The organism is Lentzea sp. (assembly GCF_035525475.1).
Lineage (GTDB): Bacteria > Actinomycetota > Actinomycetes > Mycobacteriales > Pseudonocardiaceae > Lentzea.
This window is the reverse complement of record NZ_DATLEC010000040.1, coordinates 1-57,671: the sequence shown is the minus strand read 5'-3', so window position 1 is coordinate 57,671 and position 57,671 is coordinate 1. Positions and strand designations below refer to the sequence as shown.

The following is a 57,671-nucleotide window of genomic DNA, read 5'->3' as shown; positions in this document are numbered from 1 at the left end:
CTTCCACTGCTTGGCGTAGGAGGAGTCCTTGGTGAAGAGGTCGAGGAACCCGTTGGGGCCGCCGTGCTTGAACGTGTCGCACGAGGGCTGCGGGATGGTCTCCCACACCGACTCCGACGAGCCGCGCTGGTAGGTGTTGATGTACGCGGGCGCCGTCGTGCCGTCACCGCACCGGCCGAAGCCGTAGGTGTTGTCGACGTCGATCAGCCAGTGCATGCCGTAGACGTCCGAGTTGCCGTACGCGGACTTCAGCTCGCCCGCGATCGGGTCCGACCCCACCGGGGCGGTGCTGTCGAGGACCGAGGGGTACTGGTCCATCCTCGGGTGCTCGGGCGCGTAGGTCGCCGGCTTCGACGCGTCGTACTTGTCGTTGGTCGGCTGGTCCGCCTTCGCCGGGATGATGTACTTCTCCATCGACGCGAAGGCGGACTTGAACGGCGCCCAGTCACCGGTGACGCGGCCGTAGCTCGCCTCCAGCCACAGGTAGTAGCTGTAGGCCTCGGACGTCGTCTGGTGCCCGTGGTCGGGTGCCTCCACCATCAGCGTCTCGACCGAGTGGTAGGGCACGAGCAGGTCGCCGAACTTGCGGAAGTACCCGCTCGCCGGGTCCTTGATCTTGTTGTACTGGTCGAGGAACGCCTTGTTGAAGTCCGAAGTGGACGGGTCGAGTTCCTTGACCGTCACGCTCGCCGGGCTGTGCCCGGTGGCCGACGCCGTGAACGTCGCGGTGCCGAGCTCGCCACCGTTGTTCGCCGACGCCACCGTCACCGTCTGCTTCGCGGTGCTGGAGAACGTGAGCGTGGCAGGGGTCGCCGTCAGGTCCGAGCTGCCGCTGCGGGCGATCGTGACGGTGACCGGCTGGCTCGGTGCCGTGGCCAGGGAGACGTCGAACGTCGCCGACTGGCCCTGTTTCACCGACACCGTGCTCGGTGAGGCCAGGACCGCGGGCCCCGACAGCACCTTGACCGCCGCGGGTGCCGAGGTGGTCACGGCTCCCCGGTTGTCCGTCGCCCGCGCGGTGATGCTGTGGTCACCGGCTGGTGCCGACGTCCACGTGCCGCTGAACGGCGCGCTGGTGTCGGTCGCGACGAGCGTGTCGCCGGCGTAGAAGTCGACCTTCGCCACCGTGCCGTCGCTGTCCTGCGCGGTGGCCGCCAGCGGGATCTGCGCGGGCAGCGTGTAGCTGCTGCCGCTCGTGGGCGCCGTCAGCGCCACGGAAGGAGCCTGGTTCGGCCCCGTGCAGGACACGCCGTTCACGGCGAAGTCCGTCGGTGGCCGGTTCGCTGAGCTCTTGCTGCCGTTGAACCCGACCTGCGCGGTGCCGCCGGATGGCAGCGACCTCGCCCAGTCGGGGTTGGTCACGGTCACGACAGCGCCGCTCTGCGTGAAGTTGCCGTTCCAGCCCTGGCTCACGCGTTGCCCGTCGGGGAACGTCCAGGTCAGGTTCCAGCCGTTCAACGCGTCGCCGTCGTTGCGGATCGACACCGCGGCGCCGAATCCGTTGCTCCACTCGTTGGTCACTTGGTAGGTGACGGTGCAGGCCACCGCGAGAGGTGCCGCCACGGCGGGTACCCCGCCGGCCAGCACCACCGCCGCAACCGTCAACGCCAATGTTCGTCGAGTCATGCCGCCGCCCTCTCGACAACTGGGAGCGCTCCCAGAGTTCACGGCACTGTAACGTGGGCCACAGGAGCCGTTTTGTACCTGGTGTAGCGCTGACTGGTCTGGAAGGCGCTTTCCACTCGCCCGCACAGGCCAACGGCGGTTCGTCTTCCGGTTCCTCTTACTGCTCTCTTCGAGTGGAATTCTGGGAGCGGTCCCAGACAGGAGCGGGGGCGCCCGCGCCGCTGCGGACGCCCCCTGGCCCGATCAGCCGCGACCGGCACCCGCACCGGCCGTGACCACGCTTTTCACCGTGCTCGCGCTGTCGAGCGGGTACGAGTAGGGAATGCTCTTCACCGAACCGCCCTGCTCGCCCGTTCCCGAGTTGACGAAGTGGTTGCTCCGCGCCACGAGCGAACCTTCGGGTGAACTGCCCTCGCCGCGGTGGAACGGGTCCTCGGTGTTCTCGAAGTAGTTGCCCTCGACCAGGACACCGGCCTCCATCGTCGACGCGACGCCGTACGAGGTCACACCGCCGTAATAGTTGTTGTAGACGTGCACCGGGTTGCCGAACCGCACGCGCGGGTGGCGCTGCTGCGTCCCGTCGAACCAGTTGTGGTGGTAGGTCACCCGGAGCTTGCCGCGGTCCTCCGAGCCGTTGTCGTCGCTGTGACCCAGGAGCATCGTCTTGTTGTGGCTGGAGAACTTGTTCCAGGACACCGTGACGTAGTCCGAGGCCCGCTTGACGTCGACCGCGCCGTCGTAGCCGTTGGAGAACGAGTTGTGGTCGATCCACACGCGGGTGGAGTACTGCACGTTGATCGCGTCGTCACCCCAGTTGCGGAAGTTGAGGTTGCGCACGATCACGTTCGAGGCGTTGGCGATGTTGAGACCCTGACCGGTGATCGCCGAGCTCGAGCCCACGCCCTCGATGGTCTTGTTCGAGGCGACCTTCGTCATGCTCGACAGCGAGATCGTGCCGGAGACCCGGATCACCGCCGCGCTCGACGACTTGGCGGCGTCGGCGAACGCGGACGCGGTGGTGACGGTGATCGGCGTGGCGCTGCCGCCCCCCGTCGTGCCACCTCCCTGAGTGGCCCAGCCGACCAGCCCGAACGGTGCGGCGGTCGCCTGGGGAACGGCCACCGCGCCGAGGACCAGCGCGGCGGCGGAAATCAGTGCTGCACGCTTTGGAATCATTCCACGCTCCCAATTCGTGAGCGGCGGTGCAACTCACACAACCAGCCGGAAACATATCGGTCAACCTGTTCGAAGATATTCGACTCGAACGATCGAAACCGGTTGACACGAAAGATCCTCTCCCTACCATCGAATTACCGCCGCACATCCCCCTGCAAGCGGAGAGCACATGAAGAAACTGGCAACAACGATGTCTGCCGTCGCCTTGGCCGCGATTCTCGCGCCTGGGGCACAGGCCGCGGGCAGCACTTTTCCCACGCCTTCCGGCACGAAACCGGTCAGTGCGACCATCAAGGTTCCCGCGGGCACCTACGACGGTGGCATGCAGCGGTTCTACGGCACCGGCAGCCTCGGTTCCGGTGGCCAGGGCGAGGATCAGGGCCCGATCTTCCAGCTCGCCGACGGCGCGACGCTGAAGAACGTCGTGCTGGGCGCGCCGGCGGCCGACGGCGTCCACTGCCTGGGCACCTGCACGCTGACCAACGTCTGGTGGGAGGACGTCGGCGAGGACGCGGCCACCTTCAAGGGCACGTCGTCGTCGCAGACCATGACCATCAGCGGTGGTGGCGCGCGCAAGGCGTCGGACAAGGTGTTCCAGCACAACGGGCCGGGCACGATGATCGTCCGCAACTTCCAGGTGGACGACTTCGGCAAGCTCTACCGGTCCTGCGGCAACTGCAAGACGCAGCACAAGCGCAACGTCGTGCTGGAGAACATCACCGCGTTCTCCCCCGGCAAGGCGCTGGTCGGCATCAACACCAACTACGGCGACACCGCGCGGTTCTCGCGGATCACCGTCGTCGGTGACAGCAGTCGCAAGATTGCGATCTGCGACAAGTACCAGGGTGTCACGAGCGGTGAACCGAAGAAAATCGGCACCGGTTCCGACGGCACGAACTGCCTGTTCACGTCCTCGGACATCACCTACCGTTAGCCGAAAAGCCCCGGCAGCCGGCCGGGGCTTTTCTCACCATTCTTCAAGAGTGTGAACTCCGATGTGTTCGAAATTCCATTCGTCACCGATCCCGGGTGTGACCGGCAGTGTCACGTTCCCGTTCTCGTCCAGCGGGTCGGCGAGGGAGACGCGGTGCGGCGGGACGCGGTCGAAGTCGACCTGCGGGTGCAGCAGGCCGCGTTCGTACCACCGGCCGGCGTCGGTCGCGCCGAGCACGGTGAGGCTGCCCGACCCGTTGCCGTGGATCTCGCAGTCGAGGTTGAACGCCTCGGCGAGGTGCACGGTCTTGAGCACCGGTGTGATGCCCCCGCTCCCCGCCGGACCCACCCGCAGGATGTCGCACGCTCCCGCCGTGACCCACTCGGCGCGGGTGTGGTGCTTGCCCCACGCCACCTCGGGACCGATCACCGGGATGTCCAGCTGGTCCGCCAGCCACCGGTAGGAGCTGACCGACGCCTCCTCCATCGGCTCCTCGAACCAGTAGAAGTCCAGCTCCTGCAACGCCCTGCCGAGCCGCAGCGCCTCGGTCCTGGAGTACCAGTGGCTCGCGTCGAGCATGAGCGCCACGTCCGGCCCCACCGCCTCCCGCACCGCACGGCACGCCTCGACGTCGCGGGAGACGCTCGGCGCGCCGGGCACCGGTGGCATCCAGGTGTGCAGCTTGATCGCCCGGTAGCCCACCGACACGAGGTGCTTGGCGAAGTCCGCGTAGTCGCCCGGTGTCGCGAGCCCGTCCGTGTCGCCGCACATCGTGCTGGCGTAGGCCGGGATCCGGTCGCGGGCACCGCCGGCGAGCTTCCACGCCGGCAAGCCTGCCTTGCGCGCGACCAGGTCCCACAGCGCCATGTCGACGAACCCGAGCGCGCGGTCGGTGAACCCGCCGTGCGACCCGCGTTGCCGTCGTGCGAGCAGCCGCCAGAGCCGTTCCCTGTCCCACGGGTCCTGTCCGAGCAGCACCGGCCGCACGTGCCTGTCCAGCACCGCCGGCCGGAGCTGGTCGGGCTGGATCTGGCAGTAGCCGGTGACGCCGTCGGTGTCCGTGACCTCCAGCAGCGCCTCGGTGACCTCGTGCTCGGGCGACGGGTGCCGGTGCCCCTCCGCGTCGACCGACGTGCACGCCGTCGTCGTGAACGTGCGCACCACGACCCGTTCGATCACCTGCGCTTCTCCCAGTCCTGCTGGGCGGTGGTGAGCTTGGCCGCGAGCTGGTCGAGGAACTCCTGCGCGGGCATCTGACCCAGCAGGACCTTCTGGTAGAGCGGCTCGGTGTCGGTCTTGGTGATCGACGAGTACTCGGGCAGGTAGACCGGTGCCGGGACGAGCACCGTCGCCGGGTCCTCCAGCACGCCGAGCGCCATCTTCACGGCCGGGTTCTTCTGGATCCACTCGGCGCCGCGCACGTCGGTGTTCGCGGGGATCTGGCCGACCTTCTCGTTCCAGTACCCGTTGCTCTCCGCCGAGACCAGGAAGTCGACGAACTTCCAGGCGGCGTCGCGGTTCTTGCCGCCCTTGAAGACCGCGAACCCGTCGGTCGGGTTCGGCACCACGGTCCGCTTGCCCGAGGGTCCCTTCGGCAGCGGCATCGCGCTGACCTTCTCCGCGCCGAGCGCCTTCATGACGTCGCCCGTCGAGCCGAGGTTGTGGTGCATCATGGCGACCGAGCCGCCGGTGAACTGGGCGACCATCTGCGTGTAGCTGTTGTTCACGTCCGCTTCCGGCGTGGCCTTCTTGTACAGCTCGGCCACCTTGCGCACGAGCTCGGTGTTGCGCGGGTCGGCGACCGTGCTCTTGCCGCCGTCGTAGAACTTCTCGACGCCGGAGTAGGAGTAGGCCTCGGACAGCAGCTGGAAGACGGAGCCGGCGCCGCCGCGGATGGTGAAGCCGTACCTGTTGTCCGCGGGCTTGGTCAGCGTCGTCGCGGCCTTGACCAGGTCGTCCCAGGTGGCCGGTTCTCCGATCTTGTTCTCCTCGAACCAGTCGGAGCGGTACCAGATCACGTCGAGGTTGCCGGAGGCCGGAACGGCGTAGAGCTTGCCGTCGGGAGAGGTCTGCCGCACGGTCTCCAGCAGGCCGGGCAGCAGCTTGCCCTTGAGCGGCCCGCTCTCCAGCCGTTCGTCGGCCGGTTCCAGCGCGTCCTGCCCGACGAGGTGCGCGAGGTAGGAGGTGGTGACGCCGCCGACGTCCGGCGTCGACCCGCCGGCGATGGCCGTGTCGTACTTCTGCTGCACGGACGCGCTCGGGATGCCGACGTACTCGACCTTGACGTCCGGGTTCGCCGCCTCGAACCTCTTGATCAGCTCCTGGTAGATCGGGGTGCGGCCGGGGCCGCCGTTGTTGTCCCAGAACGTGATCGTCGTCGGGCCGCCCTGTCCGGCCGAACAACCGCTCAGCACCAGCGCGAGCGCGACCAGCAGTCGTGTTCTCATCTCACTCCTCATCCCTTGACGGCACCGGCGCTCAGTCCCTGCACCAGGAACCGCTGCACCACGGCGAAAACCAGCACGACCGGCACCGCGGCCACGACACCGCCGGCCGCGAGCGCCCCGAAGTCGGTGTTGAACTCGCCGAGCGCGTAGCTCAGCCCGACCGGGAGCGTGAACTTGTCCTGCCTGCTCGCGAACATCAGCGCGAACAGGAAGTTGTTCCAGGCACCGATGAACGCGAACGACCCGACCGCGACCAGTGCCGGGCGCAGCTGCGGCAACGTCACCGCGAAGAACGCGCGCAGCCGCGAGCACCCGTCGACCATCGCGGCCTCTTCGAGCTCCACCGGCACGTTGCGCACGAACCCGCTCATCAGGATCAGCGCCAGCGGCAGCTGGAACGCGGTGTCCGCGATCACCAGACCGGTGAGGCTGTTGAGCAGCCCGGCGGTCTTGAAGATCACGAACAGCGGGATCAGCATCATCGCGCCGGGGATGAACTGCGTGCACAGCAACGCCAGCAGGAACACCCGCTGACCGCGGAACCGGAAGCGCGCCAGGGCGTAGCCGCCCATGAGCGCGAACACGGTGACCACCACGAGCGTGCCGAGCGCGATGATCAGGCTGTTCTGGAAGAAGAGCCCGAACCCGATGCCGTTCCACACGGTGTCGAAGTGCTCGAACGTGATCGGCCACGGCACCAGCGCGGTCTCCCCCGCCGGCCGGAACGCGAAGACGAGCATCCAGTAGAACGGGATGAGCGTGAACAACAGGTAGAGCACCAGCGGCAGGTGCAGCCGGAAGAACCGGCTGGGGTCGCGGTGCTTCCTCCGCTTCGGCGGCGCCGGCGGCGGTTCGACCGGGACGTCCGGCCGGACGAGGGTCTGGGTCATGCCCGGCTCCCGAACTTGGACAGCCTCAGGTAGAGGATCGAGAAGAACAGCAGGATCACGAAGCCGGCCATCGTGAGCGCGGAGCCGTAGCCGAAGTCGTGCGAGTCGACGGCCTTGCGCGCCACGTAGAGCGGCAACGTGGTGGTCTGGTTCGCGGGACCGCCGCCGGTGAGCGTGTAGATGAGGTCGACGTTGTTGAACTCCCACACCGCCCTGAGCAGGGTCGACAGCACGATCGCGTCGCGCAGGTGCGGGAGCGTCACGCTCACGAACCGCCGCCACCGCCCCGCGCCGTCGACGCTCGCGGCCTCGTACAGGTCCTTCGGGATGGTCTGCAGATCGGCGAGCAGCAGGATCGCGAAGAACGGCACCCCGCGCCACAGCTCGGTGACGACGGTCGCGGGGAACACGGTCGCCGGGTCGCCGAGCACCGACGTGCCGGGGTCACCGATCCCCCACTGCGCGAGCTGCTGGAAGATCCCGGTCGACGGGTTGTAGAGCAGGATCCAGATGCCGGTGGTCAGCACGCCGGAGACCGCCCACGGCGAGAACACCAGCGACCGGGCCAGCGTGCGGCCGACGAACGTCTCGTTCACGATCAGCGCGAGGACGAGCCCGAGGACGAGCTGCAGCCCGACCTCCGTGACGACCCACTTGGCGCTGAACGCGAGGCTCTGCCAGAACAGCTCGTCCTCGAACAGCATCCGCCGGAAGTTCTCGAAGCCGATGAACCCGTTCTTCCACGGCTGCGTGACGGTGTGCTGGCGCAGGCTGAACCAGCCGACGCTCGCGATCGGGTAGACCAGGAAGACCGCCATCAGCACGAGCGTCGGGGCGATCAGGGCGTACGGCGCCCAGGTGCGGGTCCTCACGCCGGGTTCCACCCGCCCAGGTAGGCGTCCCTGGTGTGGAGCTTCGCCTGGTCGTCGGTGAGCTGCGGGCGGTCCGCGTTCGTGCCGGCGCCGGGACCGGTGTTGCGGTACTCCGCGAACCTGGCCCCGCGCCAGGGGAAGCCGGACATGTCGGTCCACGGCTGTGATTTGACCGCCGCGGGCAGTTCCGTGTTGCGGATGACGACCCGCGCGACCGCGTCCGGGTCACCGCCGGGGTGCCAGGGCCTGCCGAGGAAGTACGTGCCCGCCGGGGCGTCGCTGCGGATCCTCGAGTCGACGATCAGGAACCCGTGGGGGTTGTCCGCACGGGTGCTCGCGGCGGTGACGTAGCCGTTGGGGTTCTGGCCGCGGTTCAGCGCGGTGATGGTCGCCCGCTCGAACACGGCCGTCGCCCGGCCGAAGAGGAAGTCGACGTCACCGGTGATGGCGCAGTCCCGGTAGTACTGACGAGCGCGCGTCGTCGTGGCCGCGGTGTCGGCGTAGAGGGTGTCCTGGTGGCCTTCGAACCGGACGCGGTCGAAGAGCATCCGGTCACCGGTGGCCTTGACGGCGACGGCCTGGGTCGCGGTGATCTCCGGGTGCCGGGCGCGGTCGAAGGAGTTGCGGAACGTGAGGTCCCGCGCGGTGAACCCGTCCGCCGCGATGGTCGCCGTCGCGCTGCCGGTCGTGCCGTACGTGGTGCCGTCCGGCTTCTTCGTGCCGCTGGCGTTGTCGAAGTCGATCACCACGTCGCTCGCACGCCCGGTGGCGCCCCGGATGGTGAGGTTCTGCTTGCCGGCCGGGACCTTGACGACCTCCCGGTAGATCCCCTGCGGCAGCGTGATCACGCCGTTCGCCGGTGCCGCGTCGATCGCGGCCTGGACGGTGGCGAAGCCCTGGCCCACCACGAGGTGGTGCCCGGCCGGTTCGGCTCCTGCCCGGAGGTGCCGGATCCGGTGCGCCGGCTCCAGGCCGCGGTTCAGCGTCGGCGTCCACCCGGCGTCCGTGCCCAGCGCCTTGTCGGGGAAGGCCGCGTTGTGCGCGTTCACCAGGCTCACCGGCCGGCCGTCGACCAGGTTGCCGACATCGGTGATCGCCGTGCCGCCCCAGTTGTAGACGACCTTCTCGGGTGCGATGCCCTTGATGAAGTTGTTCTGCGCGTAGATCCGCGACTGGACGCCGACGCCCCAGCTGTACGTCTGCGAGCCCTCGTACAGGTTGTTGTAGACGTGCACCTGTCCGAACCGCACGCGCGGCGCACGTTCCTGGACGTTGCGGAACACGTTGTGGTGCACGGAGACCCTGAGTTTGCCCGGATCGACCGTGGACGAGTTCGACGACCCGATGAGCATCGTCTTGCCGTGCTCGGCGAAGATGTTGCGCGACACGGTGACGAGGTCGGCGCCGTTGGTGATGTCGAGCTGCCCGTCGTGCACCTGGTAGGGCCGTCCGAAGTAGAGCGGTTGCGTGCTGTCGACGTTCGGCTCGTCGGTGAACGTGCTGTGGTCGACCCACACGTGTTCGGAGCGCTGGACCGAAACCGAGTCGTAGAGCGAGTTCCAGTTGCCGGGCGGCGAACCGGGACTGGTGTCCGTCGGGTCCCACTGCGGGAAGCAGTCGCGGGTGTCGCGGAAGGTCAGGTTGCGCACGATCACGTTGCTCGTGCCGTGGATCCTCAGGCTGCCGCCCGTGATTCCCGCGCCCCTGCCGACGCCGATGATCGTCGTGTCCTGGCCGACGTTCAGGCCGATGACCGCTTCCTGCTTCTTCGCCGACGCCTTGCGCGCCTCCTCGAGCGGCCCCTCCGGTTCGCGTTCCCATCCCCAGACCGCGGGGTCGTAGGCCGCGAGGTAACCGGCCGGCGTGTACCCGTCGGTCGCGTAGTCCTCGCACCGCAACGGTGTCCCGTCCGGCCCGGTGTTCGCGTCGATCACGCCCCTGACCTTGATGATCCGCGGGCCTGGCGAGGCCAGCGCCGCGACCAGCTCGTTCCGCGTGCGCACCTCGTGCACGTTCTGGGCGGGCGCCCGTGCGCCGCCGGTGGTACCCGGCCCGCTGGAGGCCCAGCCGTCACCGGTTCCCAGCACCTGCCGGGCCGGGTCGGGGGAGGCGTGCGCCGGGACCGCTCCGGTACCTACGCAGGCCAAAACCAGCGCGCCAACGAAAAGCCGCATGACGGGATACCCTTCAGAAAGGATTCACATACTTGAACACCGTCCACGATCGTGAAACGAGTATTACGAATGCGTCCGCCGTGCGTCAACGAAGTGAATTCATTCGACTCGTTGTCCCGGTATTCGACGATCATTCGAATCGAACGGTCGTCGAATACCGGGAGACCAGCCGGGGAAGCGCTCTCACAGGTCTGGGACCATGCTGCGCCGTCGTGGGGCAGGGCGGAGGGCTTCCCCGGTTACCGGTGGGCGTGGGGTGGCCCGGCACCTCGCTGCCCTTCATCGCCTCCGTCGACTGCGCGGCCCTCCCGCGGGCGGAAGGACTTCCCCTGCCCGAGGACGGCTCGCTGCTCTTCTTCCTGCACCACGAGCACGACCTGCTGGCTCCCCTGAACACGGACGAGCAGGAGTCTGCGCGCTGGTCGACGACCTCTGGCCGGCGGACGACCGGGGCTCGTTCCTCCGCATCGGCGGGTACTGCTCGGAGATAGGTGGTCAAGACCCGCCGTGGACGCGAATGGAGCAGGCCGGCTTCGGCATCCGGCAGGAGGCCGATCCCGTTCTTCCGGGAGCGGAACGATTCAGCACACGTGAGCAGGCGGAATACCGGCTGACTCGCGAATGGGTGCCGCTCGCCCAGTTCTACACGGAAAGCGACTACTACTACGGGTGCTTCCTGATCGGTTTCGACGACCTCGCGGCCAAGCGCTTCGACGGGATGCGCTCGTTCACGATGTTCACCGAGTAGCCGAGCGGGCGGCTCCCCACGGCCGCCCGGCGGATCACGAGCCCTTGACCGGCTTCAGCATCGGCACGAGCGCCAGCGCGGGGAGCAACAGCACCGGCACGATCAACAGTGCCCGCAGCACCCCGACCTCGTTCCCCAGGAACCCGACCAGCGGCGGCCCGGCGAGAAAAGCCGTGTACCCGATGACCGCGACCACGCTGACCCTGGCCGCCGCACGAGCGGGGTCGTCCGCCGCCGCGCTCATCCCCACCGGGAAGCCCAGCGCGGTTCCCAGCCCCCACACCCCGACACCCACGACCGCCACCGCGGTGGACGAGGCGAACACCGCCACCGCCACACCGGCTGCCGCCAGCAGCATCGACAGGGCGATCGCCGGCACGCGGCCCCACCGGTCCAGCGCGATCGTGCCGAAGATCCGGCCGAACGTCATCGTCGTGACGAACACGCCGAAGACCAGAGCGCCCAGAGCGGGGTCGAACGCGTGCCCGTCGATGAACGCGACGGCCACCCAGTCGTTCGCGGTGCCCTCCGTGAACGCCAACACCAGCACGAGCAGGCCGACCAGCAACGTGCGGGGCTCGCGCCACGCCGCCAGGACCCCGCTGCCCCTGCCGTGCTCCGCCTCGCCCGCCAGCCGGTACGTCCGCGCCGCCACCAGCGTGCCGGCCGCCACCACGAAAGCCACCACGGCCAGGTGCGCGGTCACGGGCAGAACAGCCCACGCCGCGAACGACGCCATGCCGGCGGCGGCGACGGTGCCAAGGCTCCACATCGCGTGGAAGCGGGGCATCACGGTCTTGCCGATGGCGCGTTCGACCTCCGCGGCCTCGACGTTCATCGCCACGTCGCAGAGACCGGAGCCGTAGCCGAGCGTGAAGATGCCGATCGCCGTCAGCACCGGCGACGGGTAGGCGCCGATGCCGATGCCCGCCACCGCGAGTCCCACCGCGACCGTCACGGCCGAGAGCGACACCGTCAGCTTCGGCCTCAGCCGGTGGGTGACCTCGCCCGCGGTGAGCATCGCGAGGCACGCGCCGACCGACATGGAGAGCAGCAGGAGACCGAGGGCGCCCGGCGTGAGGTCCAGCGCGTCGCGGGCGGCGGGGACCCTGGCGAACCAGGTCGCCACGGCCACGCCGTTCAGCCCGAAGGTGACCGCCACCCCCGCGGCGGCGGCTCGAACCTGGTTCCGCGGCACCGTGACAGACATCCCGGTCCTCCTTTCTCGATACATGAAGTGCTTACCTCACACATGGAAGCGCTTCCACCGCAATACTGCTGGGATGACGGAGCACACCGCCACTCTGGATGACGTGGCTCGGGCCGCGGGCGTGTCCCGGGCTACCGCCTCACGTGTTGTCACGGGACAGGGACCGGCATCGCAGAAGGCACGCGACAGGGTAACCGCCGCTGTGGCCGCGTTGGGCTACGTACCGGACGCGTCCGCACGCGCGTTGGTCACTCGCACGGGCACACGCCTCGGCATCGCCGTCATCGGGCACACCGCCGCCGTGCTCGACGACCCGTACGTCGGCCGTGTGCTGACGTCGGCGGCGCACGTCGCCGCCGAGCGCGAGGTGGGCGTCTCATTGCACTGGCTTCCCCTGAACGACCCCTCCTCACTCGCCCGCCTCACCGAGGGGCGGGGGCTCGGGGGTCTGGTGGTGGTGAACCCGACGCGGCCGGCGCTCGAGACAGTGCCGAGGGGGATGCGCGGGCGGGTGGCCGCGGTCGGGGTCGGCACACGTCACGTGCCGTCGTTCGACGTCGACAACCGCTCCGGCACCGACGGGGTCGTGCGGCACCTGGTGAGCACGGGCCGGCGCCGGATCGCGATGGTCACGGGCCCGTCGTGGTTGCCGTGCGGAGACCGCGCCGTCGAGGCGTACCGGCGGGTGCTGCACGACAGCGGCGGTGAGCCGAGGGTCGTGCCCGGCGACTTCACGGCCGCTCGCGGGACCGAGGCCGCCGTGGAGATCATGGCGCGGTGGCCGGACACCGACGCGGTGTTCGCGCTCAGCGACCTCACCGCGCTCGGTGTCCTCGACGGACTGCGCGCGCTCGGGCTGCAGGTGCCGGGAGACGTGGCGGTGGCCGGGTTCGACGACATCGCCTTCGCGGGCCTCGTCCGCCCGGCGCTCACCACCAGCACGCACCCGGTCGAGCAGATCGCCACCGCGGCGGCGATCTCCGTGCTCGACCGGCGCGACGTCGGCGGAGCCACGTTCTACCCGTCCACGCTCGTCGTGCGGGACAGCGCGTGATCACTCCGCCGGTCACGGCCGACCGTCCGGCGTGAACGCGTCCGGGTGCCCGCAGTCCTCGGCAAGCCGCTACCCGCGGGCAACGGACGTGGCCGACCAGCGCTGGTTGGCACCCGACGTCGCCCCGTACAGCCCGATCCTGGCACCGTCCTCACGCGACTCCCCGACCACGTCGAGCAGGCTGCCCGTCTCGGCGTTGACGAACGTCCACGTGCCGTCCCCGGTGGACGACAGCACCCACCTCGCGGCAGGACCGTCGGACGGCGTCAGCACGACGTCGCCGCCGGAAGCCGCGATCCGCTGTCCCGTCGAGGCGTTGACGACGGAGAACCGGGCGCGGTTGCCGTAGCCGCCCGAAAGCCGCTCCACCCGCCAGACCTGGTCCGCGGCGGCGAGGTCGGTGGTGCGCTGGACGAGCGAAGTGCCCGAAGGTGCCAGGGACTTGCCGCTCTGCACACCGGTGAGGCGGTACTCACCGCCCAGCGCGGCAGCACGGTCCACGCCGCTGACACCGCTCACCTCGACCGTGGTGACCGACCTGGCCGGCACCGCGAGCGTCGCCTTGCGGTCCTTCACGCGCACGGCGGCGCCCTTCACCAACGCGCCGTGCTGGTCCGTCACGACAGGCCTCACCGACGCGCCCGGCCGCACCGACGCGAACGCCGACAGGTCCAGCGTGACGGACTGCGCCTGGTCGGTCTTGTTCAGGTGTACGACGGACTTCAGCTCGGTGCCGCGCACCGCGGCCACGTCGGTCGTCGTGCCGACCTTCACCAGCCGGTCACCGGGTTGGACGTAGTGCGTGAAGTTCCGCAGCGTGTGGAACTTCGTGTTGACGCGCGGCGGGCAGGTCGCGAGGGTGTCCTGAGGCCCGCAGTCGAACGGGATCTGCACCACGCCCCAGTTCATCCCGTCCGGGGACTCGGCGCCGGGCGTCATGTTGTCGTAGTCCTCGACGGCCTGCCAGAGCAGCCACGCCCGCGGTTCCAGCTCGCGGAGATCGTCGATCACGCGCTCGGCGATGCCGAGACCGGGGTCCATGCTGGTGAAGCTCTGGCCGGTCCCCCAGTGCCCGTCGACCTCGCTCATCCACAACGGCTTGCCCGCGCCCTTGGCGATGTCACGGGCCGACGTGCGGCGTGCCGTGCCGTAGGTGTGCACGTTCAACTGGCCGACCTGCGCCCGTGCCGCGGCCGGATAGCCCGCCCAGTCGTCCGCGAAGATGCCGGGATTGGTCTCGTCGGGCGCGGACACCGTCGCTTTCACGCGGTTGGCGCGCAACGCTTCCGCCATCGCGGGCACGACCGCCGCCTGCAAGGCGGGACCCATGTGGGCGCCTTCCTGGCGGCCGCCCGTCGGGTTGCCGTCCGGGCCCAGCGTCGTGCGCCAGTACGGGGTGTTGGGCTCGTTGAACGGGTCGACGGTGGCGAACCGGATGCCGTGCGCGCGTTCCAGCTCCGCTGCCGCCTGGGCCAGGTAGGCGGCGAAGTCGCCGATCCTGTCCTGCCGCAGCTGGTCCGCGTTCGGGTCGAAGCCACCGGAGACGTACCCGCTCACGGTCTGGAACCACGGCGGCGAGTTGCTGAACGCCTCCCAGCGCGTCACGTCCCGCTTGATCCGGTCGACCCACCACCGCTGACGCGGATCCGCCGCGGCGTCGAAGAACCGCGGGTCGCCGGGCTTCCACCAGTCGGTGTCGGTGCGGGTCGTGCCCGCCGGCGCCTTCCACCAGCCGGGGACCGCAGCGCCCGCGCGGAGGTACTGCGGCACGTCCGGCGCGTTGCCGCCGCCGATGTCGTACCGCGCGATGCTCAGGTTCAGACCGTCCTCGCCGAACAGCAGGTCCGCCAGCCGGTTCCGGATCTCGTCCGGGTAGCCGCCGGTGGCGTTCGCGAACCACACCAGGCTCGTTCCCCAGCCCTGGAACGGCTCCTGCTGGTAGGTCGGATCCGGCCGCACCACCACGGACTCGGCAGCGCCGGACCCGGCGGCGGTGGCCGGTGCGGCGGTGGAGAACGTGAGCGCCGAAACGGCGAGCAGAGCGAGAAGTCTGGTCATCGGTTCTCCGTAGAACGCGCGATGTTAACGCTAACGTCTATCGAGAACCTACTGACGCGTCAAGGTCCTGCCGAACGGTGGCGCGTACCGTCCGGCAGGACCTCCCGGGAACGTCCGCCCGCCGAAGCAGGCCTGACCGCTCGAACCCGAGGAGAGTTACCCGAGCGAGCAGGTGGCGAAGCGCTCCAGGCCTTCGGGCCGCGCGCTCACCCGGCCTACGGCGATCTCGATCCGGTCCAGCGCGGCGCCGCGCTTGCTCGCCAGCGGACCGAGGATCGCGTTCTGCACGAAGTTCGGCCCGCCCTGACCGGCCGACGTGCGCAGCCGCTCGTTGGCCTCGGCGATCTGCTTGTCCAGGTTCGCGAGCTCGCGGTCGACCTCGGCTCGCGCGGCCGCGGGCACGTTCTGCACCACGGGCGCCGGGCAGGCGATGGCGCCACCGGCGGCCGAACCGCCGGTGGCGGGCGTGGACGGCGACGAGGTGGACGGCGGTGCCGACACAGCGGGCGCCTCACCGAGTCCGCAGGTCGCGAACCTCTCCAGGCCTTCCGGCTTCTCGGCGACCCGGCCGATGGCGGTCTCGATGCGGTTCAGCGCCGCGACGCGCTTGCTCGCCAGCGGACCGAGGATCGCGTTCTGCACGAAGTTCGGCCCGCCTTCACCGGCCGACGTGCGCAGCCGGTTGTTCGCCTCGGCGATCTGCTTGTCCAGGTTGGCCAGCTCGCGCTGTACCTCGGCCTGCGCCGCGGCGGGCACCGCCGGGACCACCGGCTGCGGACACGCGATCGAGCCGGTCACCTCCTCCCCACCGGCGAAGGCGACGGCGGCGGTCACCGCGGTCAGCGTCGCGGCGACCGCGACTCCGGCGAGGAGGACCCGCTTGCCGCGTTGTGGTCGTGCATGCGCTCTCGACATGGGCGAACCTCACGAGTAGGGGACGTTTTCTGCCGGCACACCGGGAATACGGATCCACACCGTGAAGGGTTCAACCACTTGTGAGCGTTCACAGAGGACTGGTCGACGACCGGGGGCGGGCCTGCCGGGATCACCCCCGGCCGGCCCGCCGGCCGCGTCAGCTGATGCCCGTCGCCAGGCGGTGGTACGCGGAGTTCCAGCGCAGCCGGTCGAGGAACGACGCGGGCGTCGTCTCCGAGTCGATGAGCACGAGCTCCGTGGCCGCCATCTGGGCGAAGTCCCGCAGCACCTCGGCTCCGACGGCCTGCGTCATGACCGTGTGGTGCGGGCCGCCGGCCGTGAGCCAGCACTCCGCGGACGTCGAGAGCGACGGCGCGGGCTTCCACACAGCCCGTGCGACGGGCAGCTTCGGCAGCGGCTCGTCCGGCGGGACCACCGTGACCTCGTTGGCCACCAGGCGGAACCGGTCGCCGAGGTCCGCGAGACCGACCACCACGGCGGGGCCGGGAGCGGCGTCGAACACGAGCCGCACCGGGTCCTCCCGGTCGCCGATGCCGAGCGGGTGGATCTCGCACGACGGCTGGTCCGCGGCGATCGTCGGGCACACCTCCAGCATGTGCGCGCCGAGGATCTTCGGCTCACCCGGCCCGAAGTGGTAGGTGTAGTCCTCCATGAACGACGTGCCGCGGCCGATCCCGGTGCCCATGGCCTTCACGGTGGCCAGCAGCGCCGAGGTCTTCCAGTCGCCCTCGCCGCCGAAGCCGTAGCCGTCCGCCATGAGCCGTTGCACGGCGAGGCCCGGCAGCTGCCGCAACCCGCCCAGGTCCTGGAAGTTCGTGGTGAACGCGCCGAACCCGCCGTCGTCGAGGAAGGACCGCAGCCCGATCTCGATGCGGGCGGCGTAGCGCAGCGAGTCGTGCCGCTCTCCCCCGCGCCCCAGTTCCGGCGAGAGCCGGTAGGTCTCGGCGTAGTCGGCGACGAGCAGGTCGATGTCCGCGTCGGGCACGGCGTCGACGACGGCCACGAGGTCGTTGACCCCGTAGGTGTTGACCGAGACGCCGAACCGCAGTTCCGCCTCGACCTTGTCGCCCTCGGTCACGGCGACGTCGCGCATGTTGTCACCGAACCGCGCGAGCCTCAGCGAACGCAGGTGCGCGCGGCCGGTGGCCGCACGCGCCCACCCGTCGATCCGCTCGGCCACCACGGGATCGCTCGCGTGCCCGGCCACCGTCTTGCGCGCCACCCCGATCCTGGTCTGCACGTAGGCGAACTCGCGGTCGCCGTGCGCGGCCTGGTTGAGGTTCATGAAGTCCATGTCGATGCTGGACCACGGCAGGGCCTCGTTGAGCTGCGTGTGCAGGTGCAGCAGCGGTTTGCGCAGCAGGTCCAGCCCGGTGATCCACATCTTCGCCGGGGAGAACGTGTGCATCCACGCGATCACGCCGACGCACGACGGGTCGTTGTTCGCCTCCTGCATGACCCCGCGGATGGCGCCGGAGTCGGTCAGCACCGGCTTCCACACGATCTCCGCGCTGATCCGGCCCGAGTCGGACAGCATCCGCCGGATCTGCTGGGACTGGGCCGCGACCTGGTCGAGCGTCTCGGGGCCGTAGAGGTGCTGGCTGCCGGTGAGGAACCAGATCTGGGGCTTGTCCGGCATGTGCTCTCCTTCTGGGCTCACTGGCCGTAGACGTTCTGGTAGCGCTCGTAGAGCCGGTCGACGTCCTGCTGGGCGATCACGTCCGGTTTGCCGAGCTGGAGTGCGAAGTGGACGGTGCGGGCGACGTCTTCCAGCAGCACCGCGGCTTTCACCGCGGCACGGGCGGTCGCGCCGACCGTGAACGGGCCGTGGTTGCGCATCAGCACGGCCTTCGACCGGCTGGTGCTCAGGGTCTCCACGATCCCCTTGCCGATCGAGTCGTCGCCGATCAGCGCGAACGGCCCGACCGGGATGTCACCGCCGAACTCGTCCGCGATCATCGTGAGCACGCACGGGATGGGCTCGCCGCGCGCCGCCCACGCTGTCGCATAAGGAGAATGCGTGTGCACGACGCCGCCGACGTGCGGCATGTGCCGGTACACGTAGGCGTGCGCGGCGGTGTCGGAAGACGGCGCGAGCTCGCCCTCCACCAGTTCGCCGTGCAGGTCCGTCACGACCATCGCGTGCGGACCGAGCTCGTCGTAGGACACCCCGGACGGCTTGATCACCATCAGGTCCTGGCCGGGCACGCGCGCCGACACGTTGCCCGCCGTCCAGGTCACCAGCTCGTACCGGGTCAGCTCGCGGTGCAGCTCGGCGACCGTGCGGCGCAGCTCCGTCGTGGCGGACATCAGCTCTTCCCCTCCAGGGCGTGGCGCCGGTAGCCGCGCAGCCGGTGCATGACATCGTTGGCACCGCGGCCGAAGTAGTCGTGCAGCTCCAGGTAGTCGAGGAAGAGCCGTTGGTACGCCTCGACGTTCTCCGGTATCGGCGTAAATGCGTTGCGGCGCACCGATCCCATCGCGGCCGCCGCCTCGCGGATGTCCGAATAGGACCCAGCGGCCACCGCGGCGTGCATCGCGGAGCCGAGCGCGGGGCCCTGCGCCGAGCCGATCACCGACAGCGGCAGGTTCACGACGTCGGCGTAGATCTGCATCAGCAACGGGTTCTTGAGCAGCCCGCCGGCGATCACGAGCTCGGTCACCGGCACGCCCGCGTCGACGAAGGCGTCGACGATGACGCGCGTGCCGAACGCCGTGGCCTCGATCAGCGCGCGGTAGACGTCCTCGGCCCTGGTGGCGAGCGTCTGGCCGACGACCACACCGGACAGCTCGTGGTCGACGAGCACGGACCTGTTGCCGCTGTGCCAGTCGAGCGCGACGAGCCCGTGCTCACCGACCTCCTGCCGCGCCGCGAGCTCGCTCAGCAGCTCGTGCACGGTGATGCCGCGTTCGGCCGCCTGCTCGTGGTAGACGGGCGGGACCTGGTTGCGCAGGAACCACGCGAAGATGTCGCCGACGCCGCTCTGCCCCGCCTCGTAGCCCCACAGGCCCGGCACGATGCCGCCGTCGACGACGCCGCACATGCCCGGGACGTCGCGCAGCACGTCACCGCTCATGACGTGGCACGTGGAGGTGCCCATGATCGCGACCATCTGGCCGGGCTCGACCGCCTGCGCGGCGGGCGCGGTGACGTGGGCGTCGACGTTGCCGACCGCGACCGCGATGCCCTGAGGCAGACCGGTCCACGCGGCGGCCTCTGCGGTGAGCTCACCGGCCTTGCCGCCGAGCGCGGACAGCGGGTGGTCGAGCTTCGTCGCGACGAAGCCGGCGAACTCCGGGTTGAGCTCCGCGAGGAAGTCCTGGTCCGGGTAGGCGCCGTCCTGGTGGATGCCCTTGTAGCCGGCGGTGCAGGCGTTGCGGGTGTAGGTGCCCGTGAGCTGCCAGATGATCCAGTCCGCGGCCTCGACCCAGTGGTCCATCGCCGCGTAGACCTCGGGCGCCTCCTCCAGCACCTGCAGGCCCTTGGCGAACTCCCACTCCGAGGAGATGAGCCCGCCGTAGCGCGCGAGCCACGGCTCCTTGCGCTTGCGGGCCAGCTCGTTGATCCGGTCCGCCTGCGGCTGGGCGGCGTGGTGGCGCCACAGCTTGATGTAGGCGTGCGGGTTCTCCGCGAACTCCGGCAGCTCGCACAACGGCGTGCCGTCCGCGGTGACCGGCACCATCGTGCAGGCGGTGAAGTCGGTCCCGACGCCGATCACCTGGTCCGCCGAGATCCCGGCCGCCTCGACGGCCTGCGGGACGGCGGTGCGCAGGACGTCGAGGTAGTCGGACGGGACCTGCAGCGCCCACTCCGGCGGCAACGGCCGGCCGGTGGCGGGCAGCACCTGGTCCACGACACCGTGGCGGTAGTCGTGCACAGCGGTGCCGAGCTCGGCACCGTCGCGAACGCGCACGACCACGGCGCGACCGGACAGCGTGCCGAAATCGACACCCACCACACACGCGTCGCGGTCGATCGTCATGTCAGTCACGACCTGAGTGTTATCGCTAACAATCAGCGAGTCAAGGTGTGCCCGGCGAATCGTGATTTCCCTGCGAGAGCGCCAAATGATGAGTGAGGTGAGCGCACGACAAACCCACGTGCGGCGTCCACGGCAGGACGCCACGCGGGAGGTGCCGGCGGTTCGGGCGGGCGGTGCCCTCGCTCAACGGAACCGCGCGCGGGCCACGCCGGGCCACGCCGGGGCACGACCCCGGTCCCGCACGACCTACCGGGGCGGCGCCGCCACGCTCGCCCGATGCACCAGCATCGGCTCCACGGCCCGTCGCGGTGCCGCCACTGCTCCGCCGCTGAGCTGCTGCAACAGCAGGCCGAGCGTTTCCCGTGCCACCGCGGCGAAGTCCGGGCGCACGGTCGTGAGCGGGGGGATGAAGTACGCCGCCTCCGGCACGTCGTCGAAGCCCACGACGCTGAGGTCGTGCGGCACTCGCCTGCCGCGCTCGCTCATCGCCCGCAGCAGACCCAGGGCGAGGTGGTCGTTCGAGCAGAACACCGCCGTGACCTCGGGCATCCGCGCCAGCATCTGCCCCGCGCGGTAGCCGGCCGCCGCACTCCAGTCCGCCGTGACGACCGGCGGCACCTCGGCGTTCATCGCCTCGAGCGCGCGGCGCCAGCCCTGGGCCCTGCCCGCCGCGTCGAACCAGTCGGCGGGGCCGGACACGTGCCAGACCGTCTCGTGGCCCGCCTGCAGGAGGTGCATGGTGGCGTCGTAGGCGCCCGCCGCCTGGTCGACGGTGACCAGTGGCGTCGGGCGGTCCGGGTCGCCGTCCACCGTCACGAGCGGCACACCCGCGGGCACGTCGGCCAGCGCGTCGGCCGCCGACGAGGTCGGCGCGATCACGACGATGCCCGCCACGCGCTGGTCCCGGTGCCGTTCCACCGCGGCGGAGATCGAGGCGCGGTCGAGCACCTTCACCCTGCCGACGCTGACCGCGAACCCGGCCTCCGCCGCGGCCTCCTCGAAGGCGGACAGCAGCGAGGCCGGGCCGTACAGCGTCGAGTTCTGGGCCACCACGCCGATCAGCTGCGTCTTGCCGGTCACGAGGGCGCGGGCGGCCCGGTTGGGCCGGTAGTCCAGCTCCTTGATGGCCGCCTGCACCCGCAGCCGGGTCTGCTCGCGGACGTTCGGGTGGTTGTTGAGCACACGCGAGACCGTCTGGTGCGACACCCCGGCAAGCCGTGCGACATCGGTCATCGCGGGGTCACGCGACGTCTTCTCCACTGCGGTCTCCGATCTTGGATCTGCACCGGTGATGTTAGCGATAACACCAGGTCGGCATCGATGCAGTGCTCATTGTCCACTCATTCGAGACGGAATGTGGCACGTCGCCGCGCGTCGCGGTCGCCGCCCGGCCTGGACACGACCAGGCGGCCGGTGTCATGTGCGAGATACGTGTCCGCACCGACACGGAGCGAGACCGCGGAGCGGTCAGCGAGTCCAGGCACCCGGACAAAACTCGCCGCGCGACCATAAGCGTCCGCGTCCTCGAACGGGTCGATGCGGATCACGTCGGAGTCGACTCGCACGTACCGGTCCGGGAAGTTCACCGACTGCAGCGCGACCGTGCCGGAACCGAGGAACCCCGGTGCGAACCGGAACTGCGAGTCGGCCACGTCGCGGACGTTGCCGTCGACCCGCAACCTGTACTCGTAGTGCCGCACCACCAACGCCGGCGCGTCCAAGGGCGACAGCCGCACGATCGGCCCGCCACGCCCCACGGGCACACCGAACGACGGCGTGCCGTCGGCGTTCCAGTGCAGCTTCTGCACACGGGTGTGCCGGTTCGGGTCGAACAGCGGGTCGCCGGTGATGTCGCGGTAGTCGCGGGCGTGGTAGACGAGCACGTCCGTGGAGCCCACCGTGGTGAACGAGTTGTGGCCCGGCCCGTACTGCGACGTCGGCGCGTGCGTGGTGAACACGGGGTTCGGCGACTTGGTCCACGACCGCGCGTCGAGCAGGTTCGCGTTCTCATCGGCGGTCAGCAGGCCCATGCAGTACCGGGCGTCGGTGGCGCTCGCCGAGAACGTCACGAACACCCGGCCGTTGCGGATCAGCACCGCGGGCCCCTCGTTGACCTTGAAGCCCTGCACCTCCCACGGCAGCGTGGGCGTCGCGATGCGCACCGGCGCGGTCTTCAAGGCCAGCGGTGAGGCCATCTCGGCGATGTAGAGGTTCGAGTTGGTGGCGATGCCGGGTTCGCTCTGCGCCCACAGGAAGTAGCGCTTGCCGCGGTGCGCGAAGGTGGTCGCGTCCAGTGTGAACGTGTCCCACGCCGTCACCATCTGCCCGCGCAGCACCCACCCGCTCTCGCGCGGGTCGGCGTTGGCGGACTCCAGCACGTAGGTGCGGATCCGGAACGGTTCGTCCTTGTCGCCGGCGGCGAAGTAGACGTACCACCTGCCGTCGACGCGGTGCAGCTCCGGCGCCCAGATGTACCCGCCCATCACGCCGGACGCGGGCCGGCGCCAGATGGTGCGTTCCCTGGCGGAGGACAGACCGTCCAGAGTGGACGCGCCGCGGACGACGACCCGGTCGTACTCGGGCACGGACCCGGTCAGGTAGTACATGCCGTCGGTCGGCGGCGTGATGAACGGGTCGGCGCGCTGCTCGACCAGCGGGTTGCGGGCCGGCAGGGCGGGGTCGGGTTCGGCGGCGGCACCGGCGGGGAGGGGTGCGGCGGACGCGAGCGCGCCGGTGGCGGCGATGACGCCGCCCGTGCGCAGCAGGGATCGTCGGTCGATCACGAGCGGCTCCTGATCCGGAGGAAGGTCACGGAGTTCGGCGGGAACGTGTGCGTGAAGCTGCTCGCCACCCGGACCTGTTCGGAGCGGGGGCGGATCGGCTGGGTGAACTCGGTGTTCACGTCGTCGGGACGGCCCTGCAGCACGGTCGCGCGTGCCGTCGACGCCACCGGGACGCCGAGGTCGATCCGGGTGCGGGCGGCGTTGTCCTGGGCGTTGACGACCTTCACGACGAGCTCGCCGGTGGCGAGGTCGCGGGTGACGACCTGGCGGAACGGCTCGGCGAGCTCGTCATCGGTGAACTCACCCCACTTCTGGCCGTCGAGGAAGAGCGCGACGTGGCGGCCGCGGACCTCGACCCGCACGTCGTAGGTGCGGCCGGTCTCGATGGTGGTGCCGTGGGAGATCAGCGTGCTCTTGCCGCCTCCGACCGCCTTCTCCACCGCGGACTGGGTGTTGTTCCAGCCGCCGAGGTTCCACCAGTAGTGGTTGCCGGTGCCCTGCACGCCGAACGCGACGAGGAAGCCCTCGCGGCCGGACTGCTTGGTGGCCTTGACGTTCAGCGTGTAGTCCTGCCAGGTCCTGTCCCCCGCCGTGACGAGGGTGTCCTCGGCGGTGGCGTCGGACTGCACGTAGGCGCCGTTCACCACGTTCCACGCGCCACGGCCGGACTTGGTCCACCTGGCGTCGCCGCCGGAGAAGTCGTCGCTGAACAACGTCCGACCGGAAGCGCTGGTCACGTTCACATCGTCGTAGGTCGCGGCCGTCGCCCAGGTCGAGAGCCCGATGGCGCCGGTGATCGGTGCCAGGGTCGACGGCGTGGCCGAGGCGGTGCTCGGCACGACGTGGTCGCCGACGTTGTTCATGAAGAGCTTCTGCACCTCGTAGCTCGCCGAGCCCCACGACGCGTGGTTGTTGAACCAGATCATGTCCGGGCGCCACTGGACGTAGTCCTCGTTGGACAGCAGCGGCGCGTACGAGGCGAGCTTCACGACGTCGGCGTTGCGTTCGAGGCCCGTCATGAACGAGGCCTCGCTCAGCGCGTTGAAGAACCTGTTGTCCTGCGAGGCGTACTCGCCGAGGAACACCTTGGGGCCGTTGCGGTCGTAGGAGTCGTAGCGGTTGTTGTTCTCCAGGAACCAGCTCGGGCTGTTGTAGTAGTGCTCGTCGACCATCTTGACGCCGGCCTGCCCGTTGAGCTGCCAGAGCCGGTCGAACACGCCGCCGGCGTCGTCCGGGCCGGAGTTGCTGACCACGGTGATGTCCGGGTACTTCGCGTTGATCGCCTTGCGGAACTCGGTGAACCGCGCGAAGAACTCGTCCGGCAGGTTCTCCTCGTTGCCGACGGCGAGGTGGGTGAGCTCGAACGGCTTGGGGTGGCCCATCTCCGCGCGCTTGCGGCCCCACGCCGAGTCGGCGGGACCGTTGGCGAACTCGACCAGGTCGAGCGTGTCCTGGATGTGGCGCTGGAGCAGCGCGGGGTCGTCCGTGACGCGGTTCTGGCCGCAGCCGGTGACGAGGGCGGGCACGACGGGCAACGGCATCGCGCCGACGTCCTCGGCGAACTGGAAGTACTCGAAGTAGCCGAGGCCGTAGGACTGGTTGTAGCCCCAGAAGTTCCAGTTCGTGGCGCGCTGCTCGACCGGTCCGATGGTGTCCTTCCACTGGTACGAGCGGCGACGCTCGTAGCCGGGCGCGTCGTAGCCGTAGTGGCTGCCGGTGTTCACGAGGCAGCCGCCGGGGAAGCGGACGAAGCCGGGCTTCAGGGCTGCGATCTTCTCGGCCAGGTCGCGGCGCAGGCCGTGGCCCTTGAAGGTGTCCTGCGGCATCAGGGAGACCATGTCGAGGCGGAGGGTGCCGGTGCCGCCGCCGGTCACCAGGAGCCGTCCGGTCGCCGAGGACTTCTTCGCGCGGATCGTGCCGGTGTAGCGGGCCCAGCCGTCGCCGCGGACCTCGGCCTTCACCGGGTCGCCCAGGGCGGTCCCCGCGGGGTCGGTGACGGTGGCGGTGAGGTTCGCGCCCTGGTCCGCGCGGGCCCAGACGGAGAAGTCGTAGCGATGGCCCTCGGTGACGGCTACCCCGCTGTTGTAGCCGGAGTTGATGACACCGGCGGGCAGGCCGAGCTTCAGGTAACGGCGGTTGCGTTCGTTCATCCGGCCGCTGTCGTCGGCGACGTCGACCGTGCCGCTGTGCGGCGCCCACGACGTCAGTCCGTTGTAGCCGGCGTTGTCCGCCGGGTCGTACTCGAACGAGCGGTTCTGCACGAGTTCCGCGTACAGGCCACCGTCCGCGGCTCGGTTGATGTCCTCGAAGAACACGCCGTACATGGAGTCGTCGATCGACGGGCCTTTCCGCGTGGCGTCGACCTTGAGCGTGTAGTCGGTTTCAGCGGCCGCCCCGGACCCGGGAACGGCGACCAGCAGACTCGCCGCGAGCGCGGCGCACAACAGGGCGTGCTTGCGGTGCACGGGTTTCCTCCCCCGCTCGGAAGTGAGCGTTAACATAGGACTGCGACTTCGTTACGGGCAAGGTCTTGACGTCGTAGTTGTGAACGTTCACTCTTGGCAGCCTGCAACCGCGGACACGCGGTCGAGCTCCGCGACACCGTCGTCACCCCGGAGGAATCCCAGTGCTGAAGAAGATCACGACAGTCGCCAGCGTGGTCCTGCTGAGCGCGCTCACCGCCTGTGGCTCGGGAGGTGGTGGGGGCACCACCGGCTCTTCCGGCAGCACCATCACGATGGGCTTCGCCCAGGTGGGCGCCGAGAGCGGCTGGCGCACCGCCAACACCAAGTCGATCCAGGACGAGGCGAAGGCCGCCGGGGTCGACCTGAAGTTCTCCGACGCGCAGCAGAAGCAGGAGAACCAGATCAAGGCGATCCGCTCCTACATCCAGCAGAAGGTGTCGGTGATCGCGTTCAGCCCGGTGGTGGAGACGGGCTGGGACACCGTGCTGCTGGAGGCCAAGCGCGCCAACATCCCGGTGATCCTCACCGACCGTTCGATCGACTCGGACGACACCTCGCTCTACAAGACGTTCCTCGGCTCGGACTTCGTCGAGGAGGGCCGCAAGGCCGGCGACTGGCTGGTCGCCAACGTGACCGGTCCCGCGAACGTGGTGGAGCTGCAGGGAACCACCGGCGCCGCGCCCGCGATCGACCGCAAGAAGGGCTTCGAGGAGAAGATCGCCTCCAAGCCGGACATCAAGGTCGTCGCGTCGCAGACCGGTGACTTCACGCGGTCCGGAGGCAAGCAGGTCATGGAGGCGTTCCTCAAGTCCCAGCCGAAGATCGACGTCGTCTACGCGCACAACGACGACATGGGCCTCGGCGCCATCGAGGCGATCAAGGCCGCGGGCAAGGTGCCCGGCAAGGACATCAAGATCATCACCGTGGACGCGGTGAAGGACGGCATGACGGCGCTGGCCAACGGCGAGGTCAACTTCATCGTCGAGTGCAACCCGTTGCTGGGCAAGCAGTTGATGGACCTCGCGAAGAAGGTCGTGGCGGGCGAGAACGTGCCGGCACGGGTCGTGACCGAGGAGGGCACGTTCACCCAGGAGCAGGCCAAGGCCGCGCTCCCGCAGCGCCAGTACTGAGCTCCGCTGCCGCAGGAGGAAAGACCGGGTGGCCGAGGCCACCCGCCCAAGACCCGCAGGGCCCGTCACCCGGCGCATCCGGTGACGGGCCCGGCGGCCCAGCGACGAAAGCCAGAGCCCATGACCGAGTCGCCGCCACCCGTCGTCGAGATGCGGGGAATCAGCCTCGCGTTCCCCGGCGTGAAGGCGTTGCAGGACGTCGACTTCCGGCTGTTCCCCGGTGAGGTGCACGCCCTCATGGGCGAGAACGGCGCCGGGAAGTCCACTCTGATCAAGACCTTGACCGGCGTGCACCGCCCCGACAGCGGCCAGGTCGCGCTGGCGGGCGAGGACGTGGCGTTCTCGTCCCCCGGCGAGGCCCAGCACGCCGGGATCAGCACCGTGTACCAGGAGGTCAACCTCTGCGCGAACCTCACGGTCGCGGAGAACATCCTGCTGGGCCGCGAGCCGCGCAGGTTCGGCGGCATCGACTTCCCCGCGATGCGCAAGCGCGCCGCCGAGGTGCTGGCGCGCATCGGTGTGCACATCGACCCGGCGTCGAGCCTCGGTGAACACCCCATCGCCGTGCAGCAACTGGTCGCGATCGCCCGTGCGATCGCGGTCGACTGCCGCGTGCTGGTGCTCGACGAGCCGACGTCCAGCCTGGACGCCGGTGAGGTCGCCGAGTTGTTCCGGATCATGCGCGTGCTGCGCGACGAAGGCGTCGCGATCCTGTTCGTGTCGCACTTCCTCGACCAGGTCTACGAGATCTCCGACCGGATGACGGTGCTGCGCAACGGAGCCCTCGTCGGCGAGCACCTCACCGCGGACGTCGACCGCCGCACGCTCATCGCGCAGATGATCGGCCGCGACCTCGGCGCGCTGGAGGCGATCGAGGACGCGGCGGAGAAGCACCGCGTCGACGGGCCCGTGCTGCTGCAGGCCTCCGACCTCGGCCGACGCGGCGCGATCGAGCCGTTCGACCTCGAGATCAGGGCGGGCGAGGTCGTCGGCCTGGCCGGCCTCCTCGGGTCCGGCCGCACCGAGCTCGCCCGGCTGCTCTTCGGCGCCGACCGCGCGGACTCCGGCAGGCTGCTCGTGGACGGCAAACCGTTGCGCCTGCGAGGCCCACGATCGGCGATCGCGGCCGGCATCGCGTTCAGCTCGGAGGACCGCAAGGGCGAGGGCCTGGTCGCGGACCTCTCGATCCGCGACAACCTGGTGCTCGCCATGCAGGCGGCACGGGGCTGGACGCGCCCGCTGCCGCGCAGGACGAAGGACCAGCTGGTCGAGAAGTACCTGAAGGCGCTGGACATCCGCCCCGCCAACCCGGACGCCCTGGTGCGCACGTTGTCCGGCGGCAACCAGCAGAAGGTCCTGCTGGCGCGCTGGCTCGTCACCGAACCGAGGCTGCTGATCCTGGACGAGCCGACCAGGGGCATCGACATCGGCGCCAAGGCCCAGATCCAGCAGCTGGTCACGACGCTGGCAGCCGAGGGCACCGCCGTGCTGTTCATCTCGGCGGAGCTGGAGGAGGTCGTGCGCATCGCGGACCGGATCGTCGTGCTGCGCGACCGGCGCAAGATCGCCGAGCTCGACGGCTCGGCGACCGGCGTGGACGAGGTGGTCGAGCTCATCGCGGGCGGGGCCGCACCGGAGAAGGTGGTGTCGTGAACAACCGTGCCGTTCACGCTGTTCCAGCGGGCGCGAACAGGTCGGCAGCCATCCCACGGCAGCCGCGCCACGCCCCGCATCGGCACACCGGACCGGTCACTCGCGCCGGCCGTGCCACCCCCGCACATCACCACACCGTGCCGAAGGAGGTGGCCCCGTGAAGAACCGGCTCATCTGGCCGCTCATAGCGCTGGTGGCCCTGCTGCTGCTCAACCTCGTGGTCACACCGTCGTTCTTCTCGCTGCGCATGCAGGACGGTCACCTCTACGGCGGCCTGGTCGACGTCCTCAAGAACGGCGCGCCGACGCTGCTGATCGCCCTCGGCATGACGCTGGTGATCGCCACCCGCGGCATCGACCTCTCGGTCGGTGCGGTGGCGGCGATCGCCGGGGCCGTCACGTGCGTCCACATCGGAACGTCCGGTGACGCGGGCACGGCGTTCGCCGGCATGGCGATCGCGCTGGTGCTCTGCGCCGTCCTGGGTCTCTGGAACGGGTTCCTCGTCGCGGGGCTCGGCATCCAGCCGATCATCGCCACGCTGGTGCTGATGACGGCGGGCCGCGGTGTCGCCATGCTGGTGACCGAAGGTCAGATCGTCACGGTCAACAACACCGCCTACCGGCAGGTGGGCGCCGGGTTCGTGGTGCTGCCGACGTCCATCCTGATCGCACTGGCCGTGCTGGGCGTGGTGGCGTTCGTGACGCGGCGGACCGCGCTCGGCATGCTCATCGAGGCGGTCGGGGTGAACCCCGAGGCGTCGCGGCTGGCCGGGGTGCGGTCGCGCACGATCATCTGGACCGTCTACGTGTTCGCCGCTGTGTGCGCGGGCATCGCCGGGTTGATGATCAGCTCGAACGTCAGCGCCGCCGACGCCAACAACGCCGGGCTGTGGATCGAGATGGACGCGATCCTCGCCGTCGTCATCGGTGGCACGTCGCTGGCCGGCGGGCGGTACTCGCTCACCGGCACGCTGCTCGGTGCCCTGATCATCCAGACCCTCACCACCACCGTCTACACGATCGGCGTCGCGCCGGAGGTGACGCTGGTGTTCAAGGCCGTCGTCGTCATCGCCGTGTGCCTGGTGCAGGCGCCCAAGGCCCGTGCGGCACTGAGCTTCCGGAAGGTGGCCGTCTCGTCATGACCGCTCTCTCCCAGCGGGTGCCGTCGCGGTTCCTGCCCGTCATCGCGACCGTCGTGCTGTTCGTCCTCGCCTTCGGCGTCGGCTCGGCGCGCTACGACGGCTTCGCGTCCGGTCAGGTGATCGCGAACCTGTTCATCGACAACGCGTTCCTCATCGTGCTCGCCGCCGGCATGACGTTCGTGATCCTCAGCGGCGGCATCGACCTGTCCGTCGGTTCGGTGGTCGCGCTCTCCACGATGGTCACCGCCGCGGGTCTGCGGGCGGGCTGGCCCGCGCCGCTGGTCGTGCTGGCGGTGCTGCTGATCGGCTCGACGCTCGGGCTGCTGATGGGGATCGTGATCCACCGGTTCGACATCCAGCCGTTCATCGTCACGCTCGCCGGCATGTTCTTCGCCCGCGGCCTGTGCTTCCTGATCAGCGTCGAGTCGGTGTCGATCAAGAACAGCACGTTCCGCGACGTCGCCACGGCCGCGATCGAGCTGCCCGGTGGCGTCACCATCACCTACAACGTCGTGATCGCGCTGCTGGTCGTCGTCGCCGCGGTGTACGTCCTGCACCGCACGCGCTTCGGCCGCACGGTCTACGCGGTCGGCGGCAACGAGTCGTCCGCGCTGCTGATGGGGCTGCCGACCGCGCGCACCAAGGTCGGCGTCTACGTGATCAGCGGGTTCTGCTCGGCGCTGGCCGGGCTGCTGTTCAGCCTGTACATGCTGTCGGGCTACGGCCTGCACGCCGTCGGCATGGAGCTCGACGCCATCGCGGCCGTCGTGATCGGCGGAACGCTGCTGGCGGGGGGCGTCGGGTACGTGCTCGGCGGGGTCGTCGGGGTGCTGGTGCTCGGCACGATCCAGACGCTGATCTCGTTCCAGGGCACGCTCAGCTCGTGGTGGACGAAAATCGTCATCGGTGTCCTTCTGCTGGTGTTCATCGCCGTGCAGCGCACTATGGTTCGGCGGTGAGACGCACCGGTCCCGTCCTGTTCGTCCTGGTGGCGCTCGTGGCGATCCTCGGCGTGGTGGTGCTGCGCGACCGGCCGGGCGTCGCGGGTGCCCCCGTGGCCGCCGCCGGCGCGAGCACCGCGCCCACGAGCACCCCGACCGCGACCACAGCCACGAGCACGGCGCCGCCTGCTCGTACGACCCGGGCCCCGACCCGCTGACCGCCGCGATGAACGTGGCGGACTACGAGAACTCCGCCGCGTGCGGCGCGCACGTGCTGGTGAAGGCCAACGGCAAGAGCATCACCGTGCGGATCACCAACCTCTGCCCGGCACCGTGCCGTCCCGGCCAGCTGGACCTCAGCGCGCAGGCGTTCGCCCAGCTCGCGCCACCCGTCCAGGGCGAGATCCCCGTGACTGCTTGCTGTCCTGCACCAAGGAAGTGTCTTTACGTTCAGGGATTTTCGGACCGTCGCAAGCCCAATTTGCCCTTACAGGACAGGCATTTCCTCCATGCTCAGGTCAGATCTGCGTCACATTGCATGATCGATCGAGGCTAGTGTGCTCCGACCAGCTTGCGGCCGAACTCGCACGCCTCCTCGATCACCGTGTCCTGCGGGATGGTCTGGTCGTGGTGCACGACGTAGTCGAGCATGCCGTGGAGCGCGCCGTACAACAGCACCGCGTTGATCTTCGGTCTGTCGATGGAGAAAACGCCGGCGTCACGACCACCACTCAGCAGCGTCGACAGCGTCAGCAGGTGACGGTTCGCCGCCGAGACGCCGGTCTGCACGTCCTTGTCGCCTGGCGCGTGTGCGAACAACGCGTCGTGCAGATGCGTGTTGATCATGTAGGCGTTGATCATCTCCACGATCCACGTCTCCAGCCTGCCGATCCAGTCGTCCTCAGGCATCCGGGACAGCAGGAGTTCCTGCTGCGCTATCAACCGCTCCACCACGCGTTCCTGCAGCGCGGCGATGATGTGAGACTTTGACTGGAAGTACAGGTAGAACGTTCCCTTCGCGACCCCGGCGGCCACTGTCACGTCGTCGACCGTCAGAGAGGACAGTCCTTTGTTGACGATGATCCGTTCCGCCGCGTCCAAGAGCAGGCCGCGTTTGTCCGCTGTGTTCCGCGCTGCCGTCATCCTCATCCTCACGCCTACCGGTGCTGCCGCGCCCCAGTATGCGCCATTTGGTCGCCGCATCGGGTTCGAGGTGTGGCGAATTGCCGAACTCGGTCAGGCATCCGCCACCGGCACATTGTCCTGCACTACCTGCGGCATGACCACCGGAGGATCCTTCAACCGTGCGTTCACGACAGCCGCCGCCATGACGGACATGGTCGCGACGATTAAGACGGCCAGGTAGCCCACGTGGCCGGCGAGTGCAACGGCCAGCGCGCCCCCTACCAGCGACACGAACGTGCCGACACTCGCCAAGACGGTGAAGTCGCTCGCGGCCGTCGCGGGCCGGGTGAAGTCCATCGTGATCGCGTTGATGGCCACTGACCCGGCGGCGTACACGGCACCGAACGAGCACAACGCGACGGTCGTCCCGAGGAACGGCGCGTGGCCAAGAGCCATCGGGCTGAACCCCAGCAGCGCCAGGCCCTGTGCCCCGCAGGACAACGCGAGCACGCGCCTGCGGCCGAGGCGCTTGACCAGCAACCCCGCACCGAGTGCGGCCAGCCCGCCGACCGAGCTGACGGCGATGCCCACGATCAACCCGACGCGATCAGCCGACCAGCCCGCGTCGACGAGCATCGGCGTCACCAACGCGTATCCGCCGGTAACACCGATCCAGCTCAGCGGCAGCAGGAACAGGGTCCAACGAACCACGCCCGGCACCTTGAACACGGTCACCACCGCCCGGAAACCGGGGCGCTCGCCGATGTCGGCGTACTCCGGTTCGCGGTACCGGGCGAGCGGCCACAGCGGGATGGCGGTGAGCACGGCGAGCGACACGACGGCCGCGCGCCAGCCCCACTGGGAGTACACGAACAGCACCGCGCCGCCGCCCAGCATGTGACCGACATATCCCCCGGCGAACCGCACGCCGCTGCCCACGCCCCGGTCCTGCGGTTCCAGCGCGCGGACGGCGAGCGCGTCGGCCGCCACGTCCTGCATGGCCGAGGCCTGCACCACGATCAGCACGACGACCATCACCAGGCCGTAGTCGCCGACCGGGTCCAATGGCAGCAACGCGATCAGCATCGCGGCCATCAACGGCTGCAGCACCAGTAGCCACGAGCGGAAGTGACCCCGGCGCCCGCCGAACCGGTCGAGCAGCGGAGCCCAGAGGAACTTGACCGAGAACAGCAGGCCGACCGAGCTGACGAGCGCGATCTGGCTCAGCGACGCGCCGCGGTCGCGCAGGATCACCACGAGCGCCATGTAGATGAAGTTGATCGGCAGGTACTGGCCGGCCTGCAGCATCCCGAGCAGCCGGAACGTGTCCCGCCTCGATGCTCCGTTCACCCGAAGCTCGACTCTGGTAACTCGGCCCATTGACGCCGGACCCGCCGCACCGTGACGAACAGCGGGTCCTGGTGCTCCGGCAGCGCCTCGTCGATGGGCAATGCGAAGCCCGAGAACGCGGCCATCGAGAGGACCCACTCCGGGAGGATCGCCGCGCGGTACTTCGCGTAGGCCTGGCAGCACCGGCGCGCCCAGGCGAGCGCCTGCATGCGCGAGTGAGGCGCGCGCTGTTCCGCGAGCTGCGCCGCTGCCCAGCACGCGGTGCGCAGGTCCGTGGCGCGCCGCGCCACCGCGGCGAAGCTGTGTTCCCGCGCGGCCCGCATGTGCGTCAGGTACACCGATTCCAGGTCATGCCGGTCGTACGGCCCGTCGTTGTCGATCCTCATGACTGCCCCGACGTGACGCGCCAGCCTGCCGCGCGGGACCGTTCGGCGTAGAAGCCCGCGTACCGGCCCTGTCGTTCGATCAGCTCGTCGTGGGTGCCGAGCTCGATCACCGCGCCCGCGTCGATCACCGCGATCTGGTCGGCGTTGACGATGGTCGAGAGCCGGTGCGCGATCACGACGATGGTCTTGCCGCGCGCCGCGAGTGCGCCCATGCCCGCTGCCACCGCCGTCTCGTTCTCCGGGTCGAGCGCCGCGGTCACCTCGTCGAGCAGCACAATCGGCGTGTCCTTCAACAGGGCACGGGCGATCGCGACGCGCTGGCGCTCACCGCCGGACAGCGACAGCCCACCCTCGCCGACCCATGTCCGCCAGCCGTCGGGCAGGCGTTCCACGACCTCGTCCAGCCGGGCTGCGGTGACCGCCTCCCGCATCTGCTCGTCCATGGCGTCCGGTGCGGCGAGCCGCACGTTCTCCTCGATCGTGCCGTCGAAGAGGTAGGTGTCCTGGAAGACAATGGACATCTGGTCCATCAGATCGCCGGAGGTCAGGTCGCGCACATCGGTCCCGCCGATCCGCACCGCGCCGCGGTCGACGTCCCAGAACCGCGCGATCAGCCGCAGGAGCGTGGTCTTGCCCGCGCCGGACGGTCCGACGAGCGCGGTCATCGCGCCGGCCGGGACGCTCAGCGAGAGCCCGCGCAGCACCGGCCGTCCGTCGTAGGCGAACGTGACGTCGTCGAACTCGATCTCGGCCGTGGCCGGTGGCGTCGACGTGCCCGGTTCGGGCAGCGGGGACGCGGTGAGCACCTCCGACACCCGATCGACGGCGATGTCGGCGGACCGGATCGCGCCGAAGAGGTTGCCGACCTGGGCGAGCGGCTCCACGAACCGGGTGGCCAGTACGAGCAGCGCCACCACGTCGGCCACCGTCAGCTCACCGCCAAGGGCGAGCCAGGTGCCGGTGATCAGCACGATCGTGAAGCCCAGTTGCACGACGCCGACGTACACCAGCTGCGGCACCGTGAGCCTGGTCAGCGCCGCGCGGAAGGTACGCCGCTGCTCGTCCAGCGCCCGTTCCATCGGCGCGAATCCCTCGAGCGCGCGCCCTGTGGCGCGGAAGACCGGCTGCGCCTGGGCGAACTCGATCGCCCTCCCCGCCGCCTCCGCCGACGCGTCGTCCATGATCGACTGGGTTTCCCGCACCACGGGGCCGGACCACCTGGTCACGATCATCGCGGCGGGCACGGTCACCAGGAACGCGACGCCCATGCGCCAGTCGACGAAGAACACGCCGACGACCACCGTCGCGGGCGTGGCGATCGACTGCACCAGCTCGGGCCAGACGTGCGACACGACACTCGCCGCCGACGGCGTCGACTGCGCGACCGCGCGCGCCAGCCGACCGGACGGATTGCCCACGAACCAGCCGAGTGGCAGTCGCCGCAGGTGCCGCCCAACGTCGTGCTGCACGTCCCGCATGACCCTGTTGGCGGTGCTGTAGCCGAGCGCCTTGGCCCACCACGCCCCGGCGAGGTAGGCGACACCGAGCACGGCGACCACGCCGAGCCATTTCACCGCGGTGTCGAGATCCGGCGGGGTGGCGAGCACGGCCCGCAGCAACGGGATGATCGTCACCAGCAGACAGCCCTGCAGTACGCCGATGAAGACGTACCTCGCGGTGAGCATGCGCAACGTCCGGCCGTGCGGCCAGATCGGCAGCAAACGCTTGATCACTGGGCGACCTCCGTCGTCATCTGCTGGATGAACCACATCCGGGCGTACTTGCCGTCGCGTTCGATGAGCTCGTCGTGGGTGCCGTGCTCGACAATCCGGCCGCCATCGAGCACGAGGATCTGGTCAGCGTGCGCGATGGTGTGCAACCGGTGTGCCACCACGAGAAGCGTCCGGTTCTTGGTCAGCTCGGACAGCGCTTCCTGTACGGCGACCTCGTTCTCCGGGTCCACCATGGCGGTCGCCTCGTCCAGCAGCACGATCGGCGCGTCCTGCAGGATCGCGCGGGCGATCGTCAACCGCTGGCGCTCACCGCCGGACAGCACGCCGCCCCGTCCGGTCACCAGGGTGTCGTAACCCTCTGGCATCGCCTCGATCACGTCGTGCATTCGAGCGGCCCGCGCGGCGGCCTCGACGTCCGCGTCCGTCGCGTCCGGCCTGCCGAGCCGGATGTTCTCCCTGATGGTGTCGCGCACCAGCACGACGTCCTGGAACACCACGGCGGCCAGCCGCAGCAGCTCGTTCTGCGGGATCTCGCGGATGTCGACGCCACCGACCTCGATGGCGCCACCGGTCACGTCGAAGAAGCGAGGAATCAGCCGGGTCATCGTGGTCTTGCCCGACCCGGACGGCCCGACGATCGCCGTCACCGTCCCTTGTGGACACAACGCGCTGACCTCGCGCAGCACCTCGTTCTTGCCGTCGTAGGAGAAGTTGACCGCGGAGAACCGCACGTCGTACCTGACCGGCACCTGCGGGCGCACCGGTGCGGGCAGCGGCGGTTCGGCGAGCACGTCCGTGACGTGCTGCGCGGCCACACGCGCTTTGCGCAACGACTGCGTGCCCTGCAACAGCGTCATGAAAGGCGCGGGCAGCCCGACACCCACCAGCACGAACGGCAGCAGGTCGACCGGCTGCAACCAGCCGGCGGCCACAAATCCCGTTCCCGCGCCGAGCACCACCACCAGCACCGACGCGGGGGACAGCAGCGCCATGTTGGCGAACATCGCCTTGCCCGCTTCTCGCGTCCACGCCGCGAGCACATCGCAGAACTCGTCCACGACGGACGAGAACCGCTGGTACGCGCTGCCGTCCTGGCCGTACGCCTTGATGACCTGGATCCCGTCGACGTACTCGATCGTCGAGTTGTTGATCCTGCGTTGCGCGTCCATCAACTGGGCCATCCTGGCCGGCAGGGTGCGGTGCGCGATCCTCATGGCCAGCACGGCCAGCGGCAGCAACGCGAGCGTCACCAGCGTCATCCGCCAGTCGACGGTGACGAGGTAGACGATCGCGGCCAGCGGAAGCCCGATGGCGCTGGCGACGTCGAGCATCGCGTGCGCCACCAGGTGGTGCATGTCCTCGATGTCGTCGTCCATCACCTTCTTGAGCTCACCGGAGCCCCGGCCACCGAACCACCCGAGCGGCACGGTGGCCATGTGCCTGGCCAGCCTGCTGCGCAGATGCCGTTGCAGGTCGGCGTCGGCGAAGTGGGTGACGAAGTTGCCACTCACCAGCAGTCCGAGCCGCCCGGCGGCACCGACGACGCCCACGACGACCCACCACACCACCGCCGATCGCGCTCCACCCGTCAGCAACAGTGCCGCGATCTCGGCCACCGCCACGTAGGGCAGCAGCCCGAGCACGGAGCTCACGAACGCCATCGCGGTGCCCAGGTAGAGCCGTCCCCGTACCGGGCCGAGGAGTTCCACGACCCGCGGCCTTTCGGTGTCGCGTTGACCGGGCTCGGCCGTCGCGACAGTAGGTGAAACATCAACAGTCGTGGTCACAACAGAAGTCCTCCCCTGCTCACACCGTGCGTACAGCATACGCACGAAGGAAGTGTAAACGAAACCCATTTCCAACAAGCAGGTGGGGTCAGCGCGCGAAGAAGCCGTCGATCATGGCCTTGAGGCCGTCGCGGAAGTTGTCCTGACTCTTCAGCTCCAACATGGCGGGCATCACGTGTGCCATCTCCTCGTACTCGGCCCGGCCGGCAGGCTCCTGCCGGCCGTAGCTCCGAGCCGAGGCGGCCGCCAGATGCCCGAAGAACACGTGCCCCCAGGTGTAGCGCCAGATGGCGGTGTGCGCGGAGGCCGCGGTCCTCTCGTCCAACCCGGCCGCGCGCATCGCGGCGAACATGTGCTCCGACAGGCGCAGGGCACTCGGCGGCAGCTCTTCCACCGCGAGCACGGCCTGCACCACCCAGGGGTTGGCCTCGAGCACCTGGTGGACTTCGGTGACGGTGTCGATCAACCGGCGGCGCGGGTCCGGCGACGCGGGCAGAGGACGGTCGGTGATCCGCCGGGAGACCACGTCGAGCAGCTCCATCAACACCTCGCGCTTGTCAGCGACGTGCCGGTAGAGCGACATGGGCGCCGTCCCGATCTCATCGGCCAGCCGCCGCATCGTCAGCACTTCGACGCCGTCCCGTTCGACCACTCGCATCGCCGCACTGATGATGCGGGCCCGGCTCAGCGGCCCCGCCTGACCCACACGTCCTCGCACCCCGTCCTTCACTAACACAGTGTGCACGCAAGGCTTTGCCCGACCGGTGACCAGTTGATACGGAGGTTCCCAACGAGACCGGCCTGAGTTAGAGTGATGACTGACCGTCAGTCATGTCGGTTTGCGCAGTTCTTTGCGTCGGTTCCGGAAATTCACTCAACTTTTCGTCTTCACCACCAAGGGGAAATGACGTGGTTGCGAATACGGATGTGGTCACGCCGATGCCGCTCATGAGAATCGCGAGCGGTTTCGGGATGACAAAGGCACTGGCGGCGGCCGTGGACCTCGGCCTCTTCAACTATCTGTCCAAGGTCGTGACCGCGACGAAGGCGCAGATCTGCCGTGACCTCGGCCTCGCGGATCGACCCGCCGGGATGCTGCTGACCGTCTGCATCGCGATGGAACTGCTCGAGTCGGACGGCGAGTGGGTCCGGAACTCCGCCATGACCGAGGAGTTCCTCGTCATCGGCAAGCAACACTATTTCGGCGACTACGTGAAGCTCAAGGACGTTCGCGCCTACCACTCGTGGAATCGGCTGACGGACGCGTTGCGCACCAACGCGCCGGTCGGCTGGGACCCGACGACGCAGGCCACCCCGTTCGAGGGTATCTCGCCAGAAGAGGCCGAGCTGTTCTACTCGGCGATGCGGTCGCTCTCCGCCCACACCGCGGCCACCCTGGCCAGGGCCGTCGATCTCTCCGGCGCCAGGAGGCTGCTGGACGTCGGTGGCGGCAGCGGCATCTACTGCATCGAGCTCTGCAAGGTGAACGAACAGCTCCACACGTCGGTGTACGACCTGCCGTCGGTGTGCCCGATGATCGAGCAGGCAGCCCGTGAGGCAGGCATGGCGGACCGCATCTCCGCCGCGCCAGGCAACTTCCTGACCGATGAACAGCTTCCTGGCGGGCACGACGTCGCGCTGCTGTCGACGGTGCTGCACGACTGGGATCCCAAGTTCAACGTCGTCCTGCTGCGCAAGGTGTACGACGCCATCGAGCCCGGCGGCATGGTCGTGATCTGCGAGCAGTTCATCTCCGACGACAGGGACGGGCCACTGGAAGGCGCACTGCTGAGCCTCAACATGCTGGTCGAGACCACCGGCGGCGCCAACTACACGAGGAACGAGTACAAGAGCTGGCTGACCGAGGTCGGCTTCACCGACATCGAGCACGTCGGCTTCGAGGCGGCCGGGGCCAACGGGGCCATGTTGGCGCGCAAGCCACGCTGACGATCATCCGGGAGGAATTGCGTGTACCGCATCAACGCGGAGCTGATGATTCCAGGCAGGGGAGCACCCTTGTCCGACGCGACCGTCATCGTCGACGGCCACCGCATCTCCTATGCGGGCCCGCGTGACAGCGCACCGGAGGGGGAGCGTCCGAACGTCTCCGTTCCCGTTGTCATGCCAGGACTGTGGGACTGTCACGTGCACTTCGCCGGCGTGCGCGAAGGTGCGAGCACCCAGGAGATGATGCTCACCCCGGCACCGCTCGCGACGGCGCGAGCGGTGAAGGACGCCGAAACGTTGCTGCGGTCCGGTTTCACCAGCGTTCGCGACCTCGGTGGCTACGGCGTGCACCTCGCCGCCGCGGTCGCCGAGGGCACGGCCCTCGGGCCGTCGATCTACAGCGCCAACAAGGTGATCAGCCAGACCGGCGGTCACTCCGACGCGCACCGGCTGCCCTACCAGTCCGTCAGCGATCCATGCCGTGCCAACGGGATGCAGATCCTCGCCGACGGCGTCGACGAGTGTCTGAAGGCGACGCGGCTGCAGCTGCGCGAGGGCGCACGCGTGATCAAGGTGTGCACCTCTGGCGGCGTCGTGTCCGAACTGGACGATCCGTACCACCGGCAGTTCAGCGACGCTGAGCTCCGCGCGATCGTCGAGGAGGCCGGCCGCGCGGACCGCGCGGTCGCCGCCCACTGCCACGGCAAGAAAGGCGTGCTGGCCGCCGTCGCCGCCGGCTGCACGACGATCGAGCACGGCAGCCAGATCGACGAGGAGACCGCGGCCGCCATCAAGGAGAGCGGCGCCATCCTGGTGCCGACGCGTACGATCTTCGCCGCGCTGCACGCGAACCTCACCATGATGCCGCCGCACTGGCGGCCCAAGGTGGCGCGGCTGGCGGAGGAACACCTGACGAGCATGCGGGTCGCACTGTCCGCGGGCGTGCCAATGGCCGCGGGCTCCGACCTCGGACTCAGCGTGCCCGGCACTCCCCTGTCCTTCGGCCGCAACGGCGCGGAGTTCGGACACCTCGTCGCCGCGGGGATGACCCCGCTGGAGGCCATCGAGGCGGGAACCGCGGCCGCACCACTCACCCTGGGCCCGCAGGCGCCGAAGACCGGCGTGCTCGCGGAGGGGTACGACGCGGACATCATCGCGCTCACTGCCAACCCGATCGCCGACATTTCCGTGCTGGCGCGGCCAGAGCTGATCTCGCACGTGTGGCGGCAAGGGAAATCAGTCAAGCAAGAGGGCGCGCACACCACAGCGCATCGGGGGGCCGTTGATGAGCTTTGACATCGAATCGACACCGCTCGGGGTCAGACTCCCCTTTGCCCGTTCCACAGTAGACAGTCTCGACCTGCCCGCACCACCCGACCTGTCCGGACTGGAGCAGCGTCTCGACTTCGTCGCGCAGGGGCACGACGCGGTGCTGTTCGTCGAAGGTGGTGCGGGCACGGGCAAGACCACGCTCCTGAGAGCCGTGGCGGGTTTGGCGGAACGCCGCGGCTTCGTCGTGTTCTCGACCAGCGCCAGCCGGTACGAGTCGAGCCAGGAGCTCAACCTGGTCCGCAGGCTGTGCGGTCGGCCGGAGGAATTCACCTACGACCAGGAAGACCTGCAGACGGTCTGTCGTGACGTGCACCGGTCCGTGCTGGCCGCGGCCAGCCACTCGCCGGTGCTGCTCATGATCGACGACCTGCACTGGTGTGACCTGTCCTCGTTGCACTGCCTGGCTTTCCTCAGCCGTCGCACGACCGGGCGACCGGTCGCCATCCTCTGCTCCAAGCTCAGCGGCAGCAACGGTCCCGACCCGGTGCTGCTGGAAGAGACGCTGCGGTCGCACAGCTCGACATCACGGGTCAGGCTGGGCCCGCTCACCGAGGCGGCGGTGCGAGATCTGGTCACCCGGGCACTGGGGCGCGTGCCGACGGAGCTGTCCGCCGCCCTGGCGTGGTGGTGTGGCCGTAACCCGTTCCTGGTCGGCGAGGTGCTGGAAGCGCTGACCTGGTACCAGGGCCTCCCGGTGTCGGTCACCGACGTGGTGCCACCGAGCATCTACCCGTGGCTGCTGGGCAGGCTGCCGCACGCCGTGCCGGCGTGTCTGCCGGTGGCGCAGGCCGTCGCGGTGCTCGGTGACCACGCCAGGCTCGCGCTGATCAGCGAGGTCGCCGGGGTGTCGTCGATCGACGCCGCGCACGCGGTCACGGCGATGACGGATCTCGGCCTGCTACGGGCAGGAGAGACGGTGGCTTTCCAGCATCCCGTCGTCGGCGCCGCGGTGCGCAACGCCATCCCGCCGATCGAACTTCCGCTGCTGCAGTTGGTCGCGGCCGAGCAGCTGCAACGGTCGGGAGCCTCGCTGTACGACATGGTGTCGTTCCTGCTGGCCTCCGACGCCGTGGAGTCGCCGTTCACCACCCGGCTGCTGATCGACGTCGTGCGCCACCTGCGCGACACGGCGACCGCCGCGGCACAGCTGACGGTGCTGCGGCAGCTGCTCGTCCGTCAGCTGCCGGACGAGGCCAGGGTGGAGGTCGTGCACCAGCTCGGTCATGCCGAGCTCGACCTCGCGCCGAACCAGGCGGTCGAACACCTCGCCGAGGCGCACCGGCTGACGGTCGACGTGCGGCAGCGAGCCGCCGTCGCGATCGAGCGGGCGCAGGCACTGCACTCACTCGGACGCGCGGAGGAAGCTGTCGCCCTGCTCGAGGACGCGGCGTCCGCGACGTCCTCCGACGAGACCCTGCGGGCCCGGATCGAACTGCAGCTGGTCACCACCGCGATCGACGACCCCGGACTGCACACGGCGGCCCTGCGGGCGACGCGCCGGTTACGGATGAGCAGGCACACCGAGAGCGCGGAACGCATCGCGGCGACGCTGACCGGCGCCACGGCCTGTGACGTGGAGCCTGGTGAGGCGTGGCGGTTACTGGCCCCGACCGGATCGCCGGGGTTACCGCTGGCGTGGCTGATGACCGCACGCGCGGTGCTCGCCACCGGGCAGCATCACCGAATCCTGCCGTACACCACGGAATGGGTGTCGGCGAAACGACAGAGCCCGGTGCAGGAGGTGCTCGCGCTCAGCCTGCGGGCCGAGGTGCTGCTGCGGCTGGGCAACGCGACCGACGCGGCGGCCGACGCGAACGCCGCGCTCAAGGTGCTGGACACGCTGGACGGCGAGGTCCGGCAGGCACCGTTGCAGGCGGCACTCGGGCCACTGGTCGACACGCTGCTGGAACGCGGTGAGCTGGACTCGGCCAGCCGCCTGCTGGCTGACGCCCAGCTCGACGCCGACCTGCCACCGCGCTGGCACCGGGTGACGTTACTGCTCGGCAGGGGACGGCTGCGGCAGGCGCTCGGTGACCCGGTGGGCGGGTTGTCGGACGTCCTGCGTTGCGGGGATTTGCTGTCTTCCTGGGGAGACCACGGCCCGTACGCGGTGCCGTGGCGGGTGCATGCGGTCCGCGCGCTCCTGGCGCTGGGTGACCGTGACACCGCACGCGAGCTGGCCGAGGAGGAACTGGCCGAGGCACGCGGGCAGGGTTGCCGGGCCCACCGGCTGGGGGTCGCGCTGTGTTCGATGGGCCAGACGGCGGGCGGCAACGCCGGACTCGACCTGTTGATGGAGTCCATCAACGTGCTCGAGGGCAGCGACGCACAGCTGGACCTGGCCGTGGCGCTCGGCGAACTGGGCCGCGCGCTGAGCCGAGCCGGCCGGGCCCGCGACGCGCGGCACCGGCTCAAGCAGGCCTGCGCACTGGCCGACGAGGCAGGTGCGACGGTGCTGTCGAACGTGCTGGAGAGCAGGTTGCGGGAGGCAGGGGGCAGGGCCCGCGGGCGGGTGCACGGTGTGGGGTCGCTGACGGCGACCGAACGCCAGGTGGCGAGGCTCGCCGTGACCGGGCGGACCAACAAGGAGATCGCGAGCACGCTCTTCGTCACCCGGCGCACCGTCGAGATGCACCTGACCCAGGTGTACCGCAAGCTGCGGATCACCGGTCGCAGCGAGCTCTCCGACGTGCTGGGGCTCGACTCCTGACCTCCTTCCCCTTGCGCACGAAGGCATTCTCATGGCTCGCACCGCAAGGTTTCTGCTTCGTCATCGGGATCGCAGGGGGCCAAGCGGTGGTTGCCGGGTCATGTCCGGCACGGCCGGATGGTGGAGGTCCGGTGGCCTGTGTCGAAGTCCGTGTTCGCGATAGTCGAACGCGACTTCGGTACGGACCCCTAACAGTGTTCTGCCGGGTGGTCTGGCCCGCGGACTCGGGTGAGGACGCGCCAGTTCTTGAGTGTGGCCATGCCGCGATCGGCCAGTAGTGACAGGTCTGCGTCGCGGCAGGTGTCGAAGACTGCGTGCTGGCGGGCGGCGGGCGGTCCGTCCGAGACCCAGGACAGCCGGCCGCAGGGGTCGGTCAGCACTTGCGGGGTGATGCCGTGGTGGCGGTTTTCCTGCAGTAGTGCGGCTTTTGGTGGCGGACTCGGTCGACGCGGATCACGGTGCCGTACAGCAGCGCGTAGTGGGAGACCGAGGCCGCGAGCTGTGCCACGAGTACCAGCAGGGCCTGGCTGCCGGGGGGTGACGCGGCGCCGGCGGGCCCCCATCGCGGCACGGTGACGGCGGATGTGCGTGCGACGTGGTCGAGGGTGCGATTGGACAACGTGATCGTCGCGGTACAGAACAACACGTGAAGCTGCGTTTGCCGCTGCCGGTCAGATTGATCTGATCTTGTGACCAGCAAGATCAGGATGGAAGAGGCTCAGCACTTGCAGGCGTTCCGAACAGCCAGGCGGCGAACCGCCACCGCGGTTTGCGCAGGTCGGCGCGATCTGACGATGCCCTGCATGAGACGTGGTCCAAGCCGTGTCGTGCAGGTCTCGTCCGCGACAGTCGAACGGACTTGCAGGACACGGCCTGGTACGGACCACCAAGCTGTCGCCGCCCTATCCCATCCGGGCCCGGCTCCGCCCCGCCCTGGCGGAGGGAGCGGCTTCGGGTGAGCGCAGGTCGCGGCACAGCGCCTTGATCAGTGCGGCCTCCTGGGTGTGCAGGAAGAAGTGGTCACCGGTGAACAGGTCGACCCGGCACCGCCGCGTCGTGTGCCAGGACCACGCGTGCAGGTCCGTGACCGGGATGTCCGGGTCCTTCGTCCCGCCGTACACCGAGATCGGGCAGTCGAGCGGGTCGTCCGGCGAGAACCGATAGCGCTCGGAGACGGTGAAGTCGGCGCGCAACGCGGGCAGCAGCATCCGCATGAGGTCCTCGTTGCGCAACACCTCCTCCGGTGTGCCGTTCAACTCACGCAGCCTGGCGACGAACGCGTCGTCGGACAGGTGGTGGATCTCCGCCTCCCGCAACGGAAGATGCGGCGCGCGGTGCCCAGAGACGATCAGTCGCGCCGGCACCGTGCCGTGGCGTCGCCGCAGCAGCCGTGCGATCTCGAACGCGAGCACCGCGCCCAGGCTGTGTCCGAAGAGGACGATCGGCTGGTCGAGGTGTGGCAGCAGCGCAGGAACCAGGTCGTCCAGCAGCGGCGCCAGCCGGTCTGTCGGCCGGTCGCGGATCCGGCCGCCGCGTCCCGGCAGCTCGATCAGGTGGAGGTCGGCCACCTCGCGGAGCGCCTGCCGCAGCGACACGTACGCCCGCGCGGACCCACCGGCGTAGGGAAAGCAGAACACCTGGGGGCGCACTGGTCACCCCGTCCCGACCGGCACGGCGACGTTCACGCTCGGCGAGCCGGCCAGCGTCGGGAAGATGGTGCGCAACAAGATGTTCACCGTGCCCTCGTAGATCTTGCCGGCCTTGGCGTCGCGGAAGAGCTTCTCCACCGGATGAGCCCGGTCGTACCCGGTGCCGCCGTGCACTTCGACGGCGACGCCCGCGGCGTGTTCGGCGACCTCGGCCGCGAACAGCTTGGCCATCGCGGACATCCGCAGTCGCTCCACCGGTGAGCAGCCCTGCTCGACGGCTCGCACGGCGTCGTAGGTCAACGCCCGCGCCGCCTGCACGCGCGTCGCCACCGAGGCGATCGGGAACTGCACGCCCTGGAAGGTGTTGATCCGGCTGCCGAACTGCTCGCGGTGTGCGGCGTGCCGCAGGCTCAGTTCGAGCGCGCCCTGCGCGAGCCCCACCATCTGGGCCGCGATGCCGAGCCTGCCGATGTCCAGCGCCTCCAAGGCCACCGACCGGCCGGCACCCACGCCGCCGACGGCGTCCACGGCACGCACCAGAACGCCGTCCAGGGTGAGCTCTGCCGTCGCCGCGGCCCGCACGCCGAGCTGGTCGGTCGGTTCGGCGACGGTGAGCCCCGGCGCGCCGCGGTCGACGAGGAACGCGGAGGCCTCCCTGCCGTCCGGCGACGCGGCGAACACCAGGAACAGGTCGGCGTGCACCGCGCTGCTGGTCCACTTCTTGCGGCCCCGCAACAGGAACCCACCCGCCACCGGCTCGGCGACGGTCTTCAGGTTGAGCGCGTCGCTGCCCGCCTGTTCCTCGGACAGGGCGAACGCGCCGATCGAGCCACGGGCGAGCGCGGGCAGGAAACGACGTTTGAGATCACCGTTGCCCAGCCTGAGGATCGTGCTGACGATCAACGCATTGTGCACGTCGACCGTCACCGCGACACCGGGATCGACCCGCGCCACCTCCTCGATGCCGACCATCACGTCGAAGAGGTTTCCGCCCCTGCCGCCGTAGGCGCGCGGAATCTCGATCGCCATGAGGCCGGCCGCGAACAGCTCCTCGCGCAGCGCCGCGTCCAGCCGCGCCGTCCTGTCCATCTCCGCGGACAGGTGCCGGATCCGCTGCTCGGCGAACTCGCGGACGGTGTCCCGCCACTCCTCGTCAGTCACCCGCCACCGCCTGCGCGATCCGTTCGACGGTCGGGTTCACCAGCAGGAGGCTCACCGGGACGTCGGCCCTGAACGCCGCCTTCAGCTGAGCGGACAACCGCATCGCGAGCACGGAGTGCAGGCCGAGGTGGCCGAGATCGGTCAGCACGCCGAAGTCCTCCAGCCCGAGCTGCGCAGCGACGATGTCCATCACCTGGCGTTCGAGCTCGGTCCGCGGCGCGACCTTCGGCTCCGCCTGGCCGACGACCCGCAGCTCGGGCAGCGCGGCGTGGTCGATCTTGCCGTTCGGCGTCATCGGCACCGCGTCGACCCAGCCGACAGCCGCGGGCACCATGTGCGCTGGCAGCCGCTCCCGCAGGTGGAGGTACAGCTCCGCCTCCGGCACGCGCTCGCCGTCCGGTGTCACATAGGCCATCAGCGCGCCCGACCGCACGATCACGCAGGCGGAGTGGACGTTCGGATGTGCCCGCAGCTCGGACTCGATCTCGCCCGGCTCGATGCGGAACCCGCGCACCTTCACCTGTCCGTCGGCGCGGCCGAGGTATTCCAGTTCGCCGTCGGGGCGCCGGCGGGCGAGGTCGCCCGTGCGGTACATCGTCTCACCCGGAACGAACGGGTCCGGCACGAACCGTTGGCCGGTGAGCTCCTCACGCCCGTGGTAGCCGAGCCCTACCGCGGGCCCGGACACGTGGATCTCGCCGGGAACCCCGATCGGGACCGGCCTTCCGGAGGGGTCGAGCAGGTACAGCCGCTGGTTCGGCAGCGGGGAGCCGATCACACTCGCGCCGTCGCCCTTCTCGATCTCGTCCCTGCCGATCCGGTGGAACGTGCTGACCACGCTGGCCTCGGTGAGCCCGTACAGGTTCACCATCGTCACGTCCCGCTCGGCCCAGGACTTCAGCGTGCGCGGGTCGAGCCGGTCCGCGCCCAGGAACACGTAGCGCAGCGCGAGGTCGTCACGCGGGACGAACTGCTCGAACGCGGCGGGCGTCTGACTGAAGACCGTCACGCCTTCCCCCGCCACCAGGTCTTGCAACGCACGGGGGTCACGTGCGAGACCGGGTGGCACGACGACGAGTGCGCCGCCGTGCGCGAGCGCTCCCCACATTTCCCAGACGGTGTAGTCGAACGCGTAGGAGTGGCACAGCGTCCACACGTCGTCGGAGTTGAAACCGAATGTGTCGCGCGCCGCCGACAGCAGCGAGAGCACGCCGCGGTGGGTGACGCGGGCACCCTTGGGCTGACCGGTCGAGCCGGACGTGTAGAGGACGTAGGCGAGGTCGTCCTCGGTCGTGTCGACGACCGGCGGCGCGGAGGCCTCCGGGCAGAGCGTCCAGTCGTCGAGCCGCAGCACAGGCCGGCCCAGCGCGGACGCCACCTCGGCGACCGCGCCGCTCGCCAGCACGAGCGGCAGGTCCGCGTCGTCAGCCAGGTATCGCAGCCGCTCCGGCGGGTACTCCGGGTCGAGCGGCACGTACGCCGCTCCCGCCTTGAGCACCGCGAGCACGGCGACGATCAGGTCGGCCGAGCGTTCCACGCACAGGCCGACCAGCGATCCGGGGCCGATCCCCCGTGCCCGCAACAGGTGTGCGATACCGTTGGCGGTCTGGTCGAGCCGCCAGTAGGTCATGCTGACGTCACCGCAGCGCACCGCGACCGCGGTCGGCTGCCGTTGCACCCACTGCGCGAACCGGTCCTGCAGCGTTCCCGGCGGCACCGGCACGAGCGGTTCACCGATGTGGGCGGTGAAGGCCGCGATCTCCTCCTGTGGCCGGGGATCGAGGTCGCCGATGCGTGTGTCGGGGGTGCGCACCATCTGTTCGAGCAGCGCGCGGAGCTGCGCCGCGACGGCCCGGCCCGCATCCCTGCCGAAGTGCCGCAGGTCGTGCATGATGCGCAGCGGCATGTCGTCGCCGGGCATGATGACCATGGTGATCGGGTAGTGCGTACGACCGTCGTACACGGCGTCCACAAGGGACAGTTCGACGTCGTCCAGCCTCATCTCCGGCATCGGCACGTTCTCGTACGACACGGTGGTCTGCAGCAACGGCATCGGCACGCCGGCGAGCCGCTGGATCTCCACGAGCGGCAGCGACCAGTGCTCCCGCATCACGGCCTGCTCGGCTTGGAACCGGCGCAGCCACTCGAACAGCCGCTCCTCCGGGTCGAGCCTCGTGCGAACCGGCAGCGTCACGATCATCGGTCCGAGGATGCCGCCCGCACCCGCGAGATCCGGTGGCCGGTGCGCGATCGTCACGCCGGTCACGAGGTCGTCGGTGCCGAGATGGCGGCTGAGCAACACGATCCAGGCCGCCTGGGTGATCGTGGGCAGGGTGAGCTGGTGTTTCTTCGCCAGTGCCTGCAGGTCGTCGGCAAGGTCGCCCAGCGTGATGTGCACGTAGTCGTGCACCCCCATCCGGCCGACCGCGACCGGGTCGGGGGCGAACCCGAGTGGAGCGGGAGGCGTGAAACCCGCCAGCTCCTCCCGCCAGAACTTCTCCTCGGTCGTTGTCGTCCTGCCATGCCACCAGCCGACATAGCGCCCGTACGGCACCGCTTCGGGCAGAACCGGTTCCTCGCCCCGGTACAGCGCGCGGTAGCAGGCGAAGAAGTCCACGATCGCGAGCCCGAAAGACCAGCCGTCCATGAGCAGGTGCGAGAAGCGCCAGGCGAACGTCCAGGTCTGCTCGTCGCGCCGGATCAGCGACACGCGCATCAGCGGCGCCGCGGTCAGGTCGAAGCCCTGGAGCCGTTCCTCGATGAGCCACTCCTGGTAGCGCCGTTCCTGCTCGTCGGACGCCTGCCCGCGCCAGTCCTGCAGGTCGAGCGGGAGCGTCACCGTGCGGTGCACGACCTGCAGCGGCTCTCCTCCGTCGTTCCAGTGGAACGTGGTGCGCAGGATCGGGTGCCGGTCGACCACCGCCTGCCACGCCCTGCCGAACTCCTCCGGCCGCATCGCGCCGGTGAACGTGAGGCTGAGCTGCTCCACGTACACGCCGCTGGCCGGCTGGTGCAACTGCTCGTACAGCAGGCCCTGCTGGATCGGCGACAGGCCGTACAGGTCCTCGATGTTCTTCGCCATCAATGCCTCTCAGTCGTCGTCGCCGAAGCGGGCGAGGAAGGAGCCGAGGCTCTTCTCGTCGAGCCCCGCGAGCGGGAAGTCCGATGTGCGGTAGGAGCCGGCCGCCGCGTCACGGCAGTGCGCGACGATCCGATCGAGCGCCTGCTCGAACCGGTCGGCCTGCCCCGTGGGGTCGTGGCTCTCCCGATGGCGCCAGCGGATCCTCAGCGTGCCGTCGACCACGACAGCGCTGATCTCCAGCGGCGGTCCGGCCGGCGTCGTGCCGTGGTGCTCCGGTCCCGCGAAGTCCGCGGGCAACCGGGCCGGACCCGCCAGCCGCCAGTCGGCCGGCACCTCGTGCAGCAGAACGTCCTCATCGGACAGTTCCACCTCGTCCACCGTCATGGTGCGGAAACCGTCCTTCACGGCATTGATCACGTCGGGCACGGCCGCGTCCGAACCAGGCCGTGGCAACGGGGTCAGCGTGGTGAACCGGCCGACTGTCGCGCTCAGGTCGACGGCACCCCCGGCCCTTTCGGCGCTCCTCGAGACGACGACCCGTGCGTCCACCGCCAGGAGAAGTGCCGCGGCGAGGGTCTCGGTCGGCGACACGTGGAACGCGGCGAAGGTCTCTTCTCGCCAGTCGGCCGGCACGGTGCGGTCCAGCGTCCGGTCTCGCGGCGCGGCGCCGACGCCGGCGCCGACTGCGGGAAGCGCGACGTTCCTGGCCCACGCGGTGTACGGGCCCACCGGCTCGAGCCAGCGCACCGGTTCCTCCCGCGACACCTGGTCGTACGCCGAGGCGAACTCACCCAGCAGGATCTGCCACGACCGGTCGTCGATCACCAGCCGGTGCGCGACCCAGACGACTTTCCGCTCGCCCTCACCGAGGTGGAACACCGCGAGTTCGACCATCTCGCCCGTCGCCGGGTCAAGCTCGCCCGCGATCTCGCCGACCATCTGGTTCATCAGCTCGGCTCGCTCGTCACCGGGCAGCGCGGAGAGGTCGATCTCCGCGATGTACGGCCGTTCTCCCGGCTCCGCCGGCACCCGCTGCTCGCCGGTGTCGGGGTCGACCACCAGCCGCAGCACGGGATGCCGCAGCATCAGCTCGGCCAGCGCCTCCTCCGCGACGCCCACGTCGAAATGCTCGGTCGTGTCCAGCAGGACCCACTCGGCGCGATCGGCGAGCAGTACGCGCTGGTACGGCGTGAGCGGGACGGCCTCCGCCGTCACCGGCGCGATGCCGGACCGCACCAGCGCACCCGCGAGCTGCGCCACCGTCTGGTGCTCGAACAACTGCTGTGGCGTCACCGGGAGCCCGAGCGCGTTCGCGCGGGTCACCGCCTGGATACCGAGGATCGAGTCGCCGCCGAGATCGAAGAAGTTGTCGTGCGGGCCGACGTCCGGCCTGCCGAGCACATCGGTGACGATCGCGGTCAGCTGCTCCACGAGTGCCCGCAGCCGGTCGTCGACGATCGGATCGCCGTCCCCTGCCCGGTCGGCGGCCGGGTCCGGCAGCGCCGCCCGGTCCACCTTCCCGTTGCCGCTCAACGGGAACCGGTCGAGCACGACGAACTGCGACGGCACCATGTACGACGGCAACCGATCATCGAGGTGGGTCCGCAACCCCTCGATGTCATCACCCTCACACACCACGTAGGCGACCAGGCGCCGGTGGCCTCGGTCGCCGGCCGCCGTGACGACGGCCTGCGCGACCTGGGGATGGACCAGCAGCGCGTGCTCGATCTCGCCCAGTTCGATCCGGTAGCCACCGATCTTGACCTGGAAGTCCTCCCGGCCGAGGAACTCGATCACCCCGTCCGGCCAGTACCGGCCGAGGTCGCCGGTGCGGTACCAGCCGTCGGCGAAGCTGCGCGCCGTGCGTTCCTGGTCATTCCAGTATCCCCGCGCGACACCGGCACCGCCGATGAGCAGCTCGCCCGGCACCCACACGGGGCAGCGCTCACCGCGCTCGTTGACCACCGTGAAGCTCTGGTTCCGCAACGGTTTCCCGTACGGGATCGACACCCAGCCGGGGTCCACCTCCTGCACCGGGAAGAAGATCGACCACACCGCGGCCTCCGTGGCACCGCCCAGGCTCACCACCGAGCAACCGGGCGCGAACGCGCGCACGCGGTCCGGCAGACCCACCGGCAGCCAGTCGCCGGACAGCAGCATCACCCGCAGCGGCAGGTGGTCCGACCGGCCGTCGGCATACTCGGCGAGCATCTGGGCCAGCGCGGGCACGGTGTTCCACACCGTCACCTGGTGCTCGGTCACGAGCTCCCACCACCGGCCAGGGTCGCGTCCGGCATCCGGTTCCGGCAACACGAGCGCGCCGCCGACGCCGAGCACACCGAAGACGTCGAACACCGACAGGTCGAAGCTCAGCGAGGACAGGCCGAGGACCCGGTCTCCCGCGCCGATTCCGAACCTGGCGCACACGTCCACCAGGGTGTTGAGCGCCGACCGGTGCGTGACCGCCACGCCCTTCGGTGTGCCCGTCGACCCGGACGTGTAGATCACGTAGGCCACGTCGTCGGGCCGCGCTGGGCACTCCCAGCCCGCGATGTCGGCCGACTGCCAGCCATCATCCTCGTCGATCTCGCTCACGACGCACGCCACGCCGGAGTGCTCGGCGAGCCACTGCCTGCGTTCCTCCGGCAGGTCCGGCGCGATCGGCACGTAGATCCCGCCTGCCGCGAGCACGCCGAGCACCGCCACGGTCTGCCGCCAGCCCTTCTGCACACCGATTCCGACCGGGGTGCCCCGGCCCACGCCCCTGGCGCGCAACGACTCCGCGAGCCGCACCGCTCGGCCGCCCAGCTCGCCGAACGTCACCCACCTGTCGTCCGACCACACCGCGTGGACGTCCGGAACGGACAGCGCGCGAGCGAAGACCGCCTCGTGCAGCAACATGTCCACCAGCTCGCCCTCGGTCGCGTTGACCTCGGCGAACACCGTCTCCTGCCATGCGGGCAGCGTGACGCCCGGCACCTGCCACGCGTCCTCCTCGACGAGACTCTCGACGAGCGCGCGATAGGTGTCGAACATGTCGTCCAGTACGCCCGCCGGGAACAGCTCCTCCACCGCGTGCCACGACATGTCGAGCGCGCCGTCGACCTCCATGACGAAGTGGTCCAGCGACACCTGCGGGGTCTGCGAGATCACGTGCTGCTGCGTGCCGAGCCAGGCGAACGGGCCACCGGTCGTCACGGGGTCCTGCATCAGCGCGCTGGTGAACACGATCGGCATCAGCGCTCCGGTCGCCGAGCCGCGCACCCGCGCCAGCTCGCGGAGCACCCGGACGCCGCTGACGTGCCGGTGCTCGAGGTCCTGCCAGCTGCGGTGCTGGACCTGCCGGACGACATCGCCGAACGCGGGCGCCTCGCGCAGGTCCACCTCGAGCAGGTTGAACGAAGCGAACTCGCCGACCAGCTCGTCGACCTCGGGGTGGAACGGCAACCGGTTCACGGCGGTGAGGTTCAGCGTGAAGTGCTGCGACTTGCTCCACCGTCCGACCACCGCCGCGTAGGCGGACACGAGCACGCTGGTCGGCGTGACGCCGTGCGACGCGGCGATCTGCTTGATCCGGTTCCACTGCCCGACGTCGATCCTGGCGTGCCTGCGGGAGAACTCGGCCGGTCCAGACGGGGCGCTGAGCGTGGGCAGCTCCGGTGCCGGCGGCAGGCTGTGCACCCGCTCCCGCCAGTACTCCAGCGACCGCTCGTACACGGAGGTCTCGCGCATCGCGGCCTCGGCGAGCACGTAGTCGCGGAACGACAGGCTCAGCGGCTCCGGTGCCCAGTCCGGGCTCTCGTAGAACCGCTGCCAGTCCCGCTGCACCTGGAAGAAGAAGCTCGCGACGTCGGCCCCGATCAGGTCGAAACTCACGTGCACCCGCACCCGGTCATCGCTCCGGGTCGCCCGCACCTCCCACAACGGCCACTCGTCCACCTTGTGCATCTGCGCCGACATCCGGTCACGCACCGCCTCCGCGCCCTGGTCGTCCACCACGATGCGGTACGGCTCAACGGATTCGAGCACCTGCTGCCGTCCGTCCGGCAACACCACCGCACGCAGCATCTCGTGCCGGTCGACCACCTTGCGCCACGCGGTCTCCAGCCGCGCCAGGTCGAGCGTGTCGCTCTCGTACTCCAGGTAGACGTGCGCCGCGACATCGCCCATCTCGAAGCTGCCGAACCGGCCGATCCACTGCGCCTGCTGGATCTCCAGCAGAGGGAACGGTTCGAACCGGTGTGCCGGGTCCGGCACCGCGACCGGCATCTCGTCCGATGTGGACTGTCCGTCGGATGCGGCGACGCCTGCGATGGTGGGTGCGGCGAGCAACTGCTGCAACGTGACCTCGATCCCGAGCTCACGCAGCCTGGTCACGACGCGGGACGCGAGCAGCGAGTGGCCACCGAGCTCGAAGAAGCTGTCGTGCACACCGATCGGGCTGATCCCGAAGAACTCCTCCCACACCCCGGCGGCGAGCCGTTCCCGGTCGTCGCGGGGCGCCACGTAGTCCGCGAGCAGCATCGACCTGTCGTCGTTGTCCTCGGCATCCGGCGCGATCTGGAGGGGCTTGACGACGCCACCGCCGTCCGGCCGCTCGACCCAGTGGCGCCTGCGCTGGAACGGATACGTCGGCAGCGCGATCCTGCGCCGCTCGGTGTCATGCAAAGCGGGCCACACGACGTCGACACCGAAGCCCCATAGCCTGCCGAGCGCCTCGCGCAGCGCCGTGCCGTCGGACCGCTCGTCGGTGGCGGACCGCATCGTGGCGAGCACGGCGCTGCGCGGCGGCAGGCTCTGCCTGGCCAGTGTGCCCAGCGCGTGACCGGGGCCGGCCTCGACGACAGCGAACTTCCCGCCCGTGGTCGCGGTGCGCACGCAGTCGGCGAACCGCACGCCCGCGCGGATCTGCCGCGCCCAGTAGGCGGGATCGGTCGCCTGCTCGTCGGTGATCCAGGTGCCGGTGACGTTGGACGTGAAGCGCCGCGTCGGCGGCTGGAGCGTGATCGAGCGCAGGTGCTCGGCGAACGGCTCGACCGCCGGGTCCATCATCACCGAGTGGAACGCGTGCGACGTCCGCAGCGGACGCGCGGTGATGTCCTCGGCCGCCAGGGCATCCCCGAACGCGGTCACCTCGTCGCTCGGGCCGGAGACGACGACCAGTTCGTCCGCGTTGACTGCCGCCACCGCGAGGTTGCCGGACAGCAGCGGCCGCACCACGGCCTCGCTCGCCGCCACCGACAGCATCGCACCCGCCGGCTGCTCCGCCATGAGGCGTGCCCTGGTGACGACCGCCGTCAACGCGTCCGGCAGCGTGAACACACCGGCCAGACAGGCGGCGACGAGCTCACCGACGCTGTGCCCGACCATGCCCACCGGCCGTACGCCCCTCTCCTCCAGCAGCCTCGCCAGCGCGTACTCCGTGACGAAGAGTGCGGGCTGGGCGTACCGGGTGTCGGTGAGCGCGGCGGCCTCGCCGTCGAACAGGAGCTCCCGGAGGTCCCTGTCGAGCAACGGGCGCAGCAGTTGGAGGCACTCGTCGACGGTGTCGCGGTAGAGCTGCTCGGTCTCGTACAGGCCCCGGCCCATACCGGGGTACTGCGTGCCCTGGCCGGGGAACAGCAGCACCACGTCCGGCTCCTCGCCGCGACTGTCCCAGGTGAACACCCGGTCCGGCGCCTCACCGTCGAGCAGGCCGGGAAGCTCGGCGAGGTCCGCGCACACGAGCGAGCGCCGATAGCGCCGGTGCGCCCGGCCGGTCTGCAGCGTGTAGGCGACGTCGGCCAGGTCGAGCTCCGGTTGCGTGCCAACGTGTTCGGCCAGCCGACTGGCCGCGTCGTCGAGCGCGGCAGGCGTAGCGGCGGAGAGCAGCACGACCTGCTCGCGATCCGCCGGCCGCGGCACGTCCGTCGTCCTCGCCGCCTCCTTCCGGGGCGCCTCCTCCAGGATCACGTGGGCGTTGGTGCCGCCGATGCCGAACGAACTGACGCCGATCCGGCGCGGTGTGCCGTTCGGCTTCCACGGCACCAGGCTCGTGTTGACCGCGAACGGGGTGCGGTCGAAGTCGATCTGCGGGTTGGGGCGGTTGAAGTGCAGGCTCGGTACGAGCTGTTCGTGCTTGAGCTGCAGGATCGCCTTGATCAGTCCGGTGATGCCCGCCGCGGTGTCCAGGTGGCCGACGTTCGACTTGACCGACCCGAGCGCGCAGTAGCCGGACTGCGCGGTGTGCTCGCGGAAAGCCCTCGTCAGTGCGGTGACCTCGATCGGGTCGCCGATCAGCGTGCCGGTGCCGTGCGCCTCGACCGCGCTGATCGTCGCGGCGTCCAGCCCGCCGACCTCGAGCGCGGTGGCGATCACGCTGGTCTGCCCGTCGATGCTCGGTGCGGTGTAGCCGACCTTGCGGGAACCGTCGTTGTTGGTGGCGGAGGCTTTGACGACGGCTTCGACGTGGTCGCCGTCGCGCAGCGCGTCCTGAAGCCGTTTGAGGACGACCACACCGGCGCCACTGCCGAACACCGTGCCGCTCGCGTCCGCGTCGAACGGGCGGCAGTGCCCGTCCCTGGAGAAGATCAGGCCTTCCTCGTGCACGTACCCGGTGTGCTGCGGCACCCGGACGGAGACGCCGCCCGCGACCGCGACGTCGCACTCCTGGTTCAGCAACGCCTGACACGCCAGGTGTACCGCGACCAGCGAGGTCGAGCACGCGGTCTGCACCGTGACGCACGGCCCGTGCAGGTTGAGCTTGTACGCGGTGCGGGTGGTCAGGTAGTCCTTGTCGTTGTGGATCATCAGCTCGAACGCGGTGGCGTTCGGGGTGAAGCGCGCACCCGCCAGCAGGTTGGAGATCAGGTAGGTCGGCAGGTTCGCGCCGGCGTAGACGCCGATGACGTCCTGCTCGGAAGGCACGCACGCGGCGTCCTCCAACGCGTCCGAAACGCATTCGAGGAAGATCCGCTGCTGCGGGTCGAGCAGCGCCGCTTCCCGTGCGGTGAAACCGAAGAAGCCCGCGTCGAACAGGTCGATGTCGTCGAGTGGTGCGCCTGCCCTGACGAATCCCGGCTGCGCCAGCACGTCCGGCGGCATACCCGCCGCGAGCAGGTCGGCCTCGTCGAGCGGCGTGATCGACTCGGTGCCCTCGCTCAGGTTGCGCCAGAACCGGTGCACATCCCGAGCGCCGGGAAACCGTCCGGCCATCCCGACGACCGCTATGTCCGTCATGCTCGTGTCTTCGATGGACACTGGAAGTCCTCCGTGGTACGTCGGGGTTTCAGGAGCGGCGGCGCTGGGTTGAATTCCGCTGCGCCGAGTTCCGCTGCCGGGACTCACGCAGCCGCCTGCCTCGGTCACTGCCCGTGCGTGCGGCGGCACGGTCGTCGTCCGCGCCGCCGAGGCGCTGGGCGAGCGCTCGCGCGTTCGGGCACTCGAACACGGTCAGCATCGGGAAGTCCCGGTCGAGTACTGCCCGCAGCCGCTGGTAGATCGAGGTGATCCGCACCGAGTTGGCGCCGAGCTCGAAGAAGTTGTCGCGCGCGCCGACGTCGGTGCTGCCGAGCACCTCGCGCACCACGTCGACGACCAGCTGCTCCAGCTCGTTCGCGGGCGCCTCGTACACGGTGCTCCGCGCGACCGCCACGCTCTGTGCGGCCAGCGCGCCCCGGTCGACCTTTCCCTGTCCGGACAGGGGTAGCTCGTCGACGACGCGGATCACCGACGGCGCCATGTAGCCGGGCAGGAGCCTGGTCAGGTGCTCGGTCAGCCGTTCGGTGAGCGAGCCCTCCGCGGGAGGGTCGTCGTCCGGCGTGCCACCGACCACGACGTGCAGCAGCTCGTGTGTCTCGCCGAGCGCGAACAGGTCGGTGATCCGGTCCATCCGCGTGGCGCCGACCTGGCAGAGCCCGAGCTCGCAGCAGGGCGCCGTGGTCTCCAGCAGCTGCGTGATCAGTCCGGTCTCGATCAGCGTGAAGTCGCGGGCGAGCCTGCCGTACAGCGGTTCGATCGCGGCGTGGTCGGCCACCAGGAAGATCGCGAACGCGCACCCGTCGTAGAGCGACCTGCCGGCAGCCGCGAAGTCCGGACCGGGCCCGGCCTCGTCCGCGGAGCAGCGCACCAGCCGATGTGCGTCCGGGTCGTAGTAGTAGGCCCCGCCGGGAAGGTCGTTGACCCGGTCCTGCTTGACCCACACATAGGTCTGCACGGGGTAGAGGCCACCCGCTGACCCGTAGTCGTACGTGGGCAACGCCCGGTCGCCCGCACGGGCCCGCAGCGCGCCGAGCAACCGGCTCAGCCGCTCGAACGGCACGGGCTCGCCGAGAAACGCCCGGCGGCTGGAGCGCGTGCGTGGCCGCGTGACGTCGACCAGCGGCACCACCGCGCCGGACAGAGCGCGGATGCCGTGCCGGGCAAGGGTGAACTCCATCCGGCGGGCCGGATCCAGCTCGACGTCGCCGACGTCCTCCGCCTTCCTCTCCTCGGCGGTGACGAAGGCGACCAGCCGCTTGTCACCCCGCTCGCCCGACGCGATCACCACCGCCTGCCGCACATCGGGATGCGAGGTGAGCGCGTGCTCGATCTCGCCCAGCTCGATGCGGTAACCGCCGACCTTGACCTGGAAGTCCTCCCGGCCGAGGAACTCGATCACCCCGTCCGGCCAGTACCGGCCGAGGTCACCGGTGCGGTACCACCTGCCACCGTCCACAGCGGACACGAAGCTCCGCGCGGTCCGCTCCTCGTCGCGCCAGTATCCCTCGGCGACACCGGCGCCGCCGATGAGCAGCTCGCCGGGCACCCACACCGGGCACCGTTCACCGCGCTCGTTGAGCACCGCGAAGCTCTGGTTCCGCAACGGTTTCCCGTATGGGATCGACACCCAGCCGGGATCGACCTCCTCGACGGGATGGAAGATCGACCACACCGCGGCCTCCGTGGCACCGCCCAGGCTCATCACGGCGACGCCGGGCGCCACCGCGCGCAGGCGATCCGGCAGATCCACCGGGATCCAGTCGCCGGACAGCATCACGACCTTCAGCCCGACCGCGCCCCGCTCGCCCTCGGCGTGCGCACAGAACATCTCCGCCAGCGCGGGCACCGAGTTCCACACCGTCACGCCGTGTTCGACGACCAGCTCGCGCCATCGGCGGGGGTCGCGCGCGGCGTCCGGCTCCGGCAGCACGAGCGCGCCGCCGACACCC

41 protein-coding genes (1 of these 41 running past the window's edge) are annotated in these 57,671 nt (G+C 69.7%); 13 read left to right on the top strand and 28 right to left on the bottom strand.

Going from position 1 to position 57,671, the window contains the following annotated elements; all coding sequences use genetic code 11:
• Both VM306_RS06350 and VM306_RS06345 read right to left on the bottom strand, forming a co-directional pair.
• Positions 1–1,626 carry the 5' portion of a glycoside hydrolase family 48 protein gene (locus tag VM306_RS06350; protein ID WP_325511882.1) on the bottom strand. The gene continues 1,251 nt to the left of window position 1, outside the view, so the window shows 1,626 of its 2,877 coding nt (coding positions 1–1,626); the start codon lies at positions 1,624–1,626; the stop codon falls past the left edge of the window.
• Between the two features lie 243 nt (positions 1,627–1,869).
• The gene (locus VM306_RS06345; RefSeq protein WP_325511880.1) at positions 1,870–2,802 is read right to left on the bottom strand and encodes a polysaccharide lyase family 1 protein; all 933 of its coding nucleotides are present in this window, start codon (positions 2,800–2,802) and stop codon (positions 1,870–1,872) included.
• 169 nt (positions 2,803–2,971) lie between these two features.
• On the opposite strand from VM306_RS06345, the gene VM306_RS06340 reads away from it, so the two are divergent.
• The gene (locus VM306_RS06340; protein ID WP_325511878.1) at positions 2,972–3,736 is read left to right on the top strand and encodes a pectate lyase; all 765 of its coding nucleotides are present in this window, start codon (positions 2,972–2,974) and stop codon (positions 3,734–3,736) included.
• 33 nt (positions 3,737–3,769) lie between these two features.
• On the opposite strand, the gene VM306_RS06335 is transcribed toward VM306_RS06340, so the two are convergent.
• Genes VM306_RS06335 through VM306_RS06315 form a run of 5 tightly spaced genes read right to left on the bottom strand, consistent with a single transcriptional unit; the run spans position 3,770 to position 10,119 of the window.
• Positions 3,770–4,915 carry an enolase C-terminal domain-like protein gene (locus VM306_RS06335; RefSeq protein ID WP_325511876.1) on the bottom strand — a complete coding sequence of 382 codons (1,146 nt, stop codon included), beginning with the start codon at positions 4,913–4,915 and terminating at the stop codon, positions 3,770–3,772.
• Positions 4,912–6,183: a sugar ABC transporter substrate-binding protein gene (locus tag VM306_RS06330; RefSeq protein ID WP_325511874.1), complete on the bottom strand. Its 1,272-nt coding sequence runs from the start codon at positions 6,181–6,183 to the stop codon at positions 4,912–4,914. Before VM306_RS06330 ends, VM306_RS06335 begins: the two co-directional genes overlap by 4 nt.
• Positions 6,184–6,191: 8 nt before the next feature.
• A complete protein-coding gene (locus VM306_RS06325; protein WP_325511872.1) occupies positions 6,192–7,073 on the bottom strand; it encodes a carbohydrate ABC transporter permease in 882 nt (293 codons plus the stop codon).
• Positions 7,070–7,945 carry a sugar ABC transporter permease gene (locus VM306_RS06320; RefSeq protein ID WP_325511870.1) on the bottom strand — a complete coding sequence of 292 codons (876 nt, stop codon included), beginning with the start codon at positions 7,943–7,945 and terminating at the stop codon, positions 7,070–7,072. The genes VM306_RS06325 and VM306_RS06320 overlap by 4 nt, the downstream gene beginning before the upstream one ends.
• Positions 7,942–10,119, bottom strand: a complete 2,178-nt coding sequence (locus VM306_RS06315) for a pectinesterase family protein (protein WP_325511869.1) — start codon at positions 10,117–10,119, stop codon at positions 7,942–7,944. The genes VM306_RS06320 and VM306_RS06315 overlap by 4 nt, the downstream gene beginning before the upstream one ends.
• A 212-nt stretch (positions 10,120–10,331) precedes the next feature.
• Here VM306_RS06315 and VM306_RS06310 point away from each other — a divergent pair, with 212 nt between their 5' ends.
• Together VM306_RS06310 and VM306_RS06305 are read left to right on the top strand one after the other, a co-directional pair.
• Positions 10,332–10,610, top strand: a complete 279-nt coding sequence (locus VM306_RS06310) for a DUF1963 domain-containing protein (protein ID WP_325511867.1) — start codon at positions 10,332–10,334, stop codon at positions 10,608–10,610.
• 26 nt (positions 10,611–10,636) lie between these two features.
• The gene (locus VM306_RS06305; RefSeq protein ID WP_325511865.1) at positions 10,637–10,867 is read left to right on the top strand and encodes a hypothetical protein; all 231 of its coding nucleotides are present in this window, start codon (positions 10,637–10,639) and stop codon (positions 10,865–10,867) included.
• A gap of 34 nt (positions 10,868–10,901) precedes the next feature.
• Here the strand turns inward: VM306_RS06305 and VM306_RS06300 are convergent, their stop codons facing one another.
• The gene (locus VM306_RS06300) at positions 10,902–12,077 is read right to left on the bottom strand and encodes an MFS transporter (protein ID WP_325511863.1); all 1,176 of its coding nucleotides are present in this window, start codon (positions 12,075–12,077) and stop codon (positions 10,902–10,904) included.
• A gap of 22 nt (positions 12,078–12,099) precedes the next feature.
• Between VM306_RS06300 and VM306_RS06295 the strand changes: the two genes are divergently transcribed.
• Entirely contained in the window at positions 12,100–13,131 is a 1,032-nt protein-coding gene (locus tag VM306_RS06295) for a LacI family DNA-binding transcriptional regulator (protein ID WP_325511860.1), read from the top strand.
• A 69-nt stretch (positions 13,132–13,200) separates the two neighbouring features.
• Here the strand turns inward: VM306_RS06295 and VM306_RS06290 are convergent, their stop codons facing one another.
• The 8 genes from VM306_RS06290 to VM306_RS06255 form a co-directional block, all read right to left on the bottom strand.
• Positions 13,201–15,189: an RICIN domain-containing protein gene (locus VM306_RS06290; protein WP_325511858.1), complete on the bottom strand. Its 1,989-nt coding sequence runs from the start codon at positions 15,187–15,189 to the stop codon at positions 13,201–13,203.
• Positions 15,190–15,345: 156 nt separating this feature from the next.
• Positions 15,346–16,104, bottom strand: a complete 759-nt coding sequence (locus VM306_RS06285) for a hypothetical protein (protein ID WP_325511856.1) — start codon at positions 16,102–16,104, stop codon at positions 15,346–15,348.
• Positions 16,105–16,261: 157 nt separating this feature from the next.
• Complete coding sequence (araA, locus tag VM306_RS06280; RefSeq protein WP_325511854.1) at positions 16,262–17,764, bottom strand: L-arabinose isomerase; 1,503 nt, start codon at positions 17,762–17,764, stop codon at positions 16,262–16,264.
• 17 nt (positions 17,765–17,781) lie between these two features.
• Positions 17,782–18,435: an L-ribulose-5-phosphate 4-epimerase gene (locus VM306_RS06275; RefSeq protein WP_325511852.1), complete on the bottom strand. Its 654-nt coding sequence runs from the start codon at positions 18,433–18,435 to the stop codon at positions 17,782–17,784.
• On the bottom strand, positions 18,435–20,108 hold the full coding sequence (gene araB / locus VM306_RS06270) for a ribulokinase (protein WP_325511896.1): 1,674 nt from the start codon (positions 20,106–20,108) through the stop codon (positions 18,435–18,437). Before araB ends, VM306_RS06275 begins: the two co-directional genes overlap by 1 nt.
• 246 nt (positions 20,109–20,354) lie before the next feature.
• Positions 20,355–21,341: a LacI family DNA-binding transcriptional regulator gene (locus VM306_RS06265; RefSeq protein ID WP_414672333.1), complete on the bottom strand. Its 987-nt coding sequence runs from the start codon at positions 21,339–21,341 to the stop codon at positions 20,355–20,357.
• Positions 21,342–21,448: 107 nt separating this feature from the next.
• Entirely contained in the window at positions 21,449–22,891 is a 1,443-nt protein-coding gene (locus VM306_RS06260) for a family 43 glycosylhydrolase (RefSeq protein ID WP_325511848.1), read from the bottom strand.
• Positions 22,888–25,356 carry an alpha-L-arabinofuranosidase C-terminal domain-containing protein gene (locus VM306_RS06255; RefSeq protein ID WP_325511846.1) on the bottom strand — a complete coding sequence of 823 codons (2,469 nt, stop codon included), beginning with the start codon at positions 25,354–25,356 and terminating at the stop codon, positions 22,888–22,890. Before VM306_RS06255 ends, VM306_RS06260 begins: the two co-directional genes overlap by 4 nt.
• Positions 25,357–25,517: 161 nt before the next feature.
• Between VM306_RS06255 and VM306_RS06250 the strand changes: the two genes are divergently transcribed.
• The 6 genes from VM306_RS06250 to VM306_RS06225 all read left to right on the top strand — a co-directional run bounded on the left by VM306_RS06250 (position 25,518) and on the right by VM306_RS06225 (position 30,777).
• Positions 25,518–26,486 (top strand): ABC transporter substrate-binding protein, encoded by a 969-nt coding sequence (locus VM306_RS06250; RefSeq protein ID WP_325511844.1) that lies wholly within the window; start codon positions 25,518–25,520, stop codon positions 26,484–26,486.
• A 120-nt stretch (positions 26,487–26,606) separates the two neighbouring features.
• On the top strand, positions 26,607–28,139 hold the full coding sequence (locus VM306_RS06245) for a sugar ABC transporter ATP-binding protein (protein WP_325511842.1): 1,533 nt from the start codon (positions 26,607–26,609) through the stop codon (positions 28,137–28,139).
• Between the two features lie 157 nt (positions 28,140–28,296).
• Positions 28,297–29,280, top strand: a complete 984-nt coding sequence (locus VM306_RS06240; protein ID WP_325511840.1) for an ABC transporter permease — start codon at positions 28,297–28,299, stop codon at positions 29,278–29,280.
• Entirely contained in the window at positions 29,277–30,239 is a 963-nt protein-coding gene (gene yjfF, locus VM306_RS06235; protein ID WP_325511838.1) for a galactofuranose ABC transporter, permease protein YjfF, read from the top strand. Before VM306_RS06240 ends, yjfF begins: the two co-directional genes overlap by 4 nt.
• Positions 30,236–30,439 (top strand): hypothetical protein, encoded by a 204-nt coding sequence (locus tag VM306_RS06230; protein WP_325511836.1) that lies wholly within the window; start codon positions 30,236–30,238, stop codon positions 30,437–30,439. The genes yjfF and VM306_RS06230 overlap by 4 nt, the downstream gene beginning before the upstream one ends.
• Before the next feature lie 8 nt (positions 30,440–30,447).
• Positions 30,448–30,777: an RlpA-like double-psi beta-barrel domain-containing protein gene (locus tag VM306_RS06225; protein WP_325511834.1), complete on the top strand. Its 330-nt coding sequence runs from the start codon at positions 30,448–30,450 to the stop codon at positions 30,775–30,777.
• On the opposite strand, the gene VM306_RS06220 is transcribed toward VM306_RS06225, so the two are convergent.
• The 6 genes from VM306_RS06220 to VM306_RS06195 form a co-directional block, all read right to left on the bottom strand.
• Positions 30,774–31,364: a TetR/AcrR family transcriptional regulator gene (locus VM306_RS06220; RefSeq protein WP_325511832.1), complete on the bottom strand. Its 591-nt coding sequence runs from the start codon at positions 31,362–31,364 to the stop codon at positions 30,774–30,776. The genes VM306_RS06225 and VM306_RS06220 overlap by 4 nt on opposite strands.
• A 93-nt stretch (positions 31,365–31,457) precedes the next feature.
• Positions 31,458–32,696 (bottom strand): MFS transporter, encoded by a 1,239-nt coding sequence (locus tag VM306_RS06215; protein WP_325511830.1) that lies wholly within the window; start codon positions 32,694–32,696, stop codon positions 31,458–31,460.
• Positions 32,693–33,082, bottom strand: a complete 390-nt coding sequence (locus VM306_RS06210; protein WP_325511828.1) for a hypothetical protein — start codon at positions 33,080–33,082, stop codon at positions 32,693–32,695. Before VM306_RS06210 ends, VM306_RS06215 begins: the two co-directional genes overlap by 4 nt.
• Positions 33,079–34,815, bottom strand: a complete 1,737-nt coding sequence (locus tag VM306_RS06205) for an ABC transporter ATP-binding protein (protein ID WP_325511826.1) — start codon at positions 34,813–34,815, stop codon at positions 33,079–33,081. The genes VM306_RS06210 and VM306_RS06205 overlap by 4 nt, the downstream gene beginning before the upstream one ends.
• A complete protein-coding gene (locus VM306_RS06200) occupies positions 34,812–36,524 on the bottom strand; it encodes an ABC transporter ATP-binding protein (RefSeq protein ID WP_325511824.1) in 1,713 nt (570 codons plus the stop codon). The genes VM306_RS06205 and VM306_RS06200 overlap by 4 nt, the downstream gene beginning before the upstream one ends.
• Before the next feature lie 166 nt (positions 36,525–36,690).
• Positions 36,691–37,320 carry a TetR/AcrR family transcriptional regulator gene (locus VM306_RS06195; protein WP_325511822.1) on the bottom strand — a complete coding sequence of 210 codons (630 nt, stop codon included), beginning with the start codon at positions 37,318–37,320 and terminating at the stop codon, positions 36,691–36,693.
• Between the two features lie 113 nt (positions 37,321–37,433).
• Here VM306_RS06195 and VM306_RS06190 point away from each other — a divergent pair, with 113 nt between their 5' ends.
• The 3 genes from VM306_RS06190 to VM306_RS06180 all read left to right on the top strand — a co-directional run bounded on the left by VM306_RS06190 (position 37,434) and on the right by VM306_RS06180 (position 42,591).
• On the top strand, positions 37,434–38,549 hold the full coding sequence (locus tag VM306_RS06190) for a methyltransferase (protein WP_325511820.1): 1,116 nt from the start codon (positions 37,434–37,436) through the stop codon (positions 38,547–38,549).
• Between the two features lie 69 nt (positions 38,550–38,618).
• Positions 38,619–39,845, top strand: a complete 1,227-nt coding sequence (locus VM306_RS06185; RefSeq protein ID WP_325511818.1) for an amidohydrolase family protein — start codon at positions 38,619–38,621, stop codon at positions 39,843–39,845.
• Positions 39,835–42,591, top strand: a complete 2,757-nt coding sequence (locus tag VM306_RS06180; protein WP_325511816.1) for a BREX system ATP-binding domain-containing protein — start codon at positions 39,835–39,837, stop codon at positions 42,589–42,591. Before VM306_RS06185 ends, VM306_RS06180 begins: the two co-directional genes overlap by 11 nt.
• A gap of 373 nt (positions 42,592–42,964) precedes the next feature.
• Here VM306_RS06180 and VM306_RS06175 read toward each other — a convergent pair whose 3' ends face one another.
• The 6 genes from VM306_RS06175 to VM306_RS06150 form a co-directional block, all read right to left on the bottom strand.
• Positions 42,965–43,237 (bottom strand): hypothetical protein, encoded by a 273-nt coding sequence (locus tag VM306_RS06175; RefSeq protein WP_325511814.1) that lies wholly within the window; start codon positions 43,235–43,237, stop codon positions 42,965–42,967.
• Between the two features lie 256 nt (positions 43,238–43,493).
• Entirely contained in the window at positions 43,494–44,240 is a 747-nt protein-coding gene (locus tag VM306_RS06170) for a thioesterase II family protein (RefSeq protein ID WP_325511812.1), read from the bottom strand.
• 3 nt (positions 44,241–44,243) lie between these two features.
• Complete coding sequence (locus tag VM306_RS06165) at positions 44,244–45,401, bottom strand: acyl-CoA dehydrogenase family protein (protein WP_325511810.1); 1,158 nt, start codon at positions 45,399–45,401, stop codon at positions 44,244–44,246.
• Positions 45,394–48,483: an amino acid adenylation domain-containing protein gene (locus VM306_RS06160; protein ID WP_325511808.1), complete on the bottom strand. Its 3,090-nt coding sequence runs from the start codon at positions 48,481–48,483 to the stop codon at positions 45,394–45,396. The genes VM306_RS06165 and VM306_RS06160 overlap by 8 nt, the downstream gene beginning before the upstream one ends.
• A gap of 9 nt (positions 48,484–48,492) precedes the next feature.
• The gene (locus VM306_RS06155) at positions 48,493–55,722 is read right to left on the bottom strand and encodes a non-ribosomal peptide synthetase/type I polyketide synthase (RefSeq protein ID WP_325511806.1); all 7,230 of its coding nucleotides are present in this window, start codon (positions 55,720–55,722) and stop codon (positions 48,493–48,495) included.
• A 28-nt stretch (positions 55,723–55,750) separates the two neighbouring features.
• Positions 55,751–57,671 (bottom strand): AMP-binding protein (locus VM306_RS06150; protein ID WP_325511803.1); only part of this gene is annotated, 1,921 nt, incomplete at its 5' end.

What these genes read in the sequence shown, in the direction of transcription:
- VM306_RS06345 (WP_325511880.1), bottom strand. Translation starts at nt 2,802, where the DNA reads ATGATTCCAAAGCGTGCAGCACTGATTTCCGCCGCCGCGCTGGTCCTC.
- VM306_RS06340 (WP_325511878.1), top strand. Translation starts at nt 2,972, where the DNA reads ATGAAGAAACTGGCAACAACGATGTCTGCCGTCGCCTTGGCCGCGATT.
- VM306_RS06330 (WP_325511874.1), bottom strand. Translation starts at nt 6,183, where the DNA reads ATGAGAACACGACTGCTGGTCGCGCTCGCGCTGGTGCTGAGCGGTTGT.
- VM306_RS06325 (WP_325511872.1), bottom strand. Translation starts at nt 7,073, where the DNA reads ATGACCCAGACCCTCGTCCGGCCGGACGTCCCGGTCGAACCGCCGCCG.
- VM306_RS06315 (WP_325511869.1), bottom strand. Translation starts at nt 10,119, where the DNA reads ATGCGGCTTTTCGTTGGCGCGCTGGTTTTGGCCTGCGTAGGTACCGGA.
- VM306_RS06305 (WP_325511865.1), top strand. Translation starts at nt 10,637, where the DNA reads ATGGAGCAGGCCGGCTTCGGCATCCGGCAGGAGGCCGATCCCGTTCTT.
- VM306_RS06300 (WP_325511863.1), bottom strand. Translation starts at nt 12,077, where the DNA reads ATGTCTGTCACGGTGCCGCGGAACCAGGTTCGAGCCGCCGCCGCGGGG.
- VM306_RS06295 (WP_325511860.1), top strand. Translation starts at nt 12,100, where the DNA reads ATGAAGTGCTTACCTCACACATGGAAGCGCTTCCACCGCAATACTGCT.
- VM306_RS06290 (WP_325511858.1), bottom strand. Translation starts at nt 15,189, where the DNA reads ATGACCAGACTTCTCGCTCTGCTCGCCGTTTCGGCGCTCACGTTCTCC.
- VM306_RS06285 (WP_325511856.1), bottom strand. Translation starts at nt 16,104, where the DNA reads ATGTCGAGAGCGCATGCACGACCACAACGCGGCAAGCGGGTCCTCCTC.
- araA (WP_325511854.1), bottom strand. Translation starts at nt 17,764, where the DNA reads ATGCCGGACAAGCCCCAGATCTGGTTCCTCACCGGCAGCCAGCACCTC.
- VM306_RS06275 (WP_325511852.1), bottom strand. Translation starts at nt 18,435, where the DNA reads ATGTCCGCCACGACGGAGCTGCGCCGCACGGTCGCCGAGCTGCACCGC.
- araB (WP_325511896.1), bottom strand. Translation starts at nt 20,108, where the DNA reads ATGACGATCGACCGCGACGCGTGTGTGGTGGGTGTCGATTTCGGCACG.
- VM306_RS06265 (WP_414672333.1), bottom strand. Translation starts at nt 21,341, where the DNA reads ATGACCGATGTCGCACGGCTTGCCGGGGTGTCGCACCAGACGGTCTCG.
- VM306_RS06245 (WP_325511842.1), top strand. Translation starts at nt 26,607, where the DNA reads ATGACCGAGTCGCCGCCACCCGTCGTCGAGATGCGGGGAATCAGCCTC.
- yjfF (WP_325511838.1), top strand. Translation starts at nt 29,277, where the DNA reads ATGACCGCTCTCTCCCAGCGGGTGCCGTCGCGGTTCCTGCCCGTCATC.
- VM306_RS06225 (WP_325511834.1), top strand. Translation starts at nt 30,448, where the DNA reads ATGAACGTGGCGGACTACGAGAACTCCGCCGCGTGCGGCGCGCACGTG.
- VM306_RS06220 (WP_325511832.1), bottom strand. Translation starts at nt 31,364, where the DNA reads ATGACGGCAGCGCGGAACACAGCGGACAAACGCGGCCTGCTCTTGGAC.
- VM306_RS06210 (WP_325511828.1), bottom strand. Translation starts at nt 33,082, where the DNA reads ATGAGGATCGACAACGACGGGCCGTACGACCGGCATGACCTGGAATCG.
- VM306_RS06190 (WP_325511820.1), top strand. Translation starts at nt 37,434, where the DNA reads ATGTCGGTTTGCGCAGTTCTTTGCGTCGGTTCCGGAAATTCACTCAAC.
- VM306_RS06180 (WP_325511816.1), top strand. Translation starts at nt 39,835, where the DNA reads ATGAGCTTTGACATCGAATCGACACCGCTCGGGGTCAGACTCCCCTTT.
- VM306_RS06160 (WP_325511808.1), bottom strand. Translation starts at nt 48,483, where the DNA reads ATGGCGAAGAACATCGAGGACCTGTACGGCCTGTCGCCGATCCAGCAG.